The organism is Paraburkholderia sp. EG286B (genome assembly GCF_040965655.1).
In the GTDB taxonomy this organism is placed as follows: domain Bacteria; phylum Pseudomonadota; class Gammaproteobacteria; order Burkholderiales; family Burkholderiaceae; genus Paraburkholderia.
The window spans coordinates 111,239-156,482 of the sequence record NZ_JBFRCF010000020.1; the positions used below are offsets into that span (position 1 = coordinate 111,239).

Genomic DNA, 45,244 nt, shown 5'->3' on the forward strand with positions numbered 1-45,244 from the left:
GTCCGGCTCGCGTGCGAAGAGGCGTGGGGCGCGGCCGATGGCGAAGCGTCCGTGGTGTCGCTGCGTGAAATTCTCGGCGTGGTCGGCGCACACGAATGGCGCAAGAAGGGCGTCGAGATCGCGGCGCTGAACGGGGCGCGCATTCATCCGTACTACGGCGTGTTCTCGCCGGTGCGCGGCGAATACGTCGATCTCGTCGCGCGCACGCCGCTGCCGTCGCTCGAAAAGGCCTTCGACATCGGCACGGGCACGGGCGTGCTCGCCGCCGTGCTCGCCTCGCGCGGCGTGAAGCGCGTGGTCGCGACCGATCAGGACTTCCGCGCGCTGGCCTGCGCGAACGAGAACCTTGACCGCCTTGGCTACGCCGCTCAGGTCGAGGTCGTCGAGGCGGATCTGTTCCCGCCGGGGCGCGCGCCGCTCATTGTCTGCAATCCGCCGTGGGTGCCGGCGCGGCCCGCATCGCCCATCGAGTACGCCGTGTTCGATCCCGAGAACCGCATGCTGCTCGGCTTTCTCGGCGGCCTCAAGGATCATCTCGAACCGGGCGGCGAGGGGTGGCTGATTCTGTCCGATTTCGCGGAGCATCTCGGGCTGCGCACGCGCGAATCGCTCATCGAGATGATCGTGCAGGCAGGACTCGAAGTCGTGGGTCGGGAGGACATTCGGCCGCGGCACCCGAAAGCGTCGGATCCCACCGATCCGCTCTATCGTGCGCGCGCAGCCGAACTGACGTCGCTGTGGCGCCTCAAGGTGCGCGCAGCGTGAACCGGCGGCGGGAAAAAGCGTTGGCAAAAAAGAAGAAGCCGGGCCGCTAACGGCCCGCGTGGGTGTCGAGTATCGACGTCGGCGGCCTGGCTGCCACGCCGGGTGTGCGTCAGATTTACATCGGCTTCACCCCGGATAGGCCTCGTCGACCTTCAGGCCTGCCAGCTTGAAAATCACGCGCAGCGTTTGTGGCTTGATATCGCGGCGCGACGCCAGCGCCGACATCACGAAATCGAGCACCTTCGCGTACTTCAGCAGAATCAGGCAGGTCTCGAGATCCGAAGGGCCGTCGCGCATGCTTTCCGCGACCCGCAGCATCTCCACCGAGATCTCGCGCGCCATTTCCAGCTCCAGTTGCTGCTTTTCCGTCCAGTCGGGAACCGTGACGAGTTTCGTAAGCAGTTCCTGGAATTTTTGCTCTGCGTTTCCGTCAGGTATCGTATTCATTGCATGCCCCATGCAAGGCCGTACAGCGTCGAGCGCTCTTCGCGCAGCGAGGACTGCGCCAGCCTGATTCATCGCAACCGGCACTCCCGGTGCGACCTCCCAATGCGCGCCTGTCGATTCGTTGCCGGCCGGTCGCGCTGCGTTTTGGTCCTTTTTTGGGCATCGGGGACGAAAATCCTCGTGTCTCTTCTATTCAACCCCTCCCTCCTGTCCGCACGTGGGTCAGCGTGCCTGGACGCTATTACGACACTGGCCGCTCTTATGGGTTCGGCAGCCTGGACTCGCTTTTTTCGTAAAATGACAGAATTACTGCAACCCGTCTGTCGCCTGTCGCACGTTTCGCGACATACCACGCCTTTCATCCGATCACGCCGATGTCCAGCAAGACTTACGAAGTCCGTCCGAACCAGTCTGTCGAACTCCTCAAGGAGCTCCACATCCTGACGCGCGACGGCAAGATGAACCAGGACAGCCGCCGCAAGCTGAAGCAGGTTTATCACCTGTTCCAGTTCATCGAGCCGCTGCTCAAGGACCTCAAGCAGGATGGCCGCGACGTGACCCTCGTCGATCACGGTGCGGGCAAGTCCTATCTGGGCTTTATTCTCTACGACCTGTTCTTCAAGGATCAGCGCGACAGGTCACACATCTATGGCATTGAGACGCGCGACGAGCTTGTGCAGCACTCGCAGGAGCTGGCCAAACGGCTGGGCTTCGGCGGGATGTCGTTCCTGAACCTGTCGGTAGCCGATTCGATCGCCTCGCCGCAACTGCCGCCGACCGTCGATATGGTGACCGCGCTGCATGCCTGCGACACCGCCACCGACGACGCCCTGCGCTTCGCACTCAAGAAGCACGCGCGCTACATCGTGGTCGTGCCGTGCTGCCAGGCCGAAGTGGCGGGGGTGCTGCGTCGCAACAAGGGCAAGTCGCTCGGCCAGGCGCTCACGGAGATCTGGCGCCATCCGCTACATACGCGCGAATTCGGCAGCCAGATCACCAACGTGCTGCGCTGCCTGCAACTCGAGGCGCATGGCTATCAGGTGAGCGTGACGGAACTGGTGGGCTGGGAGCATTCGATGAAGAACGAACTCATCATCGCCCAGTACAAGGATTTGCCGCGGCGCCGTCCGGCGGCGCGGCTCAACGAGATTCTCGAAACGTTCGGGCTGGCGGACCTGCGCGAGCGCTTTTTCGCCGACGAGGGCGAGGCGGCCTCCGAAGCGGCAACCGAAAGCTGAATTTGTGGGCCGCGCGGCGTCAGTCGCGCTTGCTCATCCAGTCTTGCCAACCGTCGAAGCCGAGCTTGCGCAGCGTTTCCTGGTTGCGTTCGTAGATGTCGGCGGCGTCGGGGAATGCCTCGACTGCACGCTCGATGCTCGCTTCCCGCAGCAGATGCAGGATCGGATACGGCGCGCGGTTCGTGTAGTTCTCGATGTCCTCGGGCTCGGTGCCCTCGAACTGGAATTGCGGGTGAAAGCTCGCGACCTGAAGCGTGCCTTCCAGCCGCAGCTGCTGCACGAGGCGCTCGGCAAACCAGCTCGCGTCATTGAAATCGGCAAAGTCGGCCAGCGCGCGGGGCAGGATCAGGAGCGTCGTGTCGATATCCGCGGCATCGGCCTGAGCCAGCGTTTGCAATTCGCGTTCGAGATCGGTGAGGACCCCTTCCAGATCAGTCGCCTCGCTGATCACGTAGCGAATCTGGTCCTTCACGTGCACGCTTTTCGCGAACGGGCAGAGGTTCAGGCCGATTACGGCGCGCGTGAGCCAGTGGCGGGTCGCTTCGAGAATGGCGGCGTGGTCGGGGGACAGAGCAGCGGTTTCGTTCATCGTGTCATTTTACGGGCGGCTAGCGCCCGGGGCATGCCGCCTCGATCAACAGCTTCGCCATGCGCGGCGCCGCGAGAATCGCGCCGCATCCCGGGCCGTAAGTCTGGCTTGCGGCATAGACGCCTTCGACTAGCAGCGCGAGTTCCTCGGCGAGCGCGACCGCATCGTTGGCTCCCGCTTCCTGTGCGAGCGCGGTGAGCCGCGCCATGAGGCGCGTCTTGTTGTTGTCGACGCTGCGTCGCGCGGGGTGGGTGGCGTCGGGAAATTCGGTTGCGACGTTGACGAACGGGCAGCCGCGATAGTCCGGCACCGAGGCGCGGCGCGCGAGGTCCTCGAAATACTGCACCAACTGCTTCGCCGGCTCGCCCGGATGCTTCGCGAGACTTTCGTCGAATCGCTCGAAAAAGCGCACGTCGCAGCGCTGCAGGTAGGCGACGACGAGATCGTCCTTCGACGAAAACTGCCGGTACAGGCTCATCTTGTTGACGCCGGCGCGCTCGACCACCGCCTCGATGCCGACCGCGCGCACGCCCTCGCGGTAAAACAGCTCGTCGGCGGCGCGCAGCAGGTGCTCTTGCGCGCGTGCGCCAGCCGTCTGCGCGCGGGGGCGGGGCGTGCGGGCAGCGGCGGTGGCGGTTTCGTCGTGGCCTTCGTGTTTCATGAGGGCATCTCGCGATCAGGGTGATTGCTTGACATGTTACCGAGCGGTAACTACTATCGCAACACACTTGTGACCGATCGGTAACAATCGAGCGATGGCGAATCGTCGCAGCGAGCGGTCATGCCAACGAAAACATCGGCGTGTCGAATCTGGCGCGCCGTGACAGGAGCACCAATGGACTGGGCAGCGAGGCGAATAGTCGGGCGTTTCCACTACGGATGGCTCGTCGTGGCGGTGGTGTTTCTGGTGCTGCTGGCGGCCGCCGGCACGCGTGCGACGCCCAGCGTGATGATGGTGCCGCTCGAGCATCAGTTCGGCTGGAGCCGGGCGACGATCTCGCTCGCCATCTCCGTGAATATCGCGCTCTACGGCCTCATGGGCCCGTTTGCGGCGGCGGCCATGCAGCGCTTCGGCGTGCGTCCTACGCTGCTCGCGGCGCTCGGCACCATGGCGGCGGGCGTGGCGCTTTCCGCGCTGATGACGCATCCGTGGCAGATGATCCTGATCTGGGGCGTGATGGTGGGCGGCGCCACCGGCGTCGCGGCGCTCTCGCTCTCGGCGACCGTCGTCACGCGCTGGTTCCACTCGCATCGCGGGCTCGCCATGGGCATCCTCACCGCGAGTTCGGCCACGGGCCAGCTCGTGTTCCTGCCGCTCCTCGCGGCGATCGTGGAGAAGCACGGCTGGCAGTCGGTGGTGCTCGTGGTCGCGGTGGCCGCCGCCGCGGTGCTGCCGCTCGTGCTGTTCCTGCTGCCCGAGCAGCCCGCGAGCGTGAATCTGCGTCCGTTCGGCGAGGACGAGAGCACCCCCGTCGCGCCGCCCGCGCCGCATCAGAATCCGCTGAAGATCGCGTTCGACGCGCTCTTCTCGGCGAGCCGCACGCGTGACTTCTGGCTGCTGTTCTTCAGCTTCTTCATCTGCGGCGCGAGCACGAACGGCTACGTGGGCACGCACCTCATCGCCATGTGCGGCGACTACGGCATGACCGAAGTACAGGGCGCCTCGCTGCTCGCGACGATGGGCATTTTCGACCTGTTCGGCACGACACTCTCGGGCTGGCTCTCGGACCGTTTCAATAGCCGCTTGCTGCTGTTCTGGTACTACGGACTGCGCGGACTTTCGCTGATCTATTTGCCGCACGCGTTCGGCATCGACTTCTTCGGGCTGCCGATTTTCGCGGTGTTCTACGGCCTCGACTGGATCGCGACGGTGCCGCCGACCGTACGGCTCGCCACCGATGTGTTCGGCAAGGAGCGCGCGCCGATCGTGTTCGGCTGGGTCGTGGCGGGCCATCAGCTCGGCGCGGCATTCGCGGCGTTCGGCGCGGGCCTGCTGCGCTCGAGCCTCGGCACCTATACGGTGGCGTCGATGATTTCGGGCGGCCTGTGCCTCGTGGCGTCGTTCCTCGTGCTGCGCATCAACCGCGGGCCGCGCGCCTTGGGCGTGCAAACGGCCTGACGCGGCCGCCGCCGCTGCACCGCGCCGGTTCGAACTTCGGCGCACCCCGACGGGCGACGCTCATGCGTCGCCCGTTGCGTTTGAGCGTATTTCACGCGCTGCGGTTATTCTAGTGACCCCCGGGCAAGCCGCCCGCCACCCCAAGGACACACAAGGCATGACGAAGCACAAACCCGCACCGACAGCCGTGCCCATTCACGAACTCATCGCCGGCCGCTGGAGCCCGCGCGCCTATTCGAGCGAGCCGGTGAGCCGCGAGGCGCTGCACGCGGTGATCGAGGCGGCGCGCTGGGCGCCCTCGGGCTACAACCTGCAGCCGTGGCGCTTTATCGTGTTCGACCGCAGCGCCGACGAAATCGCGTTCAAGCGCGCATTCGCGACGCTCGTGCCGTTCAACCAGCAGTGGAACGCGCCGGCATCGGTGCTGATCGCGGTGACGGCACACACGCTCAACGCCAAGGGCGAAGTGAATCGCACGGCGCAATACGATGCGGGCGCCGCTGCCATGTCGCTCGTGCTCCAGGCGCATGCGCTGGGTCTCGCGGCGCACCAGATGAGCGGTTTCGACGTGCAGGCGTTCCGCACGGAATTCGCGCTGCCGCACGACGTGGAGCCGCTTTCGATCATCTCGATCGGCCACTATGGCGAAGCCGAGAAGCTCGAGCCCGTGCTGCGCGACCGTGAAAAGGCGGAACGCACGCGCTCGGCGATGGGCGAGATCGCCTACGCGAACGCCTGGAAGCAGCCGTTCAAGGGCTGAGTCGGGAGAAGCCCCGCGCCCTTGAGAGGCTGCGAGCTTTAGCAATAAACGCGCGGCATGGCCCGCGCGTTTATTTCTTGCGGGGTCGCATCGTGGGCCCGCGGTTGCCCCGCGCCGCGCTTTCGTGCTACAAAGCCGATCCCCCCGACCTTTCCTCTCCTGCGCGCGCACTCGCTGCGGCGCGCTCTTGCCATGACCAGCTTCTGCGCGATTGACTTCGGAACCTCCAATTCGGCGGTGGCGCTCCCGGCAGCGGCCGACGGCGCGATGCGCCTCGCGCCGGTGGAAGGCGCGCACACCACGTTGCCGACGGCGGTGTTCTTCAACGTCGACGAGCACACCCGCGAATTCGGCCGTGCGGCGCTCGCGTCGTATATCGACGGCTTCGACGGCCGGCTGATGCGCTCGATGAAGAGCATCCTCGGCTCGCCGCTCGCCGAGAGCACGACCGACCTCGGCGACGGCAGCGCGATGCCCTATACCGAGATCATCACGATCTTTCTGGAGCACCTGAAGCGCAGCGCCGAGCGTTGCTCGGGTACGCCGATCACGCGCGCGGTGCTGGGCCGTCCGGTGTTCTTCGTCGATGAAGACCCGCGCGCCGACCAGCTCGCCCAGGACCAGCTCGAAGCCGCGGCGCGCCGGGTGGGCTTTCGCGAGATCGAGTTCCAGTACGAGCCGATCGCGGCGGCGTTCGATTACGAGTCGCGCATCGCGCAAGAGGGGCTTGTGCTCGTCGCCGACATTGGCGGCGGCACGTCGGACTTCTCGCTCGTGCGCGTGGGGCCCGATCGCATGGCGCGGCTCGAACGCAAGGACGACGTGCTCGCGCACCACGGCGTGCACGTGGCGGGCACCGACTTCGACCGCCGCGTCGAACTCGCGACCATCCTGCGCGAACTGGGCTACCAGTCGCTCGACCCCGAAGGCCGCGAGGTGCCGAACCGCATCTACTTCGATCTGGCGACGTGGCACCTCATCAACACGATCTACACGCCGAGGCGCGCGACCGAACTGAAGCTCATGCGCCATCTGTACACCGAGACGCGCCATCACGACCGGCTGATGCGGGTGGTCGACGAGCGTCTGGGTCACGCGCTCACGGCGCGCGCCGAGGAGGCGAAGATCGGCGTTTCGGCGGGTGGGGAGACGATGATCGACCTCGAAGCCGTCGAGGTGGACTTGCGTCTGGCGTTCGGCGACACGCAACTCGTCGAGGCGGGGCGCGAGGAGACGCGGCGCATCGTGCAGGCCGCGCGTGAAACCGTGCAGGCAGCGGGTGTCGCGCCGGCTCAGGTGAGCGCGCTTTACTTCACGGGCGGCTCGACCGGCCTCTTGTTCCTGACGCAGGCGCTGGCGGAGGCGTTTCCGCAGTCGCAGGCCGTGTTCGGCGACCGTCTCGCCAGCGTGGCGACGGGCCTCGGCATTCACGCGCAGCGCCTGTTCGGCTAAACGCGCGGGGCGCCTAAACCTCGCGCTAAAGCGCCAGACAAGAAAAAACCCCACCTTCCGGAAGAAGCGTGGGGTTTTTCGGTAAGCTTGCTAGTCAGGCACTACGCAGAAGCTGCGTTCAGGTCCTGTAAGCCGTAGCAGACCGATGAGCGCAGTACTTAGACCGGCTTGATGTTGGCAGCTTGCTTGCCCTTCGGGCCCGTGCGCACTTCGAATTGAACCTTTTGGTTCTCTTGCAGCGTCTTGAAGCCGTCAACCTTGATTTCCGAGAAGTGCGCGAACAGGTCTTCGCCGCCGCCGTCCGGAGTGATAAAGCCAAAGCCCTTAGCGTCATTGAACCACTTGACGGTACCGGTTTCCATATTACTTTCCTAAAAATGAATGAGAGAGGTGCACGAAAATCAAGGAAGGGGTATGGGACCAGCCGGAGTACCGTTGATGGGCGAACTACGAAAGACCTATTCACACTCGCCGCTTGAAATCCTGCCCGAACTTTATACGGCTAATTGGCAGGAAGGTCAACTAGGTCTCCGGGAAAGTGCGTATTTTTTTGCGACAGGGTCGAAACGAACCCTTACAAACCTTGATAAGCAAATGACTTTTTTGTATTAGGCGGTCGTTTTTGACGCCCTTGCGTGGTGCAACCGGTTAAACTACGCGCCGCGCAGGAGTTGCGCCTACAGGCGCAATCTTTTGTGTGGAGGTACGACAACCGCAGCAAACCCGCCCGCACAACAGACGGGATAAAAGCGTTGTCGATCTGCTCTTGAAACAGGAGAAGACGTGAAAAGTTCTATTCAACGGAACATCGGCCCGTTCGCGCTGATGTTCACCGGCCTCGGATCGATCATCGGTTCGGGCTGGCTGTTCGGCGCGTGGAAGGCGGCGAAAATTGCAGGTCCGGCGGCCGTTTGCGCCTGGATCATCGGCGCCGTGGTCATTCTGGCCATCGCGCTCACCTACGCCGAACTCGGTGCGATGTTCCCGGAGTCGGGCGGTATGGTCCGCTACGCCCGCTACTCGCACGGCGCACTGGTGGGTTTCATCAGCGCGTGGGCAAACTGGATCGCCATTGTCTCGGTGATCCCGATCGAAGCCGAAGCCTCGATCCAGTACATGAGCACCTGGCCCTATGAGTGGGCGCACGCGCTCTTCGTCGACGGGTCATTGACGCATTCAGGGCTCGGGCTCTCCGCGATTCTCGTGATCATCTACTTCATGCTCAACTACTGGGGCGTGAAGCTGTTCGCGCGTGCCAACAGCGCGATCACGATCTTCAAGTTCATCATCCCGGGTCTGACGATCATTGGCCTGATGGCGGGTAGCTTCCACCAGGAAAACTTCGGCCAGACGACCTCGTTCGCCCCGTATGGCTGGTCGGCGGTGTTCACGGCGGTTGCCACGAGCGGCATCGTGTTCGCGTTCAACGGCTTCCAGAGCCCGATCAACCTCGCGGGTGAAGCGCGCAATCCGGCCAAGAGCGTGCCGTTCGCAGTCATCGGCTCGATCCTCTGCGCACTCGTGATCTACGTGCTGCTGCAGGTCGCCTATATCGGCGCGGTCAATCCGGCCGACGTCGCGAAGGGCTGGAACACGTTCAACTTCAAGTCGCCGTTCGCGGAACTCGCGATCGCGCTGAACCTGAACTGGCTCGCGATCCTGCTGTACGTCGACGCATTCGTGAGCCCGAGCGGCACCGGTACGACCTACATGGCGACGACCTCGCGCATGATCTACGCGATGGAGCGCAACAACACGATGCCGAAGATGTTCGGCAACGTGCACCCGTTCTACGGCGTGCCGCGCAACGCGATGTGGTTCAACCTGCTCGTCTCGTTCATCTTCATGTTCTTCTTCCGCGGCTGGAGTTCGCTCGCGGCGGTGATCTCGGTGGCGACGGTGATTTCGTACCTCACGGGTCCGATCAGCCTGATGGCGCTCAAGCGCGCCGCCACGGACATCGAGCGCCCGCTCTCCGTGCCGTTCATGAAGGTGATCGCGCCGTTCGCATTCGTCTGCGCATCGATGATCCTGTACTGGGCGAAGTGGCCGCTGACCGGCGAAATCATTCTGCTGATGGTCGTCGCGCTGCCGGTGTACTTCTACTTCCAGAGCAAGCAGGGCTTTGAAGGCTGGGGCCAGGATCTGAAGGCCGCATGGTGGCTGTGCGCGTACCTGCCGATCATGGCGCTCCTCTCGCTCGTCGGCAGCAAGCAGTTCGGCGGCGCCGGTCTGCTTCCGTACGGCTGGGACATGCTGGTCGTCGCGCTGGTCTCGCTGGTGTTCTATTACTGGGGCGTGAATTCGGGCTACCGCTCGCCGTACCTCGCGGAACGCCAGGAGCACGACGAAGTCCTCGAAGGCATCGGCGCGCACTGAGCGTCGAACCCAGCGTGTCGAACTAATCGATGCGCAATACAAAAAGCCCGCCTGAAGCGATTCAGGCGGGCTTTTTTGTTTTTGGAGCGCAAGCGAAGCCGGCGTGGCGGCTCGCGGCGGCTTTATTGCACGGCGCTGCCGAACACGTAATTCGTCATCGCGAGCGCGCGCTGGTAGGTGCCTAGCGACTGCACGCCGAGCGTGTAGTCGTCGTCGGCTGCGCCGAGCGCCGCGAAGACGGGCAGCAGATGCTCGTCGGTGGGGTGCATGAGCACCGCGTGCGGGGCGCGCCGGCGGTAGTCGAGCAACGCGTCGATGTCGCGCGCGGCGAGGTGATTCTCGAACCATTGCGTGAACTCGGCCACGCGCGGATCGGCGTCTTCCGGCCGCGCCGAGAAGTCCGCCTCGCGCAGGTTATGGGTGATCTGGCCCGAACCGATCACCATCACGCCTTCATCGCGCAGCGAGCGCAGCGCACGGCCGAGTGCGAAGTGATGCGCGGCGTCGGCGCGCGGCTGGATCGAAAGCTGGGCGACGGGCACGTTCGCGTCGGGGAACATCAGCAGCATGGGCACCCACGCGCCATGGTCGAGGCCGTGCGCTTCCTCATCGACGGGAACGCCTTGCTCGCGCAGCAGCGCCGCCGCGCGCTGCGCCATCTCGGGCGCGCCCGGCGCCGGATACTGGATCTCGTAGAGCGCACGCGGAAAGCCGTAGAAGTCGTGGATCGTCTCAGGTTGTGTGGCCGTGCTGACCACGGGGCGCATCGTGCCCCAATGCGCCGAGAGCATGAGCACCGACTGCGGACGCGGCAAATGCTCCGAGAGCACGGTGAAGCCGCCGGAAGGCAGCGACGGGTCGATCGGCAGCGTCGGAGCGCCGTGCGAGAGGAAGAGGCTAGGCGTGCGGGTGGTCATGATCGTGGGCTGACCGCGCCAGGGCGGTCCGAAAGTATCGTATTGCGATCAATATAAGACCCTACCGTCGCGAATTAAACGGGGGGAACGGATTTGATTGTGTCGCCGATATTGATAATCGGCGCTGCGTGCGAGGATGCGCCCGGCGCTTATTCGTCGGTGCCGCGCAGCCCCGGCCAGGCGGGCGAGAGCGCGGGCCCGAGCGCGAACAGGTCGAGCACGCGTGCGACCGTGTGATCGACCATCTCGTCGATCGAAGCCGGCTGGTTGTAGAAGGCCGGCAATGGCGGGAAGATCACGCCGCCCATTTCGGTCACGGCCGTCATGTTGCGCAGATGCGCGAGGTTGAACGGCGTTTCGCGCACGAGCAGCACGAGACGGCGGCGTTCCTTGAGCGTGACGTCGGCGGCGCGTGCGATCAGGTTGTCGGAGAGACCGTGGGCGACGCTCGCGAGCGTCTTCATCGAGCAGGGCGCGACGATCATGCCGTCGGTCGCGAACGAGCCCGAAGCGATGGTCGCGCCGACGTCGCGCACGGAATGCACGACATCGGCGCGCGCGTGCAGATCGTCCTTGCTGAGCTGCAGCTCGTGCTGGATGTTGAGCCAGCCGGCCGCAGAAACGAGCAGATGCGTTTCGACGCCGCCCAGACGCCGCAGCATGTCGAGCATGCGCACGCCGTAGATCGCGCCCGTGGCCCCCGTGATCGCGACGATCAGCCGGCGTTGCGGCACTTGTGCGATAGCGGACGAGGCAGGAAGGGCGGTATTCACGTCAGGCGGGAGTCGAAGCGAAGGCGAGGCGAGGTCGAGGCGAATGCGCCTCTTGAAAAAGCGCCGGCGTTGCATACCGGGCGCTCGGGGCGCAACAGGCGCAACGTCGTGCGCCCGATGCCGCCCCGTGGCTGGCGATTACGCCGCGGCGAAGAGCTGCTGCAGCTCGCCGTTCTGGTACATCTCCATCATGATGTCCGAGCCGCCGATGAACTCGCCCTTCACGTAGAGCTGCGGGATGGTCGGCCAGTTCGAGAATTCCTTGATGCCCTGACGGACTTCGTCGTCCTCGAGCACGTTGACGGTCTTGAACTGATCGACGCCGCAGGCTTTCAGGATCTGCACCGCGCGACCGGAGAAGCCACACATCGGGAACTGCGCGTTGCCCTTCATGAAGAGGACGACGGCGTTTTCGTCGACGATCTGCTTGATGCGTTGTTGGGTGTCCATGACTGACCTTGCGATTGAATTGATGCTGAATACGTTGGAATGCAGGATGAAATGATAGCGGATTTCGCCCGTGCAAGCCCGGCGTTGCCGGGAGCGTGCCTGGCCGGCGGGCTACGGTAGACGGCCCCCGCTGATGCGTTCGATGCCGGCCAGATCGCGCTCGGAGCGCACGTCCCCAAAACCGGCGCTTTCCAGCAACGCCCGGACGGCGGCCGCCTGGTCGTAGCCGTGCTCCATCCAGAGCACGCCGCCCGGCGCGAGCCGGGCCGGTGCGCCCGCGACGATCGCGCGCAGGGCGGTGAGGCCGTCGGCTTCGTCGGTGAGTGCGCCGCGCGGCTCGAAGCGCAGGTCGCCTTGTTCGAGATGCGGATCGCCGCTGGCGATATACGGCGGATTGCTCACGATCGCCTCGAATCGCAGCGCCGCATCGAGCGGGTCGTACCAGTTGCCCGCCACGAACGCGAGCGGGCCGCCAGAACGCTGGGCGTCGAGCAGCTTCGCGGCGTTGCGCGCCGCCACCTCGAGCGCGGTCGCCGAGCGATCGACGGCCCAGACGCGTGCATCGGGGCGTGCCGCGGCGAGCGCCACGGCAATCGCGCCGCTGCCGGTGCCGAGGTCGAGCACGCGCGGCTGTGCGACGCCTTCGAGCGCCGCGAGCGCCGTTTCCACCAGCAGTTCGGTATCGGGGCGCGGAATCAGCACGTCGGGCGTCACATCGAAGTCGAGGCCGTAGAATTCGCGCGCGCCCACGAGCTGCGCGATCGGCTCGCCACGCACGCGGCGCGCTTCGAGCGCGCGGTAGGCGTCCACGCGGGCCGCGTCGAGCGCCTGATCGCCGCGCGTGATGAGTTCGGTGCGGCGCCAGCCGAGCACGTGCATCAGCAGAATGCGCGCTTCGAGCGCGGGCAGCGGCGTGGCGCGCAGCAGCGCCTCGGCGGTAACGGCTTCGCTCATGGCTCTTGCGCGCTCAATCGGCGTCGCCGAGCGAGGCGAGCTGCTCGGCCTGATGTTCGGAGACGAGCGCGCCGATCAGTTCGCCGAGGTCGCCGTCCATGATCGCTTCGAGGCGATAGAGCGTGAGATTGATGCGGTGATCGGTGAGCCGCCCCTGCGGGAAGTTGTAGGTGCGAATGCGCTCCGAGCGGTCGCCCGAGCCCACGAGGCTCTTGCGCGTCGCCGCTTCCTTGGCGTGCTGCTCCTGGTACTGCTTGTCCTTGATGCGCGCGGCGAGCACCTTGAGCGCGCGGTCCTTGTTCTTGTGCTGCGAGCGGTCGTCCTGGCACTCCACGACGATGCCGGTCGGCAGGTGCGTCACGCGCACGGCCGAATCGGTCTTGTTGATGTGCTGGCCGCCCGCGCCCGAGGCACGGAAGGTATCGATGCGCAGGTCGGCGGGATTGATCTCCACTTCGCCGATTTCGTCGGCTTCCGGCATCACCGCGACCGTGCAGGCCGACGTGTGGATGCGGCCCTGCGTTTCGGTGGCGGGCACGCGCTGCACGCGATGGCCGCCCGACTCGAACTTGAGCTTCGAGTACGCCGCTTCGCCTGCAATGCGCACGATCACTTCCTTGTAGCCGCCCAGATCCGACTCGCTCGCCGACATCATCTCGATCTGCCAGCGGTTGCGCTCCGCGTAGCGCAGATACATGCGCAGCAGGTCACCCGCGAACAGGGCCGACTCGTCGCCGCCCGTGCCCGCGCGGATTTCGAGGAACACGTTGCGGTCGTCATTGGGGTCCTTCGGCAGCAGCATCATCTGCAATTCGTGCTGGAGCTGCGCCATGCGCTCGCGCGACGCTTTCACCTCTTCTTCGGCGAAGTCGCGCATCGAGGCATCGGAGAGCAGGTCTTTCGCCGCGGCCTCGTCGTCCTTGGCCTGACGCCACTGTCCGTAGTGCTCGACCACGGGCCCCAGTTCCGCATGCTCGCGCGTGAGCTTGCGGTACTGGTCGCGGTTCGAGGTCACGTCGGGACGGCTCAACAGGTCGTTCAGCTCGGCCAGGCGCGTAGTCAGCTGGTCGAGCTTCGATTGCATGCTCGTTTTCATCGGGCGGTGCGGAGCGGGCTCCGGATAGGACTGCGAGAGAGAAGAGGCGGGCGGGTGGCCCGGTCGTGCAGGGCACGCATGGCGCGCGCCCGACCGCGAACGTCGCTAACGGTCCGAGCTACCGGACGAGTCTGACGAGTCGGAAGAGCCGGCGGAACGCGGCGAGGTGGTGACGTCCGCCGCGGGCTGCGCGGCGTCGTCTGTCCTGGCCGGCTGGCCGTGGCGGTAAAAGCCGCCCATCAGTTCGATGAGCGAATCGCGCTGATCGCCGCTCGACGTGTTGAGCGCATGCGTCGGACCGTGGATCAGCTTGTTGGTGAGCGACTGCGAGAGCGCTTCGAGCACGGCCGACGGGTCGTCGCCGCGCGCCAGCATTTTGCGGGCGCGTTCGAGCTCGGCGCGACGCAGCGCGTCGGCCTGGGTGTGCATGTGGCGGATGACCGGCACGATGCTGCGCGAGTCGAGCCACTGCATGAAGTTCGCCACGCGCGACTCGATGATCGTTTCGGCCTGCGCGACGGCGGCCTGGCGCGAGGCATTGCCTTCGCGCACGATCGTGCCGAGATCGTCGACTGTGTAGAGGAAGACGTCTTCGAGCTGGGCGACTTCGGGCTCGATGTCGCGGGGCACCGCGAGGTCGACCATGAAAATGGGGCGGTGACGGCGCGCCTTCACTGCGCGCTCCACCGCGCCGAGACCGATGATCGGAAGCGTGGACGCCGTGCACGAGACGATGATGTCGAACTCGTGCATGCGCGCGGGCAGGTCGGAGAGCGGAATGGAGCGGCCGCCGAAGCGTTCCGCAACGTAGCGCCCGCGCTCGGCGGTGCGGTTGGCGACCACGAGTTCGCGCGGCTGCTGCGCGGCGAAGTGCGCGGCGCACAGTTCGATCATCTCGCCCGCGCCGATGAAGAGCACGCGCTGGTTGGCGATCTTGTCGAAGATGCGCTGCGCGAGGCGCACGGCGGCAGCGGCCATCGACACCGACTGCGCGCCGATCTCGGTCGTGCTGCGCACTTCCTTCGCCACGGCGAAGGTGCGCTGGAACAACTGGTTCAAATAGGTGCCGAGTGCGCCGGCCTCGGTCGCGGCGCGTACCGCCGTCTTCATCTGGCCGACGATCTGCGTCTCGCCCAGCACCATCGAATCGAGCCCCGAAGCCACCCGGAACGCATGACGCACCGCTTCGGACTGCGGCAGCGTATAGACGTGCGGCGCAAGTTCCTCTTCGCGGATGCCGTGATAGTGCGAGAGCCAGCTCACGGCGGCGTCGCGCGAGCTTTGCGCGTCGGTCGCGCAGTAGAGCTCGGTGCGGTTGCAGGTGGAGAGAATGGCGGCTTCCGGCGCGCTCAGCGAACGCCTGGCGGACCACGCTTCCTTGAACAGGGCGAGCGCGGGCTTGATCTGTTCGAGCGGAAACGCCACGCGTTCGCGCAAGGCGACGGGCGCGGTGTGGTGATTGATTCCGATCGTTAGAAGCTGCATACCATGGGGGCGAGATTTAGGCGGATATTATAACTTTTCCTCGCTTCCGACATTCGCGCCGACAGAGTCCGACACTCCGGCAGCTGATATGGGGAGCCGTTCGAGCTGGTAGCCATAGCCATACAACGTGGTCAAACGCCAGCCGTGCTCGGGCCCGAGCTGCAATTTGCTGCGCAGCCGGGAGGCGTGGGTGTCGAGCGTGCGCGACCGAACGTCGCGGTTCAGATTCCACACGGTTTCGAGAATGCGCGCCCGTGAAACGGGGCGCGATGCATTGGTGAAGAGCAGCAGCGCGAAACGGTATTCCTTGGGCGTGAGCGTGACGGTTTGACCCCGAAACGACACTTCGTAGCGGCCGGAATCGAAGAGGTAGTCGCCGAAGCCATGGCGGGCGCGGTTGCGCGGCCGGCGCACGCCGGCGCGGCGCAGGAGCGCGTCGATGCGCGCGAGCATTTCGGGGCCGCGCACGGGCTTGGCGATGCAGTCGTCCGCGCCGGCTTGCAGGCTCGCGACGATTTCGCTTTCATGGGGCGCGAGCATCAGCGCGATTGCGGGCAGACCCGGCAGCAGTTTGCGCGCCTGGGGGATGAGGTCGTCGGCGCCGACGTCGCCGCAGCACCACGCTGTGATCAGCAGGTCGAAGGTTTCCTGTTCGAGCGTTTCGAAGAGTTGTGCGCCAAGCGGGAAGTGGTGGCACGCGTGCCCGCCCGCAATGAGCAGGCGGACGAGGGTTTCGGCCTGACGGGTGTCCGGTTCGACAAGGGCGATTCGCATACGAGAGAGTGCGGCTGGGGCGGCCCGGACGCGCTTGCCTTGCGCAATCCCGCCCCCTACACTCAACCGCTACGCGGGAAGCGCCGAGCCGACCGTTTTCCAGTTTTAATAGAGACTAATCAGGCTACAAATGCTAGCTCTCGTGCTTCGGCGGTCCTATCGGACTTATCCGAAAACCTATAGGACAAGTCCTTAATGGGCTGGCCCGGTATCGTCATTCTTGGTCTGGCGGTGGGCTGTGCGGGGTGGTGGCTCCATCCCCTGCGCCGCGCCGCACGTCACGGACTCGCGCTGGCGGCCGTGGCCGGCGTGCTCGGCGCGGCGCTCGCGAACGCGGCGGGCAATGCGACCGGCCTTTTCTACGATGGGGAGTTGCTCCAGTGGCCGCTTTGCACGGCGCTCGCGCTCGTTTTCGTGGGCGTGAGCGTGGCACTGCGCGCGCGGCGCAGCTAGTCACGTACAGCCGGTCCTCAGAGACGCAGCCTTTGGCCGAACCCCGATCTTCCGCTTCGAATTCTTTGCAGGTGAAAACATGAACGCCCGACTCCCCGAAACCTCCTCGATTCCCGAACGCATTGCCGCCCTGCGCGCCGCGATGACGCGTGCCGGCGTGGATGCCGCCCTCGTGCCCTCCGCCGATCCCCATCTGTCCGAGTACCTGCCGCGCCGCTGGCAGGGGCGCGAGTGGCTTTCGGGCTTCACCGGCTCGGTGGGCACGCTCGTGGTGACGAAGGACTTCGCGGGCGTGTGGGTGGACAGCCGCTACTGGGTGCAGGCCGAGCAGCAACTGGCCGGCACCGGCATCGCGCTCATGAAGATGATGGGCGGCCAGCAGAGCGCGCCGCACATCGACTGGCTCGCACAGAACGTGAGTGCGGGCGGCGCGGTGGCCGTGGACGGCGCGGTGCTCGGCGTCGCCTCGGCGCGCGCGCTGGCCGAGGCGCTCGAGGCGCGCGATGTCGCGCTGCGCACGGACCTCGATCTGCTCGACGATGTCTGGCAAGGCCGCCCGTCGCTGCCGCTCGAGCCCGTCTACGAGCACGTCGCGCCGCACGCCGACACGAGCCGCGCCGGCAAGCTCGACCAGCTGCGCCGCGCGATGCAGGAGAAGGGCGCGCAGTGGCACTTCATCTCCACGCTCGACGACCTCGCCTGGCTCTTCAACCTGCGCGGCGCGGACGTGAACTACAACCCGGTGTTCGTCGCGCACGCGCTGATCGGACCCGACGACGCGACGCTCTTCGTCGCCGACGGCAAGGTGAGCGAGGCGCTCGTGCAGTCGCTCGCGAAGGACCAGGTGCGCGTCGCGCCGTATGGCGAAGCCGCGACCGCGCTCGCGGCGCTGCCCGCGAAGGTCGCGCTGCTTGTCGATCCGCGCCGCGTGACGTATGGCCTGCTGCAGGCGGTGTCGTCGGCGGTCAAGCTCGTGGAGTCGGTCAATCCGAGCACGTTCTTCAAGTCGCGCAAAACCGCCGCCGAAGCCGACCACGTGCGCGCGACCATGGAGCAGGACGGGGCGGCGCTCGCCGAATTCTTCGCGTGGTTCGAGGCGGCGCTCGGCCGCGAGACCATCACGGAGCTGACCATCGACGAAAAGCTTTCGGCCGCGCGTGCGCGCCGTGCGGGCTTCAAGTCGCTGTCGTTCGCGACCATCGCGGGCTTCAACGCGAACGGCGCGATGCCGCACTACCGCGCCACGCCCGAGTCGCATAGCGTGATCGAAGGCAATGGCCTGCTGCTGATCGACTCGGGCGGCCAGTACCTCGACGGCACCACCGACATCACGCGCGTCGTGCCCGTGGGCTCGCCGAGTGCGGAGCAAAAGCGCGATTTCACGCTCGTGCTCAAGGGCATGATGGCGCTCTCGCGCGCGAAATTCCCGCGCGGCATTCGCTCGCCGATGCTCGACGCGATTGCGCGCGCGCCGATCTGGGAAGCGGGCGCGGATTACGGCCACGGCACGGGCCACGGCGTGGGCTACTTCCTGAACGTGCACGAAGGTCCGCAGGTTATTTCGCACTACGCGCCGGCCGAGCCCTGGACCGCGATGGAAGAAGGCATGATCACCTCGGTCGAGCCGGGCATCTACCGGCCGGGCAAATGGGGCGTGCGTATCGAGAATCTCGTGCTCAACCAGCGCGCCGAAACTACCGGGTTCGGCGAGTTCCTGAGCTTCGAGACGCTTACGCTCTGCCCGATCGACACGCGATGCATCGATCTCGCGCTCCTGCGTGCGGACGAGCGCGAGTGGCTCAATGCGTACCACCAGACGGTGCGCGTGCGCGTGGCGCCGCACGTGAGCGGCGATGCGCTAGCGTGGCTCGAAAAGCGCACGCAGCCGATCTGATTTCCCTGGCATCCCGACAACGAATCAGAGAACGATCAGATAACGATCGGATAGCGATCAAGCAGAGCGAGAAACGCATGGCGATCAAGGCAGTGGTGTTCGATTTCGGCGGGGTGCTCGTGGACTGGAGTCCCGAGTATCTCTATCGCAAGCTGATTCCCAACGACGACGAGCGCCGCTGGTTTCTCACGCACGTCTGCAAGATGGACTGGGTGGTCCGCCAGGACGGCGGCGAGCCCATTGCCGTGGGCACCGAGGAACTGGTCGCCGCGTTTCCCGAGCATGAAGCGCTCATTCGCGCGTTCTACGAGCGCTGGCACGAGATGATCGGCGGCTTGCTCGCCGGCGGCGTCGCGACGTTCGAGCGCCTCGAGGCCGCGGGCATGCCGATCTTCGGTCTCACGAACTGGTCGGCCGAGACGTTTCCGTGGGCGTGGGAGCGCTTTGGCATCCTGCGGCGCTGCCGCGATATCGTCGTATCGGGCCACGTGAAGCTCGTGAAGCCCGATCCGGCGATCTTCCACGAGATGTTCCGCCGCATCGAGGCACAGTTGCCGGGCGTGAAGCCCGAGGAACTCGTTTTCATCGACGACAACGCGCACAACGCCGCAGCGGCCACGGCGCTCGGCTGGCACGGCGTGCATCACACGAGCAACGCCACCACCGACGCGAAGCTGCGCGAACTCGGCCTACCGGTCTAAGCAGCTCAACCAGGCAGGCTAAAGCCGGCGTCCCGCGCTATTTCGAAGCGGGCGCCGGCACCGGCTGCAGCAGGCTGCGCAGCGCGTCAGCGATACCCTTTGCGGTTTGCCCGGCGCCCTTCGCCACCCCTTCCGCGCTCACCCCGAGCGCCTGCGCAAACCCTGCGCGCAACTCCGTCATCAGGTTTTCGTTCAGCTTGAATTTAGGGTCGCGGAGGTTGCCGTCGAGCACGAAATGCAGCGTGATTTCACCCTTGTGCGCCTTCAATGCGGCCACGGCGGCGCGCGTCGGGATCGACAGGAAGGTGTCCACCGCGTCGCCGCTTTCCGAGAGTTGCAGGTTGTGCAAAGTGACGATGCCCGGCGCGTGCAGGTGATAGCCGCGCACGGTCGAGTTGAGATCGAGGTCGAGTGTGCCGCCCGTCACATTGGCCTTCGCGCCAGCCTTTTTAAGCAGATAGGGATCGATCGTGCGCACATCCACGCCACGCAGCGTCGTGCGGAGTTGCGAGTCTTTATTCGCGATTTGCATCCAGCCGTCGAAAGTGACGCGTCCTGTGTGCGCCGGGCCGACGACGTTGCCCACGACCGAAACGCGCGTGGGCTCCGTCAGCGCCGGCAGCTGGATATTGTCGACGCTCGCCTGCGCGCGGTTCACCGTGACGCGCCAAGGCGGATTGCTCACCGACCGGTCGTAGAAGTCGAATGTGCCGTTCTCGAAGCCGATATGGTCGATGACCTTTTGCTGCGGCAGGCTGCTTTCGCCCTGCGCGCCGCTCGAGGGCGCGGCGCTTTGCGCCATCGCTTCGCGCAGATTCGGCAGGATCAGGATCGAACCGCTTTCCCGGCGCAGCACCGTCATCGTGAAATCGCTCACCGTGACGTCGCGAATATGCACGCGGTGCGAGATCAGCGCGCGCAGGTCGGGCGTGATCGTGATGCGCGCGGCGCGCAGCGTGTCGGCAGTCGGCCAGTTCGGGGGCGGCTTCAGGCGCACGTCGGTGAGCTCGACGTATGAGAGATTGAATGCCACGTTCACGCTCGCGGCCGTGCCGACGGGCGCGAGCGCGCGCTCCACGTACGCCTTTGCCTCGCGCTGCAGCGCGTAGAGCGTGCCCAGCGCCGCGAGCACGAGCAGCGCGACGACGATCGCCACGATGAGGACAACACGATTGCGCAGCGGCATCGCCATACGGAATTCCTCGCGGGAGCTGGGCTTGATCAAGCCCCAAGTGAGCCTAAGCGTAGCGGCTTTCGAGCAACCGCCATGCCGTGCGTGCTAGCAGTGCCGGTCAAAACGACAACGGCGGCCCGCGGGCCGCCGTTGTTTGCTATCGATCGCGCCTGCCTAGCGGCTGATCGGCTTGTAGCGCAGACGCTTCGGACGTGCAGCTTCTTCGCCGAGACGCTTGATCTTGTCGGCCTCGTACTCCTGGTAGTTGCCGTCGAAGAACGTGACCTGCGAGTCGCCTTCGAACGCGAGGATGTGCGTGGCGATACGGTCGAGGAACCAGCGATCGTGCGAAATCACCATCACCGAGCCCGCGAATTCGAGCAGGGCGTCTTCGAGCGCGCGCAGCGTTTCGACGTCGAGGTCGTTCGACGGTTCGTCGAGCAGCAGGACGTTGCCGCCCGAGATCAGCGTCTTGGCCAGGTGCAGACGGCCGCGCTCACCACCCGAGAGGTTGCCGACGATCTTCTGCTGATCGCCGCCCTTGAAGTTGAAGCGGCCGATGTACGCGCGCGACGGCGTTTCGTACTTGCCCACCGTGAGCACGTCCGCGCCGCCCGAGATTTCCTCGAACACGGTCTTGTTGGCGGCCAGCGCGTCGCGGCTCTGGTCGACGTAGGCGAGCTTGACGGTCGGACCCTGGACGATTTCGCCCGAATCCGGCTGCTCCTTGCCCGTGAGCATGCGGAACAGCGTCGACTTGCCGGCGCCGTTCGGCCCGATGATGCCGACGATCGCGCCCGCGGGAATCTTGAAGCTCAGGTCGTCGATGAGCAGACGGTCGCCATAAGACTTGCTGACGTTCTTGAACTCGATGACTTCGTTGCCCAGACGCTCGCCCGCCGGAATGAAGATTTCCTGCGTTTCGTTGCGCTTCTGGTATTCCGAGCTCGACAGTTCCTCGAAACGCGCGATACGCGCCTTCGACTTCGCCTGACGGCCCTTCGGGTTCTGGCGCACCCACTCCAGTTCCTTCTTGATCGCCTTCTGGCGCGCCGATTCCGACGCTTCTTCCTGCTTCAGGCGCTCTTCCTTCTGGTCGAGCCAGCTGGAGTAGTTGCCCTTCCAGGGAATGCCGTGGCCGCGGTCGAGTTCGAGAATCCACTCGGCGGCGTTATCGAGGAAGTAGCGGTCGTGGGTCACGGCGACCACGGTGCCCGGGAAGCGCGTGAGGAACTGCTCGAGCCACTCTACCGATTCGGCGTCGAGGTGGTTGGTCGGCTCGTCGAGCAGCAGCATGTCGGGCTTTTCGAGCAGCAGCTTGCACAGCGCGACGCGGCGCTTTTCACCGCCCGACAGGTTGCCGATCTTGGCGTCCCAGGCCGGCAGGCGCAGTGCGTCGGCGGCGATTTCGATCTGCTGTTCCGCGCTGCCGTCGGTCGTCGCGAGGATCGCTTCGTACTTCGCCTGCTCGGCAGCCAGCGCGTCGAAATCGGCGTCCGGTTCGGCGTACGCGGCATAGATCTCGTCGAGCTTTTTCTGTGCGTTGAACACGTCGCCCAGACCTTCCTCGACCGCTTCGCGCACGGTCTTTTCCGGATCGAGCTGCGGCTCCTGCGGCAAGTAGCCGATGTTCAGGTTGGGCATCGGCGTGGCTTCGCCTTCGATGTCCTTGTCGACGCCGGCCATGATCTTGATGAGCGTGGACTTGCCCGAGCCGTTCAGGCCGAGCAGGCCGATTTTCGCGCCGGGGAAGAACGACAGCGAGATGTCCTTCAGGATCTGGCGCTTGGGCGGCACGATCTTGCCGACCCGGTTCATGGTGAAGACGTATTGGGCCATGAGAGTGTCTTTTGAAAACGGGAAGAAAAAGGTGTCGCTTAAACGTTGAACAGGAAGTTCATCACGTCGCCGTCGTGCACGACATATTCCTTGCCTTCGGCGCGCATCTTGCCGGCTTCCTTCGCGCCGGATTCGCCCTTGTACTGGATGTAGTCGTCGAACGCGATGGTCTGCGCGCGGATGAAGCCGCGCTCGAAGTCGGTGTGGATCACGCCGGCGGCTTGCGGGGCCGTATCGCCGACATGGATCGTCCACGCGCGCACTTCCTTCACGCCCGCCGTGAAGTAGGTCTGCAGGCCGAGCAGCTTGAAGCCCGCGCGGATCACGCGGTCGAGGCCCGGCTCGTCCATGCCCATGTCGGCGAGGAAGGCGATCTTGTCTTCGTCTTCGAGGTCGGCGATTTCGGCTTCGATCGCGGCGCACACGGCCACGACCGGCGAGTTCTCGCCTTCAGCGTACTTGCGCACGGCTTCCAGATGCGGGTTGTTCTCGAAGCCGTCTTCCTTCACGTTCGCGACGTACATGGTCTTCTTCGCGGTGATGAGGCAGAAGGGCTTGATCAGCGCCTGCTCGTCCTCGCTCAGCGCGAGCCCGCGCACGGGCTTTGCCTGATCGAGTTGCGCGCGCACCTTTTCCAGCACGGCCACGAGCTTCGCGGCTTCCTTGTCGTTGCCCGATTTCGCGGCCTTCGAGTAGCGCGTGAGCGCCTTCTCGACGGTGGCGAGGTCGGCGAGCGCCAGTTCGGTATTGATGACTTCGATGTCGGCGAGCGGGTCGATCTTGCCCGCCACGTGGATCACGTTTTCATCTTCGAAGCAGCGCACGACGTGCGTGATCGCATCGGTTTCGCGGATGTTCGCGAGAAACTGGTTGCCGAGGCCTTCGCCCTTGCTCGCACCTGCGACCAGACCCGCGATGTCGACGAATTCGACCACGGCCGGCACGACGCGCTCGGGCTTGACGATTTCGGCGAGAGCCTTCAGGCGCTGATCCGGCACTTCTACCACGCCGACGTTGGGCTCGATCGTGCAGAACGGATAGTTTTCGGCCGCGATGCCCGCCTTGGTCAGCGCGTTGAAGAGGGTGGACTTGCCGACGTTAGGCAAGCCGACGATGCCGCATTGGAGGCTCATGTAAATCTCTGCATGTCAGGGTGGTGACGTGCGGCTCGCCGCGCGCGAAGCGCCCGGGGCCGGGCGTCTCGCGAAAGCGGGAGCGGCGGGCGGGGCGGCGCAGGTGGCACGTCGGGGGACGTGACGGGGAGTCACGAAAACCGTAATTGTAACCTCGTCCGCGTGAGGGTTAGCCGCGGGTGTCGCCGCGCCGCCGGGCCGTCTTCCTGCAACGCCTTGCTGCGCCGCAACACCGCGCCCGTCCGGGCCGGCCACACAGGCCCCCCGGCTATAATGCGCGCATGACTGCAAGCAACCAGACCTTTGATGTCGCCGTGATCGGCGGCGGGCTCGTCGGCAAGTCGGCGGCGCTCGCGCTGAGCCAGAGCGGCCTGCGCGTGGCGCTGCTCGCGCAGCCGTGCGCGCCGCTGCCCGCGGGGGCCGTGTTCGACGCGCGCGTGTACGCCTTTTCGCGCAGTTCGCAGGCGCTGTTCGAGCGGCTGCGGGTCTGGCAGGCCGCCGACGCCGCGCGCCTCACGCCCGTCTACGACATGCGCGTGTTCGGCGACGCCGCGGCGGAGCTGCACTTCTCGGCTTATCAGGCGTCGGTTGCGCAGCTGGCCTGGATTGCCGAGTCGTCGGTCGTCGAGCGCGCGCTCGACGCCGCGCTGCACTTCCAGCCCAATCTCGCGTGGATCGACACGCGTGCTGAGACGCTCGACGTGAAACCCGACGCGGCCGTGATCGGCCTCGCCAACGGCCGCACGATCGAAGCCGACCTCGCGATCGGCGCGGACGGCGCGCATTCGTGGGTGCGCGCGCAGATCGGCTCGAAGGTCGAGCGGCGCGATTACCGGCAAACCGGCGTGGTCGCCAACTTCCGGGCGGAAAAGCCACACGGCGAAACGGCCTACCAGTGGTTCCGCGAGGGCGAGATCGTCGCCTTGCTGCCGCTGCCCGATCGGCACGTGTCGCTCGTCTGGTCGGCGCAGAGCGAACATGCCGACGAACTGCTCAAGCTCGAACCGGCGCAGCTTGCCGCCGAAGTCGAGCGCGTCTCGCAAAGCCAGCTGGGCGTGCTCGAATGCGTTACGTCCGCGCGCGGCTTTCCGCTGTCGCTGCAAACCGTCGACCGGCTCGTGGCGCCGCGCGTCGCGCTGGTCGGCGACGCCGCGCATCTGATTCACCCGCTGGCAGGCCAGGGCGTCAATCTCGGCTTGCGCGACGTGGCCGCGCTCGTCGACGTGGTCACGAAGAAAGAGGCGTTTCGCGATCTCGGCGACATCGTGCTGCTGCGCCGCTACGAACGCGGCCGCCGTGAGGACATCCAGAAGCTCGTCGTCGCCACCGACGGTCTGCAGCGGCTCTTCGCGTTGCCCGGCACGCTCGCGCGTGCGGTACGCAATACGGGTATGGCGTTCGTGGGCGCGCAGCCGCTGCTCAAGCGCTGGCTCGTGGCCTCGGCGCTCGGCTAATATCAGCGGGCTCGCCTGCGCAAGCAGGCATTTCGGTGGCTTGAGGCCAGTGCGGCTTAGAATGGGCGTATTGGCCGCGCCCGCGGCGCTTACCGCTCCGGCCATTCAACGGAACTCTGCGCGCGTCGCCCCTGCGCGGCGCGCCTGAATCAGGAATGCATCCCATGCAAACGCGTATTCGATTTGCCGCGCTCGTGATCGCGGTAGCCACCTCGGCGCTCGGCTGTTCGGCCCAGGCCGACCAGACCACCGACAAGATCAGGTCGGCGCTGCAGACGCGCCTCGGCATCGACGCCAGCGATATCAAGGGCATCACCAAGGCACCCATGCCGGGCCTTTACGAGATCAATCTCGGCACGCAGATCGTCTACAGCGACGCCAGCGGTGACTACGTGCTCAACGGCGAACTCATCGACACCAAGGCGCACCGCAATCTCACCGAGGCGCGCCTGAACGAAATCAACAAGGTCGATTTCTCGAAGCTGCCGCTCGAGAACGCGGTCAAGGTCGTGAAGGGCGACGGCAAGCGCAAGATGGCCGTGTTTTCCGACCCGAACTGCCCGTATTGCCATCAGCTCGAAAGCACACTCAGGTCCATCGACAACGTGACGGTCTACACCTTCCTGTATCCGGTGCTCTCGGCGGACTCGACGGCGAAGGCCAAGCAGATCTGGTGCTCGGCCGACCGCGGCAAGGCGTGGGAATCGTGGATGGTGGACCGCAAGGCGCCTACGGCAGCCGGCACGTGCGACACGGCCGCCATCGACAGCAATCTCGCGCTCGGCCAGAAGATGAACGTGACCGGCACGCCCACCGTGATCCTCGCCGATGGCACGCGGCTGCCCGGTGCCGTCAGCGGCGACCGGCTCGAAAAGGCGCTGAGCGCCGCCCACTGAAGCAACGCCCGAACCCGCCGGCCGCTTTCGCGGCCGGTGCTTTTTTTGCCCGGCGCTTTTTGTGCGTTTTTTCCGCCGGGCATACTGAAATTGCATTGCAGCGTCTGCCGACCGAATCTCTCACCGATCCCGCCGATGAAGCCGATCCGATACACCATCGTCCCGAAGAATCCCGCCGCGCATCTGTTCGAGGTGACGCTCACCGTGGAAGACCCCGCGCCGGACGGCCAATGCTTCATGCTGCCCGTGTGGATCCCGGGCAGCTACATGGTGCGAGAGTTCGCGCGCAACATCGTCACGCTGCGCGCCTTCAACGACGCGGGCCGCAAGGTGCGCGTGACGAAGACCGACAAGCACTCGTGGCAGGCCGCGCCCGTGAAGGGCGCGCTCACGCTGCGCTACGAGGTCTACGCGTGGGACCTGTCGGTGCGCGCGGCGCATCTCGACGACACGGTGGGCTTCTTCAACGGCACGAGCGTGTTTCTCGCGGCGCTCGGCCATGAGGAGGCGCAGCACGCGGTCGATATTCAGCGTCCGGACGGGCACGCCTACCGCCACTGGCGCGTGGGCACGGCGCTCACGGAAGCGCGCGGCACCAAGCGTTACGGCTTCGGCGAGTACACGGCCACGAATTACGACGAACTGATCGATCATCCGGTCACGCTCGGCGAGTTCACGCTCGCGAGCTTCAAGGCGCACGGCGTGCCGCACGACATCGTGATCGCGGGCCGCGTGGTCGCGCTCGACACCGAGCGTCTCGCCGCCGACCTGAAGAAGATCTGTGAGGCGCAAATCGCGCTGTTCGAGCCGCGCACGAAGCGCGCGCCGATGGAGCGCTACGTGTTCATGACGCAGGCCGTGAGCGACGGTTACGGCGGCCTCGAGCATCGCGCATCGACGGCGCTGATCTGCAATCGCACCGACCTGCCGGTGAAGGGCAAGCCGGAGACGTCGGACGGCTATCGCACCTATCTCGGCCTGTGCAGCCACGAATACTTCCACACGTGGAACGTGAAGCGCATCAAGCCCGCGGCGTTCGTGCCGTACGACCTCACGCGCGAGGACTACACGTCGCTGCTGTGGCTGTTCGAGGGCTTCACGTCGTACTACGACGACCTCATGCTCGTGCGCAGCGGGCTCATTTCCGCAGACGAGTACTTCGGCCTGCTCGGCAAGACGATCGCCGGCGTGCTGCGCGGGGCGGGACGCCTGAAGCAGAGCGTCGCGGAAAGCTCGTTCGACGCATGGGTGAAGTACTACCGCCAGGACGAGAACGCGTCGAATGCGATCGTGAGCTACTACACCAAAGGCTCGCTCGTGGCGCTGTCGTTCGATCTCGCGATTCGCGCGCAGACGAACGGCCGCAAGTCGCTCGACGACGTCATGCGCCTGTTGTGGCAGCGCTATGGGCGCGACTTCTATCGCGGCAAGCCGGTGGGCGTGGGCGAGGACGATGTCGAGGCGCTGATCGCCGAGGCGACGGGCGTGGAGCTGGGCGCGCTCTTCAGCGACGCCGTGCGCGGCACGCGCGACCTGCCGCTCGCGGCGCTGTTCGAGCCGTTCGGCGTGACGCTCGAAGGGGAGCCCGAGCGCGGCGCGAAGCCGTCGCTCGGCGCGCGGCTGCGCGGCGGTGCCGAGGCGACGCTTGCCGTGGTCTACGAAGGCGGCGCGGCCCAGAAGGCGGGGCTTTCGGCGGGCGACGCGCTCGTTGCGCTCGACGGCCTGCGCGTGACGGGCTCGAATCTCGACGCGCTGCTCTCGCGCTACCAGCCGGGCACGAAGGTCGACATCCACGCGTTCCGCCGCGACGAGCTTCGCGTCGCGCGTCTGACCCTCGATGCGCCCGAAGTCGCGCGCTACAAGCTCGCCGCCTCCGACAAGCGTACGCCCGCGCGCGCATTGCGCGAGCGCTGGCTGGCGGCATAAGCCGCCGGGCGGGGCGCGGCGGCACGGGGCACCCTAAGCGGCGTGGGGTGACGGATCCCACGCCGTTTTTTCATGCCGGGGATTGTTCTATCGCTGCAACAATCCGTCGTCGGCGGACTACTTTTTCGGGGCGCGGTAAAAAAACACAATGCCTTCACTCGCGCAACGTTGCGCAACTGAGACCCGAAGGAGCCACCATGACCACGATCCTGCAAATCAATTCCGCCGCCCGCTCGCAAGGCGCCCAGTCGACGCTGCTCGTCAACGAATTGACGGCCAGGCTGCAACAATCGAATCCGGGCGCGCAAGTCGTCACGCGCAACCTGCAAGCCGATCCGCTGCCGCACCTCGACGACGCCGTGCTCGGCGCGTTCTTCACGCCGGCCGAGCAGCGCACGCCGGAGCAGCAGGCCATCGCCGCACGCAGCGAAGCGCTGATCGCGGAACTGCAGGCAGCGGACATCATCGTGATCGGTGCGCCGATGTACAACTTCGGCGTCTCGTCGCAGCTCAAGACGTACTTCGACTGGATCGCGCGCGCCGGCATCACGTTCCGCTACACCGCGAACGGTCCCGAAGGCCTCGTGAACGGCAAGAAGGTCCATGTCGTTTCGGCACGCGGCGGCAAATATCAAGGCACCGCGCACGACAGCCAGACGCCGTACCTGAAGTCGTTCCTCGGCTTCCTCGGCATGACCGACGTGAATTTCATCTTCGCCGAAGGCCTGAACATGGGCCCGGACGCGGCAAGCGCCGCGCTCGCAGGCGCGCGTGAGGCGATCGCTGCAGCGTAAAGCGCAGCACGATCGACGGCGGTAAAAACAAAAACGCCACGAGAGCGATCTCGTGGCGTTTTTTTGCGCGTCGCGCGTCGCGAGGCTCAAGCGGCTCAGGCGAGCACGAGGCCTTCCTCCGGCAAACGCCAGTCAATCGGCTGGCGGCCGTGCGCCTGCAGATAGTCGTTGGCCTGCGCGAAATGCCCGCAGCCGAGAAAGCCGCGATGCGCGGAAAGCGGCGACGGATGCGGCGCTTCGAGCACGCAATGCGAACCCGAGAGTAGCGCGCGCTTGTTCTGCGCGTGCGCGCCCCACAGCATGAACACGAGGTGCTCGTGGCGCGCGGCGAGTTGCTCGATCAGCGTGTCGGTGCAGCGCTCCCAGCCGCGCTTGGCGTGGCTCGCGGCGCTCGCGCGCTCGACGGTCAGCACCGTGTTCAGCAGCAGCACGCCCTGGCGCGCCCAGGCGTCGAGACAGCCGTGCGTCGGCGCCTGAATGCCGAGGCTCGCCGCGATCTCCTTGAAGATGTTGCGCAGCGAAGGCGGCGGGCGCACCGAGGGCGGCACCGAGAACGCCAGGCCGTGCGCCTGCGGTGTGCCGCGATCTTCGCCGTGGTACGGGTCCTGGCCGAGGATCACGACTTTCACGTCGTCGGGCGAGGTCAAGCGCAGCGCGCGGAATACGTCGGCGGGATAGACGGTCTTGCCGGCCGCCCGCTCGTCGTCGACGAAGCGGCACAGCGGCGCGTAGGCGTCGCTCGCGATGAACGGCGCGAGCAGCTCGCGCCAGGCGGCGGGCAGCGCGTCGAACTGGTCTTCGAGACGCGTGGTGTCGATGGTGGCCAGCGGCATGGCGGGTTCGTGGGGCATGGCGGGGGCGGGCATAACGGCGTGCGTGCGCTCGGGCGGCGGGAATTCGTCGGCGTCGAACAGCGAGAAGATCGTGATCTGGCGCGGGTCGATTTCGGGCAGCGGCGGCTCGTCGAGCGTGCCTTGCGCCGTGTCGGACAGAAAGTCGTCGAACAGCGAGGCCTGCACTGGCATCGCGACGCGCGGGCGTTTCGTGGAGGTCATGGGCGGCAAGTGTCGCAGCAATTGCGCGGCGATTCAATCCGGCGCGAGCGCGGCAGGGCGGCCTTTTGCGGCATCGGCGCTGATGTTGCAACTAACGGCACCTTTTTCGCGCTTTCCTCGAGTGATCGGGCGCGTTCGCGCGGCGCGCCGAGGCCGCGCCGCGTCGTCCTCAGCCTTCGCGCAGCTTGTAGCCGCGCTGGGCCTTGCTGATGTCGTCCGGCGCAAGGCCTGGCAGCGCCTGCGCGAGTTCCGCCGCGAGCGTGTGCAATGCCGCTTCGTCGCCCGACTTCAGTTCGAGTTCGATTTCGCAGATCGGCGTGCGCCGCGTTTCGCCGCTTACTTCCGCGGTGACTTCGCCCTGATCGATGGCCGCTTCCACTTGCGCGCCGTCGACTTCGAGCGTCCACAGCGTGCGCTGGAAGTCGGTGCGAAAGAGCGGGATCAGGTTCGCGGCGGCATCGGAGAGCGCCGTCGAAACACCGGCTTCATCGCATTCGTGCAGCAGCCGGTCGATTTCGAGCGCTTCGCCCGCCACCGGCATTTCCCATTCGTGCCGCGCGTGCAGCCCGTTTTGCGCCACACCCACGGTCTTGAACGTCTGCAGCCAGCCTTCGGGCGCGCGGCGCAGGCGCAGCGCGCTCTTTGCGCGCGCGAGCGCAAGCGCCGGCGTGTCGAAGTAGATGTTTTCGAGCCGGATGGCGCGACCCGGCTTGCCGGCGCGCGTCTCGAAGAGGCGCCGCGCCGCGTCCACCTGGTCGCGCGGCAGTGCGAGCTTGATTTCGCGTTCGATACCCATGATGCGCGCGATCAGAAGAACATGCGGGCGAGTTCCGCGCCCGGCTGTTCGGCGCGCATGAACGCCTCGCCCACGAGGAACGTGTGCACGGAAAGCGCGCGCATCTTCTCGACGTCCGCGCGCGAGAGAATGCCCGACTCGGTCACGACGATGCGGTCTTCGGGCACGTCGTCGAGCATGCCGATGGTCGTCTCCAGCGTCGTTTCGAACGTGCGCAGATTGCGATTGTTGATGCCGATGAGCGGCGTCTTCAGCGTGAGCGCGTGCGTGAGTTCGGCGCGGTCGTGCACTTCGACGAGCACCGCGAGACCGAGCGAATGCGCGAGCGCTTCGAGATCGCGCATTTCACCTGGCTGGAGCGCGGCGGCGATCAGCAGGATCGCGTCGGCGCCCATCGCGCGGGCTTCGACGACCTGATACGGATCGACGATGAAGTCCTTGCGCAGCACCGGCAGGTTGCACGCGTCGCGCGCGGCTTCGAGGTAAGCGGCGCTGCCCTGGAAGAACTGCACGTCGGTCAGCACGGAGAGGCAGGCCGCGCCGCCCTCGGCGTACGAGCGCGCGATTTCGGCGGGCTGGAAGTTTTCGCGCAGCACGCCCTTCGACGGACTGGCCTTCTTCACTTCGGCGATCACGGCGGCCTGGCCGTTGTCGTGCTTCGCGCGCAAGGCGCCGACGAAGTCGCGCAGGTCGCGCGTGCCCGCCTGTAGACGCAATTCTTCGAGCGGGGCGCTCTGCTCGGCGGCGCGCACTTCTTCGCGCTTGACCGCGATGATCTTTTCGAGGATGTCACTCATATGTTCGGAGGCAAAAAACGGTGCTGGATCAGCGTTTGAACTGTTGCGTGAAGCGTACCAGTTCGTCGACTTTGGCGCGCGCGCGGCCGCTGGCGAGCGTCTCGCGCGCAAGCGTGATGCCTTCTGCGATCGAGTCCACCACGTTCGCCGAGTAGAGCGCCGTGCCCGCGTTCAGGGTGACGATCTCGCGCGCGGTGCCCGCCTCGTTCGAGAGTGCGCCGAGCAGCATCGTCTTCGACTCTTCGGCGTTTTCGACCTTGAGCGACCGGTTCGAGACCATCTGCATGCCGAAGTCTTCGGGGTGAATCTCGTACTCGCGAATCTGGCCGTCCTTCAGTTCGCCGACGAGCGTGGCCGCACCGAGCGAGACTTCGTCCATGCCGTCCTTGCCGTATACGACGCACACGTGTTTTGCGCCAAGACGCTCCATCACGCGCACCTGGATGCCGACGAGGTCCGGATGAAACACCCCCATCAGCTGATTGGGCGCGCCGGCCGGATTCGTGAGCGGCCCGAGGATGTTGAAGATCGTGCGCACACCCAGTTCGCGGCGCACGGCGGCGATGTTCTTCATCGCGGGATGGTGGTTGGGAGCGAACATGAAGCCCATGCCCGTTTCGGCGATCGAGGCGGCCACCTGGTCCGGCTGCAGGTCGATGTTCACGCCGAGTGCCTCGAGCACGTCGGCGCTGCCGGACTTGCTCGAGACGCCGCGGTTGCCGTGCTTCGCGACCTTCGCGCCGGCCGCCGCGACCACGAACATCGAAGCCGTGGAGATATTGAACGTATGCGAGCCGTCGCCGCCGGTGCCGACGATGTCGATGAAGTTCGAGTTGTCCTTCACCTCGACGTGATTCGCGAACTCGCGCATCACCGTCGCGGCGGCGGTGATCTCGCCGATGGTCTCCTTCTTCACGCGCAGGCCGGTGAGGATGGCCGCCGATTGCACGGGCGAAAGCTCGCCGCGCATGATGAGGCGCATGAGGTGGAGCATCTCGTCGTGAAAAATCTCGCGATGCTCGATCGTGCGCTGAAGCGCTTCCTGCGGGGTAATCATGATGGTCGCCTCCGGGTCAAGCGCTCTTGGTTTGCTTCAGGAAATTCTCGAAGAGGGCATGGCCGTGCTCCGAGAGAATCGATTCCGGATGGAACTGCACGCCTTCCACCGCAAGCTCGCGGTGACGCACGCCCATGATTTCGCCGTCGTCGGTCCAGGCCGACACTTCGAGGCAGTCGGGCAGCGACTCGCGCTCGATGGCGAGCGAGTGATAGCGCGTGACGTTGAAGTGCTTCGGCAGGTCGGCGAACACGCCTTTGCAGTCGGTTTCGATCTGGCTCACCTTGCCGTGCATGATGGTCTTCGCGCGCACGACGCGCCCGCCGAACGCTTCGCCGATCGCCTGATGGCCGAGGCACACGCCGAGAATCGGCGTCTTGCCTGCGAATTCGCGCAGCACGTCAAGCGTGATGCCCGCGTGCTGCGGGTTGCTCGGTCCGGGCGAGAGGCAGATCCGCGCGGGGTTGAGCTTGCGGATTTCGTCGATGCTGATTTCGTCGTTGCGGTACGTGTGAACGTCTTCGCCGAGTTCGCCGAAGTACTGGACGATGTTGTAGGTAAACGAATCGTAGTTGTCGATCATGAGCAACATGGTCTTTTCTCCGCTCAGAAGTCGCTGTCGAGGCCGTCCTGCACCTGCTCGGCGGCGCGCAGCACGGCGCGCGCCTTGTTCTCGGTTTCCTGCCATTCGGATTCGGGCACCGAATCCGCAACCACGCCCGCGGCGGCCTGCACATACAGATTGCCGTTGTGGATGAGGCCGGTGCGGATCGCGATGGCCAGGTCCATCTCGCCGTTGAACGAGAGATAGCCGACCGCGCCACCGTAGAGCCCGCGCTTCACCGGCTCGAGTTCGTCGATCAGTTCCATTGCGCGAACCTTCGGCGCGCCCGAGAGCGTGCCGGCCGGGAAGGTGGCGCGCAGGACGTCGAAATTGTTCATGCCGGGCTTGAGCTTGCCTTCCACCGAACTCACGATGTGCTGCACGTGCGAGTACTTCTCGATGATCATCCTGTCGGTGACGGCCACCGAACCGATCTCGGCGATGCGGCCCACGTCGTTGCGCGCGAGGTCGATCAGCATGACGTGCTCGGCGATTTCCTTCGGGTCGTTGAGCAGTTCGGTCGCGAGTTCGGCGTCGCGCTCGGGCGTGTTGCCGCGCGGCCGCGTGCCCGCGAGCGGACGGATCGTCACGATGCGGTCCTCGCCGCGCTTTTCCTGGCGCACGAGAATTTCCGGCGACGCGCCCACCACGTGGAATTCGCCGAAGTTGTAGTAGTACATGTACGGCGACGGGTTCAGCGAGCGCAGCGCGCGGTAAAGCGACAGCGGATTGTCGCGATACGGCTTGGTGAGGCGCTGGCCCACTTGGACTTGCATCAACTCGCCCGCGGCGATGTATTCCTTCGCCTTGCGCACGGCGGCGAGGTAGTCGTCTTTCTTGAATTCGCGGAACGTTTCGGTGCGCACGCTCGCCGAGGTCACCGGCGGCTGCACCGTAGTGCGCAGGCGCTGCTTGAGTTCGCGCAGGCGGTGCTTCGCCTTGGTGTAGGCCTCGGGCGTTTGCGGATCGGCGTAGACGATGAGATACAGCTTGCCCGCGAGATTGTCGATGACCGCGACTTCTTCGGTCAGCAGCAGCTGGATGTCGGGCAGGCCGAGGTCGTCGGTCGGGCAGGTATCGGCGAGCTTCTTCTCGATGTAGCGCACCGCGTCGTAGCCGAAGTAGCCCGCGAGACCGCCGCAAAAACGCGGCAGACCCGGACGCTGCGCGACCTTGAAGCGCGCCTGGTACTGCGCGATGAATTCGAGCGGATCGCTGTCGTGTGTCTCGATCACCTGGCCGTCGCGCACGACCTCCGAAACGCCGTTGCGCGTGCGGATCAGCGAGCGCGCCGGCAGGCCGATGAACGAGTAGCGCCCGAAGCGCTCGCCGCCCACCACGGACTCCAGCAGGAAAGAATTGGCGCCGCCGCGCTCGGGCTGCGCGAGCTTCAGATACAGCGAGAGCGGCGTTTCGAGATCGGCGAGCGCTTCGGCGATCAGCGGGATGCGGTTGTAGCCCTCGTTGGCGAGGGACTGAAATTCGAGTTCGGTCATGTTCCGATCCTGTTCGTGCTGCCAATCGCGGCGGGTGCGGGCCCAGTGCGGCTCAAAACGGGGCGCGCGGTGAGCGCGAGGCGTTTGTTTTTGAGTGCTTGATGGCCGCTGGCGCTCGCTCGTGCGGCCCAGGATCGTGCTGATGAGGCAGCGCTTGCCGGGCCGGCGTGCGGTACATCGACGGAAGGTGAGGCGCAGCCGCTCGTGCCTGGCGCACCTCGCCGCGAACGGCGAAACGACACGCAAGGACCACGAAAGCCAACGGCCAGACCAGCCGACGGGTTACCGCAACAGTTTAGAGTCGAGACACGCGCGAGTGCGCAGCGAAGTAAAAAACGGTGCTGAAGGCGAACTTCAGCGAACCTCAGGTGAGGTTAGCGCGACCAGCGACGCCAGGGCCAGGCTCCCCGGTCGATCGTGCTCAGACTCCGTTTTTTATTCAGAAACATGAGGATAGTTGACGTTCAGTTGAGAACTTAAGTCAGATCATTGTGCGCTGCGACCGCCTTGGCGGCGTCGAGCAGCGAGGCAACTATACCATCCGATTCAATTTTTTGTACAGGTTGGCCGTGGTTGTAGCCATAGGGCACCGTGAGCGTGGCCATGCCGGCCGCGCGGCCCGCAATCGCATCGTTCTCCGAATCGCCGATCGCCACGGCCGCCGCGGGCTTGACGCCCAGGCGCTCGCAGGCCGTGAGCATCGGCAGCGGGTCGGGCTTCTTCTTCGCGAGGCTGTCGCCGCCGAGCACCACTTCGAAGTACTGCGCGAGGCCGTATTGCTGCAGAAGCTCGACGGCGAAGCGGTGCGGCTTGTTGGTCACGCACGCGAGCTTGATGCCCTGGTCGCGCAGCGCGGCGAGGCCCGCCTCGACGTCCGGGTACAGATGCGTGTGGCGGCCGTTGATCTTCGCGTACTCATCCTGGTAGAGCGCGAGCGCTTCATCGAAGCGCGCCTCGACGTTGTCCGCGGCAAAGCGCGGCGCGAGCACGCTGCGGATCAGGTGCTCCGAGCCCTTGCCCACGTAACCCATCACTTCCTCGCGCGTGGTTTCCTCGGCGTCGAGCTGCGCGAGCATGCCGTTCAGGCCGGCAGCGAAGTCGTCGGCGGTGTCGACCATCGTGCCGTCGAGGTCGATCAGCGCCGCTTCGATGCGCGGCGCCGTGAACTGGATGGGGGCGTTCATTTTGCGTTCGCGCTGTTGGCGACGCTGGCGAGCTGCGCGCGCATCTCGTCGATCACGGTCTTGTAGTCGGGCTTGCCGAAGATCGCCGAGCCCGCCACGAAGGTGTCCGCGCCAGCCGCCGCGATTTCGGCGATGTTGTCGACCTTCACGCCGCCGTCCACCTCGAGGTGGATTTCGCGGCCCGTACGGGCCGTGTAGGCGTCGATCTTCGCGCGCGCCTCGCGCAGCTTGTTGAGCGCCTCTGGGATGAACGACTGGCCGCCGAAGCCCGGATTCACCGACATGATCAGCACGAGATCGAGCTTGTCCATCACGTGGTCGAGGTAGTTCAGCGGCGTGGCCGGGTTGAACACGAGGCCCGCCTTGCAGCCGTGGTCGCGGATCAGCGAGAGCGTGCGGTCGATATGGTCCGAGCCTTCCGGGTGGAAGCTGATGAGGTTCGCGCCGGCCTTGGCGAAGTCGGGCACGATGCGGTCGACCGGGCGCACCATCAAATGCACGTCGATGGGCACGCTCACGTGCGGGCGGATCGCCTCGCACACCAGCGGGCCGATGGTGAGGTTCGGCACGTAATGGTTATCCATCACGTCGAAGTGGATCCAGTCGGCGCCGGCAGCGACGACGTTGCGGACTTCCTCGCCAAGACGCGCGAAGTCGGCGGAGAGGATGCTGGGGGCGATGCGGAATTGCGTCATGGCGGCAATCGGAAAACTGTCGGAAAAACCGTATTTTACCGTCAGTAGGAGAGCCTTTCGCGGCGGCCGCCGCGGGCCGCGCCGGGTTGCGGGTGCCCGTTGCATCAAGCAGAATGCCAAACCATGTGCCGCGCCTCGCGAGCGCCTTGCCGCGCGGGCGTCTCAGTCAACCGACTCAGCAGCCGCGCCTAAGCGAATGGAACAGGGATGAGCCAGTACGAATTCAGCGTGACGTCGCAGGTGCGCTACCTGCCCGAAGAATCGGACCCGGAGCGCCGGCAATATGCCTTCGCGTACACGCTGACCATTCGCAATACCGGTCAGGTGAGCGCCCAGCTGATCGCGCGCCACTGGGTGATCACCGACAGCGAAAATCACGTGCAGGAAGTGAAGGGGCTGGGCGTGGTCGGCCATCAGCCGCTTCTGAAGCCGGGCGAGCAGTTCGAGTACACGAGCTGGGCCGTGATCGCGACCCCGGTGGGCACCATGCGCGGCGAGTACTTCTGTGTGGCCGAGGACGCCGAGCGCTTCGAGGCGCCCGTGCCCGAGTTCGTGCTGCGCATGCCGCGCACGCTGCATTGAACCGCCGCGAGAAATCGGGGTCTGCTAGTCCTGACGCCGATCGTCGCGCGAGGCTTGCTTCTTCCTGCCCGACGCGGTCCACACAACGATGAAAACCAGCAGGAACAGCGCAAGGAGCGCTTCCAGACCAAACATGAGCATCGGGTATTCGTCGAGCAGTTCTGACATGGCGGCATCCATCGAGAGCCAATATTGTAGGCGTGATTTTGACGTCGATTCCGGTCTCGATACCCCGGTGATGCCGGGATTCACAAAGGTGCGATATTGCGTGCGGTCTGCGCTTCGACGTGGGGGAAGCCGCCTGGGCTTGCGGTTAGGCGGCTGGTTGGGCGCGGCTTCGCTGGCGGCTTTGCTTGCGGCATGCGGCGGCCCGGGCTACGTGCACAACGTGCCGCCCAAAGGCACGCCCACGCTGCCCTCGCAGCTCGCCGCGCAACGCCTCACGGCGGTCGCCTGGCAGCAGGTGCCGGGCTGGCAGGACGACTCGCTGATCGGCGTGACCGCGGCGCTGCGCGCGAACTGCACGCGCCTCGCGCGCGATCCTCGCTGGCAGCGCGCGTGCTCGGCGGCCACGCAGCTCGACGACCTGGACGCCTCGAGCGCACGTGCATTCTTCGAAACGTATTTCACGCCCTATCAGTTTGCCAACAACGACGGCACGCTCGACGGCCTCGTGACCGGCTACTACGAACCGCTGCTGCACGGTTCGCGCACGCGTCACGGCATCTATCAGACCGCGCTGTACCGCTGGCCATCCGGCTATCGTCCGGGGGGCGCGCTGCCGCCGCGCGCGCAGCTCGAACGTTCGGGCGCGCTCAACGGTAACGAACTCGTGTGGGTGGACGATCCGATCGAAGCGTTCTTCCTGCAGGTGCAGGGCTCAGGGCGCGTCGTGATGGAAGACGGCAGCGTGATGCGGGTGGGCTTCGGCGGCACCAACAACCAGCCGTACAAGTCGATCGGACGGTGGCTGCTCGACCACGGTGAACTCACGCCCGCGCAGGCGACCATGCAGGGCATCAAGGCATGGGCGCGCGCGAACCCGACGCGCGTAGACGCGCTCCTCGACACCAATCCGCGCTTCGTGTTCTTCCGCGAGATGGGAGGCTCCGAGGGCGACGCGCAGGGCGGCGCGGACGGCCCGATCGGCGCGCTCGGCGTGCCGCTCACGCCGGAACGCTCGATTGCCGTCGATCCGTCGTCGATTCCGCTTGGCACGCCAGTGTTTCTCCAGACCACGCGCCCGCTCACGAATACGCCGCTCAACCGGCTCGTGTTCGCGCAAGACACGGGCACGGCGATCAAGGGCGGCGTGCGCGCCGACTACTTCTGGGGCCTCGGCGACGACGCCGGCGATCTGGCCGGCAAGATGAAGCAGGGCGGCCGCATGTGGCTGCTGTTCCCGAACTCGTGATCGCGGTGGCGCTTGCGCTGCACACGAGAAGCGAAAAAGCCGGCGTTCGCCGGCTTTTTCTTTTACTGCGCGTTGCGGGCCGCGCTTACTTCGGCCGCTTGTCGATGACTCGCCGGGCCTTGCCCACCGAGCGCTCGATGCCGTTCACTTCGAGCACGTTCACCTTGCACGTCACGCCGATCAGCGCCTTGATGTCGTAAGCGAGCGCCTTGCTGGCCGCGTCGAGCGCGCCGTAGTCGGGCGCGGTTTCCGGGCACGGTTCGCAGTTGAGCGACATCACGTCCATCGGACCTTCCTTCGTCAGGATGATCTGATAGTGCGGTGCGAGCGCCGGCTGCTTGAGCAGCAGTTCCTCGATTTGCGTGGGGAACACGTTCACGCCGCGGATGATCAACATGTCGTCCGAGCGGCCCGTGATCTTTTCCATGCGGCGCATGGTGCGCGCCGTACCGGGCAACAGACGCGTGAGGTCGCGCGTGCGGTAACGGACGATGGGCAGCGCTTCCTTCGTGAGCGAGGTGAAGACGAGCTCGCCCAGTTCGCCGTCGGGCAGCACTTCGCCGGTTTCCGGGTCGATGATTTCGGGGTAGAAGTGGTCTTCCCAGATCGTTGGGCCGTCTTTCGTCTCCGCGCATTCCGAGGCGACGCCCGGGCCCATCACTTCCGAAAGACCGTAGATGTCGACGGCCGTGATGCCCATGCGCTGCTCGATGGCCTTACGCATGTCGTTGGTCCACGGCTCCGCGCCGAAGATGCCGATGCGCAGCGAGCAGGTGGCGGGGTCGATGCCCTGGCGCTCCATTTCGTCGGCGATCGCGAGCATGTAGCTCGGCGTGACCATGATGATGTCGGGGCGGAAGTCCTGGATCAGCTGGACCTGCTTCTCGGTCTGGCCGCCGCCGAACGGAATGACGGTGAGACCCGCACGTTCCGCGCCGTAGTGCGCGCCAAGGCCGCCCGTAAAGAGTCCGTAGCCGTAGCTGATGTGCACCTTGTCGCCGCGCTTCGCGCCGGCAGCGCGCACCGAACGCGCGACGAGGTTCGCCCAGGTGTCGATGTCGCGTGCCGTGTAGGCCACCACGGTCGGCTTGCCCGTCGTGCCCGACGACGCATGGATACGCGAAATCTGGTCTTGCGGCACCGCGAACATGCCGAACGGATAGTTGTCGCGCAGATCCTTCTTCGTGGTGAACGGGAAGCGCGCGAGATCGGCGAGCGACTGCACCTGGGACGGATGCACCCCGGCTTCGTCGAATTTGCGGCGATAGACCGGCGAATTCTCGTAAGCGTGGTTCAGCGACCATTTCAGGCGCTCGAGCTGCAGCGCAGCAAGCTCGTCGCGGCTCGCCTTTTCGATGGGTTCGAGCGGCAGCGTGGTACTCATGGGTGTCTCCTGGATCTTAAGAACTTTACTCGTGACGCGTAGGGAATCGAGAGGGGGAAACCCGCTTCACGTTGCGACTGGAATGACATTGCCGCGAATCTGCGCGGACTTGCCTCGGAAAAGCGCGACGGTTTCGCCTGCCCGGTTTGTCACGCGGATGTCGTAGACCCCGTTGCGTCCCGATAGCACCTGTTCGACGGCTTCGGCGGTCAACACCTCGTCGCGCAGGACCGGACGCAGGAACTCGATCGAGCAGCCGGCCGCGACGGTGTTGATGTTGTACGAATTGCACGCGAAGGCGAACGCCGAATCCGCGAGCGAGAAAATCATCCCGCCGTGGCAGGTCTGATGGCCGTTGAGGAACTCGGGCCGCACGGCCATGGAGAGGCGCGCGTAGCCGGCGCGCACTTCGAGGAGCTCCATGCCGAGCGCGCGCGTGCAGCCGTCGGCTTCGTACATCGCCTGCGCGGCCGCGCGAGCGAGTTCGTCGGGCGACAGGCTGTCGTCCTCTGGCAGTTGCGAGACTTGCGTGGACATCTCAGCGGCCCTCGAAGTGCGGTGCGCGTTTTTCGATGAAGGCTTGCACGCCTTCTGCGTAGTCGTGCGACGCGCCGAGTTCGCGCTGCAGGTCGCGTTCGAGATCGAGTTGCTGGTCGAGCGTGTTCGTGGCCGATGCGCGCAGCGCCTCGCGCGTGGCGACGAGGGCGCGCGTGGGTTGCTGCGCGAGGCGTGCGGCGAGCGCGCCGGCCGTTTGCGCGAGATCCGCGTCGTCGGTCACTTGCCAGACGACGCCCCAGCTTTCCGCCCTTTCCGCGCTGAGCTTTTCGCCGGTCATGGCGAGTCCGAGCGCGCGCGCCATGCCCACGCGTTTGGGCAGGAACCACGTGCCGCCGGAATCGGGCACGAGGCCGATCTTCACGAACGCCTGGATGAAGCTTGCCGAGCGTGCGGCGAGCACGAGGTCGCAGGCGAGGGCGAGATTGGCGCCCGCGCCGGCCGCGGTGCCGTTGACGGCGGCGATCACGGGCATCGGCAGCGCCTGCAGACGCTTGATCAGCGGATTGAAATGCTCATCGATGAGGTCGCCGAGATCGGTCATCGCGCCCGGCGTGAAGTCGAGATCGGCGAGATCCTGGCCCGCGCAGAAGCCGCGGCCCGCGCCCGTCAGCACAAGGGCGCGCGCGCCGGCTGCGGCGACCTCGTCGAGCGCGGCGACGAGCTCGCGGTGCATGGCGCGCGTGAAGCTGTTGAGCTTGTCCGGGCGGTTCAGCGTGATCGTAGCCACGCGGGTGGATGCGTCGATTTCGACGCGGATCGCATCGTAGGGCATCGGTTGTCTCCTTGTCGACCAGAGTTAGCGCTTCAGCGCTTACTCTGGTCCCATGCAAAGCTGCCTGAGACCGCCGAACGTATCGCCCGGCGGCCGGTCGATACTGCGCGCGTTATGCCTCGATGCGTTCGATCGCGAGGGCGATGCCCTGGCCGACGCCGATGCACATCGTACAAAGTGCGAAGCGTCCGTTCGTGCGCTCGAGCTGATGGAGCGCCGTCGTGACGAGACGTGCGCCCGAAGCGCCGAGCGGGTGGCCCAACGCAATCGCGCCGCCATTCGGGTTCACGCGCGGATCGTCGTCGGCAACGCCGAGTGCGCGCAGCACGGCGAGACCTTGCGAGGCGAACGCCTCGTTGAGTTCGATCACGTCGAACTGATCCAGCGTCATGCCGAATTGCTTGAGCAGCTTTTGCGTAGCGGGCGCCGGGCCGATGCCCATGATGCGCGGCGCCACGCCGGCGGTCGCCATGCCCAGCACGCGCGCGCGGCGACGCAGGCCAAACTGTTTGGCGGCCTCCTCGTTGGCGAGCAGCAGGGCGCAGGCGCCGTCGTTGACGCCCGAGGCGTTGCCCGCCGTGACCGTGCCGTCCGGCTTCACGACGCCCTTGAGCTTGCCGAGCGATTCGAGCGAAGTCTCGCGCGGGTGCTCGTCGAGCGTCACGCGCACGGGGTCACCCTTCTTTTGCGCGATCTCGACCGCGACGATTTCCTGGGCAAGCGTGCCGTCCTTCTGCGCGCGGGCCGCTTTCTGCTGGCTGCGCAGCGCGAACGCGTCCTGATCCGCGCGATTGATGCTGAATTCTTCCGCGACGTTTTCGGCCGTCTCCGGCATCGAATCGACACCGTATTGCTGCTTCATCAGCTTGTTGACGAAACGCCAGCCGATGGTCGTGTCGTAGATGGCCGCTTCACGCGAAAACGCCGAAGCCGCCTTGCCCATGACGAACGGCGCGCGCGTCATGCTTTCCACGCCGCCCGCGATCATGAGGCGCGCTTCGCCCGCCTTGATCGCGCGCGCCGCGCTGCCGACGGCGTCGAGGCCCGAACCGCACAGGCGGTTGAGCGTGCCGCCCGGCGCGTCGGTCGGCAGGCCCGCGAGCAGCGCGGCCATGCGCGCGACGTTGCGGTTGTCTTCGCCGGCCTGGTTGGCGCAGCCGTAGAGCACGTCGTCGAGCGCGCTCCAGTCCACGCCGGGATTGCGCTCGACGAGCGCGCGGATCGGCACCGCGGCGAGGTCGTCCGCGCGGACGTCCTTGAGGGCGCCGCCGTAGCGGCCGAACGGGGTGCGAATCGCGTCGCAGATATAGGCTTCGGTCATCTCGGATTCCTGGGGGCGCGAGCGCAGAAGTGCGCTCACGCCTTGCATGCTAGAGGGATGGACAATCGGGCGCCATTTGGCTGAGCGGTGTGGGCCGATCAGCTGGCGACGGCGGGGGCCGCTTTCGGTTCGACGTGAACGCGGCTCTGAACCACGCGGAAGCGGTTCGCGACAAAGGCGGCGTCGGCGAGCGCGGCGTTCGCCGCGGGGTTCGCGCCGGTGCCGTGGAAGTCCGAGAATGCAGCCGACTGGTTCACGAACACGCCGCCCGTGAGGTTGATCGAGAGCGCCACGCCACCGGTGATGGCGGCTTCGTGCGCGGCTTCGATCACGGCGTCGTCCGTGCTGTAGACGGAAAGCGTGAGCGCGCCGTGGTCGCGTGCGGTCTCGCCGGCCAGCTTGAGCGATTGCGCAGTCGAATCCGTGGCGATCACGAACGAGATCGGGCCGAACCATTCGCGCGTGAACTGGGCGGCGTCGCGGGCTGCGTCGAGCGAAAGCACGAGCGGCGTGCGCACACGTGCGCCGGCGAACTGCGGGTGTTCGAGCGTCTGGCTGTCGGCGAGCACGGTGCCGAGCTTGCGGGCTTCGTCGATGCGAGCCGTCACGCCTTCGTTCTGGATCGCGCCGAGCACTTCGACGGCGCGCGCCGGATCGGCGACGAACTTCTGCACGGCGCCGGCAATCGCCTGGGCGACGGCCTCGAAGCTCGCCCGGCCTTCAGCGGTGCGGATGCCGTCGCGCGGCACATAGATGTTCTGCGGGGCCGTGCACATCTGGCCCGAGTAAAGGGAGAGCGAGAACGCGATGTTGCGGGCGACGGCCTTCAGGTCGTCCGCCGAGTCGATCACGATCTGGTTCACGCCGGCCTTTTCCGTGTAGACCTGCGCCTGATGCGCATTGCGCTCGAGCCAGTCGCCGTTTTGCGTGCTGCCCGTGAAGTCGATCAGCTTGATCTCGGGGCGCAGTGCGAGCTGCTGCACGAGTGCGCCGTCGTTGGGGGCGGTGGCGAGCAGCGTCACGACGTTCGGATCGAAGCCGGCTTCGCGCAGCACGTCGCGCGCAATGCGCACGGTGATCGCGAGCGGCAGGATCGCGCCCGGGTGCGGCTTGACGATGACCGTGTTGCCCGTCGCCAGATCGGCGAAAAGGCCGGGGTAGCCGTTCCAGGTCGGGAACGTGCAGCAGCCGAGCACGAGGCCGGTGCCGCGCGGCACGATGGCGAAGCGCTTTTGCATCGCGAGGGGCGGGTTCTTGCCCTGCGGCTTTTCCCAGTGCGCGTCGGCGGGAATGCGGCGCAGCTGGTCGTAGGCGTAGGCGACGGCTTCGAGCGCGCGGTCCTGCGCGTGCGGGCCGCCGGCCTGAAAGGCCATCATGAACGCCTGGCCGGTCGTGTGCATCACGCTGAAGGCGATCTCGAAGCTCGCGCGATTCAGACGCTCGAGGATCTCGAGGCTCACGCCTGCCCACGCCTGCGGGCCGGCGGCGCGCCAGTCGCGCTGAGCCTGCTGCGCAGCTTCGATCAACTGGTCGGGCGTCGATTTCGGATAGCGCGCGCCGAGCGCGAAGCCGAACGGTGAGGCCTCGCTGCCGACGGTTTCGCCCGTCGACGGCTGGTCGAGTTCGAAGGCGCGATCCAGGTGGGCCTTGAACGCGGCTTCGCCATCTGCGCTAGCGGTTTCCCCGTACACTTTGGGGCTGGGCATTTCGGCGAACGGGCTCCAGTAGCCGCGGGTCTCGATGGCGGCAAGCGCTTTTTGAAGCGCGCCCTCATGCTTGGCAAACAGCGAATGTGTCATGGCTCAACATTGATTGAGAGGTTGGACAGGGCCCGTGCCAATTAATTGACCGACCGGTTGGTTGGCCAATGTTAGCATTAGTCAAAGTTCGGCGTAAAAAATTTTTTTGGGGACTTTCTTTTGATGGAAGGAGGAGTTATGGGGTACGAAAACATCCTGGTCGAGACGCGTGGCAAGGTCGGACTGATCGCGCTGAACCGGCCAAAGGCGCTCAACGCGCTAAACGATGCGCTCATGGACGAACTGGGCGCGGCACTCAAGGCGTTCGACGCCGATGAGGGCGTTGGTGCGATCGTCATCACCGGTAGCGAAAAGGCGTTCGCCGCGGGCGCCGACATCGGGATGATGGCGAGCTACACCTTCATGGATGTGTACAAAGGCGACTACATCACGCGCAACTGGGAAACGATCCGCTCGATTCGCAAGCCGATCATCGCGGCGGTCGCGGGCTTCGCGCTCGGTGGTGGCTGCGAATTGGCCATGATGTGCGACATGATCTTCGCCGCCGATACGGCGAAGTTCGGCCAGCCCGAGATCAAGCTGGGCGTGATTCCGGGTGCGGGCGGCACGCAGCGTCTGCCGCGCGCGGTGTCGAAAGCGAAGGCGATGGACCTGTGCCTGACCGCGCGGATGATGGGCGCGGAAGAGGCGGAGCGCGCCGGCCTCGTATCGCGGGTGATTCCCGCGGCAGAGTTGCTGAACGAAACGCTGGCCGCCGCGGCGACCATCTGCGAATTTTCGTTGCCCGCGGTGATGATGGCGAAGGAGTCCGTGAATCGCGCTTACGAGACGACGCTGGCTGAAGGCGTGCACTTCGAGCGCCGCCTGTTCCATTCGCTCTTCGCTTCGGAAGATCAGAAGGAAGGGATGGCGGCCTTCGTCGAGAAGCGCAAGCCCGCGTTCAAGAACAAGTAATTGGCTGGGAGATTCGATCGCCGGGAACGGCGATCGAAATTATTTTCGCCACCCCCTTGCACAGCGCCGGCGGGGGCGCTAAGATTCGCCCCCTTCGCAGTTCGATGTCTCTGACGTCAGGGCAGCGAAGGCCGCCGCGGAAACCGGCGGACGCAGGAGTCGGCAGCTTTTTTAAGCGGTGAGCGAAAAAAAGGGGTTGACGAAGCGAAAAGGATTCTTCATAATCTCGTTTCTCTGCTGCTGACGCAGCAACGCAGAAAGAAGCCGGTAGTTGAGCAGTTTTAACGGCGCTTTCGCGATCGATCTTTAAAAATTTACAGCCGATAAGTGTGGGCGCTTGATGCGGTGGCGAC

The 45,244-nt window shown here is 65.7% G+C and carries 43 protein-coding genes and 1 pseudogene (1 of these 44 only partly in view); 16 read left to right on the forward strand and 28 right to left on the reverse strand.

The genetic code is table 11. The features are described 5' to 3' along the window. Positions 1-765, forward strand: the 3' portion of a protein-coding gene (locus AB4Y42_RS33345; protein WP_368691472.1) for a methyltransferase. The gene continues 381 nt to the left of window position 1, outside the view; 765 of the gene's 1,146 nt are visible here — the last part of the coding sequence; its start codon lies off the left edge, out of view; the stop codon is at positions 763-765. 126 nt (positions 766-891) lie between these two features. On the opposite strand, the gene AB4Y42_RS33350 is transcribed toward AB4Y42_RS33345, so the two are convergent. Next, the gene (locus tag AB4Y42_RS33350) at positions 892-1,212 is read right to left on the reverse strand and encodes a DNA-binding protein (RefSeq protein WP_368691473.1); all 321 of its coding nucleotides are present in this window, start codon (positions 1,210-1,212) and stop codon (positions 892-894) included. 374 nt (positions 1,213-1,586) lie between these two features. On the opposite strand from AB4Y42_RS33350, the gene AB4Y42_RS33355 reads away from it, so the two are divergent. Beyond that, entirely contained in the window at positions 1,587-2,450 is an 864-nt protein-coding gene (locus tag AB4Y42_RS33355) for an SAM-dependent methyltransferase (RefSeq protein ID WP_368691474.1), read from the forward strand. Positions 2,451-2,469: 19 nt separating this feature from the next. On the opposite strand, the gene AB4Y42_RS33360 is transcribed toward AB4Y42_RS33355, so the two are convergent. Both AB4Y42_RS33360 and AB4Y42_RS33365 read right to left on the reverse strand, forming a co-directional pair. Next, positions 2,470-3,039, reverse strand: a complete 570-nt coding sequence (locus AB4Y42_RS33360; protein ID WP_368696513.1) for a DUF1415 domain-containing protein — start codon at positions 3,037-3,039, stop codon at positions 2,470-2,472. A gap of 19 nt (positions 3,040-3,058) precedes the next feature. Continuing rightward, positions 3,059-3,700: a TetR/AcrR family transcriptional regulator gene (locus tag AB4Y42_RS33365; protein WP_368691476.1), complete on the reverse strand. Its 642-nt coding sequence runs from the start codon at positions 3,698-3,700 to the stop codon at positions 3,059-3,061. Positions 3,701-3,874: 174 nt separating this feature from the next. Here AB4Y42_RS33365 and AB4Y42_RS33370 point away from each other — a divergent pair, with 174 nt between their 5' ends. The 3 genes from AB4Y42_RS33370 (at position 3,875) to AB4Y42_RS33380 (ending at position 7,370) form a co-directional block, all read left to right on the forward strand. Then, complete coding sequence (locus AB4Y42_RS33370) at positions 3,875-5,158, forward strand: MFS transporter (RefSeq protein ID WP_368691477.1); 1,284 nt, start codon at positions 3,875-3,877, stop codon at positions 5,156-5,158. Positions 5,159-5,315: 157 nt separating this feature from the next. Next, on the forward strand, positions 5,316-5,918 hold the full coding sequence (locus AB4Y42_RS33375; RefSeq protein WP_368691478.1) for a nitroreductase family protein: 603 nt from the start codon (positions 5,316-5,318) through the stop codon (positions 5,916-5,918). Between the two features lie 192 nt (positions 5,919-6,110). Further along, on the forward strand, positions 6,111-7,370 hold the full coding sequence (locus AB4Y42_RS33380; protein WP_368696514.1) for an Hsp70 family protein: 1,260 nt from the start codon (positions 6,111-6,113) through the stop codon (positions 7,368-7,370). 158 nt (positions 7,371-7,528) lie between these two features. On the opposite strand, the gene AB4Y42_RS33385 is transcribed toward AB4Y42_RS33380, so the two are convergent. Next, entirely contained in the window at positions 7,529-7,732 is a 204-nt protein-coding gene (locus AB4Y42_RS33385; RefSeq protein ID WP_027797379.1) for a cold-shock protein, read from the reverse strand. 421 nt (positions 7,733-8,153) lie between these two features. Here AB4Y42_RS33385 and AB4Y42_RS33390 point away from each other — a divergent pair, with 421 nt between their 5' ends. Beyond that, positions 8,154-9,749, forward strand: a complete 1,596-nt coding sequence (locus AB4Y42_RS33390) for an APC family permease (protein WP_368691480.1) — start codon at positions 8,154-8,156, stop codon at positions 9,747-9,749. 122 nt (positions 9,750-9,871) lie between these two features. Here the strand turns inward: AB4Y42_RS33390 and AB4Y42_RS33395 are convergent, their stop codons facing one another. The 7 genes and pseudogenes from AB4Y42_RS33395 to AB4Y42_RS33425 all read right to left on the reverse strand — a co-directional run bounded on the left by AB4Y42_RS33395 (position 9,872) and on the right by AB4Y42_RS33425 (position 16,198). Beyond that, complete coding sequence (locus AB4Y42_RS33395) at positions 9,872-10,666, reverse strand: class III extradiol ring-cleavage dioxygenase (RefSeq protein WP_368696515.1); 795 nt, start codon at positions 10,664-10,666, stop codon at positions 9,872-9,874. 149 nt (positions 10,667-10,815) lie between these two features. Then, a complete protein-coding gene (locus tag AB4Y42_RS33400) occupies positions 10,816-11,439 on the reverse strand; it encodes a UbiX family flavin prenyltransferase (RefSeq protein ID WP_342925179.1) in 624 nt (207 codons plus the stop codon). Between the two features lie 138 nt (positions 11,440-11,577). After that, the gene (grxD, locus tag AB4Y42_RS33405) at positions 11,578-11,889 is read right to left on the reverse strand and encodes a Grx4 family monothiol glutaredoxin (protein ID WP_028214777.1); all 312 of its coding nucleotides are present in this window, start codon (positions 11,887-11,889) and stop codon (positions 11,578-11,580) included. Between the two features lie 111 nt (positions 11,890-12,000). Continuing rightward, the gene (gene prmC / locus AB4Y42_RS33410; protein ID WP_368691482.1) at positions 12,001-12,843 is read right to left on the reverse strand and encodes a peptide chain release factor N(5)-glutamine methyltransferase; all 843 of its coding nucleotides are present in this window, start codon (positions 12,841-12,843) and stop codon (positions 12,001-12,003) included. 13 nt (positions 12,844-12,856) lie between these two features. Then, on the reverse strand, positions 12,857-13,939 hold the full coding sequence (gene prfA / locus AB4Y42_RS33415; protein ID WP_368691483.1) for a peptide chain release factor 1: 1,083 nt from the start codon (positions 13,937-13,939) through the stop codon (positions 12,857-12,859). A gap of 219 nt (positions 13,940-14,158) precedes the next feature. Beyond that, positions 14,159-15,424, reverse strand: a pseudogene (gene hemA, locus AB4Y42_RS33420) (glutamyl-tRNA reductase); the annotation flags it as partial. 27 nt (positions 15,425-15,451) lie between these two features. Next, the gene (locus AB4Y42_RS33425) at positions 15,452-16,198 is read right to left on the reverse strand and encodes a response regulator transcription factor (RefSeq protein ID WP_368696516.1); all 747 of its coding nucleotides are present in this window, start codon (positions 16,196-16,198) and stop codon (positions 15,452-15,454) included. Between the two features lie 195 nt (positions 16,199-16,393). Here AB4Y42_RS33425 and AB4Y42_RS33430 point away from each other — a divergent pair, with 195 nt between their 5' ends. From AB4Y42_RS33430 to AB4Y42_RS33440, 3 genes are all read left to right on the forward strand, one after another. Continuing rightward, positions 16,394-16,651: a hypothetical protein gene (locus tag AB4Y42_RS33430; protein ID WP_368691485.1), complete on the forward strand. Its 258-nt coding sequence runs from the start codon at positions 16,394-16,396 to the stop codon at positions 16,649-16,651. Between the two features lie 79 nt (positions 16,652-16,730). Beyond that, entirely contained in the window at positions 16,731-18,545 is a 1,815-nt protein-coding gene (locus tag AB4Y42_RS33435) for an aminopeptidase P family protein (RefSeq protein ID WP_368696517.1), read from the forward strand. Between the two features lie 77 nt (positions 18,546-18,622). Then, a complete protein-coding gene (locus AB4Y42_RS33440) occupies positions 18,623-19,246 on the forward strand; it encodes an HAD-IA family hydrolase (RefSeq protein ID WP_342925172.1) in 624 nt (207 codons plus the stop codon). Positions 19,247-19,283: 37 nt separating this feature from the next. On the opposite strand, the gene AB4Y42_RS33445 is transcribed toward AB4Y42_RS33440, so the two are convergent. The 3 genes from AB4Y42_RS33445 to ychF form a co-directional block, all read right to left on the reverse strand. Continuing rightward, complete coding sequence (locus tag AB4Y42_RS33445) at positions 19,284-20,438, reverse strand: DUF748 domain-containing protein (RefSeq protein ID WP_368696518.1); 1,155 nt, start codon at positions 20,436-20,438, stop codon at positions 19,284-19,286. A 156-nt stretch (positions 20,439-20,594) separates the two neighbouring features. Beyond that, entirely contained in the window at positions 20,595-22,259 is a 1,665-nt protein-coding gene (gene ettA / locus AB4Y42_RS33450; protein WP_321927886.1) for an energy-dependent translational throttle protein EttA, read from the reverse strand. Between the two features lie 38 nt (positions 22,260-22,297). After that, positions 22,298-23,392: a redox-regulated ATPase YchF gene (gene ychF / locus AB4Y42_RS33455; protein ID WP_368691489.1), complete on the reverse strand. Its 1,095-nt coding sequence runs from the start codon at positions 23,390-23,392 to the stop codon at positions 22,298-22,300. A gap of 281 nt (positions 23,393-23,673) precedes the next feature. Here ychF and AB4Y42_RS33460 point away from each other — a divergent pair, with 281 nt between their 5' ends. From AB4Y42_RS33460 to AB4Y42_RS33475, 4 genes are all read left to right on the forward strand, one after another. After that, positions 23,674-24,846 carry a UbiH/UbiF family hydroxylase gene (locus AB4Y42_RS33460; protein WP_368696519.1) on the forward strand — a complete coding sequence of 391 codons (1,173 nt, stop codon included), beginning with the start codon at positions 23,674-23,676 and terminating at the stop codon, positions 24,844-24,846. 164 nt (positions 24,847-25,010) lie between these two features. Then, entirely contained in the window at positions 25,011-25,742 is a 732-nt protein-coding gene (locus tag AB4Y42_RS33465) for a DsbC family protein (RefSeq protein ID WP_368691491.1), read from the forward strand. Between the two features lie 135 nt (positions 25,743-25,877). After that, positions 25,878-27,668: a M61 family metallopeptidase gene (locus AB4Y42_RS33470; protein ID WP_368696520.1), complete on the forward strand. Its 1,791-nt coding sequence runs from the start codon at positions 25,878-25,880 to the stop codon at positions 27,666-27,668. A gap of 197 nt (positions 27,669-27,865) precedes the next feature. Continuing rightward, complete coding sequence (locus AB4Y42_RS33475; protein ID WP_069269174.1) at positions 27,866-28,462, forward strand: FMN-dependent NADH-azoreductase; 597 nt, start codon at positions 27,866-27,868, stop codon at positions 28,460-28,462. A gap of 95 nt (positions 28,463-28,557) precedes the next feature. On the opposite strand, the gene AB4Y42_RS33480 is transcribed toward AB4Y42_RS33475, so the two are convergent. The 8 genes from AB4Y42_RS33480 to rpe form a co-directional block, all read right to left on the reverse strand. Beyond that, positions 28,558-29,517 (reverse strand): uracil-DNA glycosylase, encoded by a 960-nt coding sequence (locus AB4Y42_RS33480; RefSeq protein WP_368696521.1) that lies wholly within the window; start codon positions 29,515-29,517, stop codon positions 28,558-28,560. Positions 29,518-29,686: 169 nt separating this feature from the next. After that, entirely contained in the window at positions 29,687-30,313 is a 627-nt protein-coding gene (locus AB4Y42_RS33485) for a CYTH domain-containing protein (RefSeq protein ID WP_368691494.1), read from the reverse strand. A gap of 11 nt (positions 30,314-30,324) precedes the next feature. Then, entirely contained in the window at positions 30,325-31,110 is a 786-nt protein-coding gene (gene trpC, locus AB4Y42_RS33490; RefSeq protein WP_368691495.1) for an indole-3-glycerol phosphate synthase TrpC, read from the reverse strand. Between the two features lie 28 nt (positions 31,111-31,138). After that, positions 31,139-32,170: an anthranilate phosphoribosyltransferase gene (trpD, locus tag AB4Y42_RS33495; protein WP_324151377.1), complete on the reverse strand. Its 1,032-nt coding sequence runs from the start codon at positions 32,168-32,170 to the stop codon at positions 31,139-31,141. Between the two features lie 13 nt (positions 32,171-32,183). Continuing rightward, on the reverse strand, positions 32,184-32,759 hold the full coding sequence (locus AB4Y42_RS33500; RefSeq protein ID WP_324151375.1) for an aminodeoxychorismate/anthranilate synthase component II: 576 nt from the start codon (positions 32,757-32,759) through the stop codon (positions 32,184-32,186). Positions 32,760-32,773: 14 nt separating this feature from the next. Beyond that, complete coding sequence (trpE, locus tag AB4Y42_RS33505; protein ID WP_368696522.1) at positions 32,774-34,267, reverse strand: anthranilate synthase component I; 1,494 nt, start codon at positions 34,265-34,267, stop codon at positions 32,774-32,776. A 476-nt stretch (positions 34,268-34,743) separates the two neighbouring features. Further along, entirely contained in the window at positions 34,744-35,451 is a 708-nt protein-coding gene (locus AB4Y42_RS33510; RefSeq protein ID WP_368696523.1) for a phosphoglycolate phosphatase, read from the reverse strand. After that, on the reverse strand, positions 35,448-36,146 hold the full coding sequence (rpe, locus tag AB4Y42_RS33515) for a ribulose-phosphate 3-epimerase (RefSeq protein WP_368691498.1): 699 nt from the start codon (positions 36,144-36,146) through the stop codon (positions 35,448-35,450). The genes AB4Y42_RS33510 and rpe overlap by 4 nt, the downstream gene beginning before the upstream one ends. A 207-nt stretch (positions 36,147-36,353) precedes the next feature. Here rpe and apaG point away from each other — a divergent pair, with 207 nt between their 5' ends. Further along, on the forward strand, positions 36,354-36,728 hold the full coding sequence (gene apaG, locus AB4Y42_RS33520; RefSeq protein WP_028208771.1) for a Co2+/Mg2+ efflux protein ApaG: 375 nt from the start codon (positions 36,354-36,356) through the stop codon (positions 36,726-36,728). Positions 36,729-36,816: 88 nt separating this feature from the next. Further along, positions 36,817-38,142 (forward strand): murein transglycosylase A, encoded by a 1,326-nt coding sequence (locus AB4Y42_RS33525; RefSeq protein WP_368696524.1) that lies wholly within the window; start codon positions 36,817-36,819, stop codon positions 38,140-38,142. Positions 38,143-38,227: 85 nt separating this feature from the next. Here the strand turns inward: AB4Y42_RS33525 and paaK are convergent, their stop codons facing one another. The 5 genes from paaK to paaN form a co-directional block, all read right to left on the reverse strand. After that, positions 38,228-39,526, reverse strand: coding sequence for a phenylacetate--CoA ligase PaaK (gene paaK, locus AB4Y42_RS33530; protein WP_368696525.1), 1,299 nt, complete (start codon positions 39,524-39,526; stop codon positions 38,228-38,230). A gap of 66 nt (positions 39,527-39,592) precedes the next feature. Next, on the reverse strand, positions 39,593-40,063 hold the full coding sequence (gene paaI / locus AB4Y42_RS33535; RefSeq protein ID WP_368692947.1) for a hydroxyphenylacetyl-CoA thioesterase PaaI: 471 nt from the start codon (positions 40,061-40,063) through the stop codon (positions 39,593-39,595). Between the two features lies 1 nt (position 40,064). Then, entirely contained in the window at positions 40,065-40,856 is a 792-nt protein-coding gene (gene paaG, locus AB4Y42_RS33540) for a 2-(1,2-epoxy-1,2-dihydrophenyl)acetyl-CoA isomerase PaaG (RefSeq protein ID WP_368696526.1), read from the reverse strand. 112 nt (positions 40,857-40,968) lie between these two features. Further along, positions 40,969-42,177, reverse strand: coding sequence for a 3-oxoadipyl-CoA thiolase (gene pcaF, locus AB4Y42_RS33545; protein ID WP_368696527.1), 1,209 nt, complete (start codon positions 42,175-42,177; stop codon positions 40,969-40,971). Positions 42,178-42,275: 98 nt separating this feature from the next. After that, positions 42,276-43,976 carry a phenylacetic acid degradation protein PaaN gene (gene paaN / locus AB4Y42_RS33550; RefSeq protein WP_368696528.1) on the reverse strand — a complete coding sequence of 567 codons (1,701 nt, stop codon included), beginning with the start codon at positions 43,974-43,976 and terminating at the stop codon, positions 42,276-42,278. A gap of 138 nt (positions 43,977-44,114) precedes the next feature. Here paaN and AB4Y42_RS33555 point away from each other — a divergent pair, with 138 nt between their 5' ends. After that, entirely contained in the window at positions 44,115-44,891 is a 777-nt protein-coding gene (locus tag AB4Y42_RS33555) for an enoyl-CoA hydratase (protein ID WP_368692951.1), read from the forward strand. Here the strand turns inward: AB4Y42_RS33555 and AB4Y42_RS33560 are convergent. Continuing rightward, positions 44,878-45,244, reverse strand: a 367-nt coding sequence (locus tag AB4Y42_RS33560; RefSeq protein ID WP_368696529.1) for a hypothetical protein, incomplete at its 5' end; no start/stop codon positions are given. The genes AB4Y42_RS33555 and AB4Y42_RS33560 overlap by 14 nt on opposite strands.

Excerpts from the sequence above, each read along its gene's own strand:
- AB4Y42_RS33440 (WP_342925172.1), top strand. The coding sequence starts at position 18,623 with ATGGCGATCAAGGCAGTGGTGTTCGATTTCGGCGGGGTGCTCGTGGAC.
- AB4Y42_RS33355 (WP_368691474.1), top strand. The coding sequence starts at position 1,587 with ATGTCCAGCAAGACTTACGAAGTCCGTCCGAACCAGTCTGTCGAACTC.
- AB4Y42_RS33380 (WP_368696514.1), top strand. The coding sequence starts at position 6,111 with ATGACCAGCTTCTGCGCGATTGACTTCGGAACCTCCAATTCGGCGGTG.
- AB4Y42_RS33430 (WP_368691485.1), top strand. The coding sequence starts at position 16,394 with ATGGGCTGGCCCGGTATCGTCATTCTTGGTCTGGCGGTGGGCTGTGCG.
- AB4Y42_RS33385 (WP_027797379.1), bottom strand. The coding sequence starts at position 7,732 with ATGGAAACCGGTACCGTCAAGTGGTTCAATGACGCTAAGGGCTTTGGC.
- AB4Y42_RS33395 (WP_368696515.1), bottom strand. The coding sequence starts at position 10,666 with ATGACCACCCGCACGCCTAGCCTCTTCCTCTCGCACGGCGCTCCGACG.
- grxD (WP_028214777.1), bottom strand. The coding sequence starts at position 11,889 with ATGGACACCCAACAACGCATCAAGCAGATCGTCGACGAAAACGCCGTC.
- pcaF (WP_368696527.1), bottom strand. The coding sequence starts at position 42,177 with ATGACCGAAGCCTATATCTGCGACGCGATTCGCACCCCGTTCGGCCGC.
- prmC (WP_368691482.1), bottom strand. The coding sequence starts at position 12,843 with ATGAGCGAAGCCGTTACCGCCGAGGCGCTGCTGCGCGCCACGCCGCTG.
- rpe (WP_368691498.1), bottom strand. The coding sequence starts at position 36,146 with ATGACGCAATTCCGCATCGCCCCCAGCATCCTCTCCGCCGACTTCGCG.
- paaI (WP_368692947.1), bottom strand. The coding sequence starts at position 40,063 with ATGTCCACGCAAGTCTCGCAACTGCCAGAGGACGACAGCCTGTCGCCC.
- AB4Y42_RS33350 (WP_368691473.1), bottom strand. The coding sequence starts at position 1,212 with ATGAATACGATACCTGACGGAAACGCAGAGCAAAAATTCCAGGAACTG.
- AB4Y42_RS33375 (WP_368691478.1), top strand. The coding sequence starts at position 5,316 with ATGACGAAGCACAAACCCGCACCGACAGCCGTGCCCATTCACGAACTC.
- AB4Y42_RS33555 (WP_368692951.1), top strand. The coding sequence starts at position 44,115 with ATGGGGTACGAAAACATCCTGGTCGAGACGCGTGGCAAGGTCGGACTG.
- AB4Y42_RS33480 (WP_368696521.1), bottom strand. The coding sequence starts at position 29,517 with ATGACCTCCACGAAACGCCCGCGCGTCGCGATGCCAGTGCAGGCCTCG.
- paaK (WP_368696525.1), bottom strand. The coding sequence starts at position 39,526 with ATGAGTACCACGCTGCCGCTCGAACCCATCGAAAAGGCGAGCCGCGAC.
- AB4Y42_RS33485 (WP_368691494.1), bottom strand. The coding sequence starts at position 30,313 with ATGGGTATCGAACGCGAAATCAAGCTCGCACTGCCGCGCGACCAGGTG.
- apaG (WP_028208771.1), top strand. The coding sequence starts at position 36,354 with ATGAGCCAGTACGAATTCAGCGTGACGTCGCAGGTGCGCTACCTGCCC.
- AB4Y42_RS33470 (WP_368696520.1), top strand. The coding sequence starts at position 25,878 with ATGAAGCCGATCCGATACACCATCGTCCCGAAGAATCCCGCCGCGCAT.
- trpE (WP_368696522.1), bottom strand. The coding sequence starts at position 34,267 with ATGACCGAACTCGAATTTCAGTCCCTCGCCAACGAGGGCTACAACCGC.
- AB4Y42_RS33525 (WP_368696524.1), top strand. The coding sequence starts at position 36,817 with ATGAAAACCAGCAGGAACAGCGCAAGGAGCGCTTCCAGACCAAACATG.
- trpC (WP_368691495.1), bottom strand. The coding sequence starts at position 31,110 with ATGAGTGACATCCTCGAAAAGATCATCGCGGTCAAGCGCGAAGAAGTG.
- AB4Y42_RS33425 (WP_368696516.1), bottom strand. The coding sequence starts at position 16,198 with ATGCGAATCGCCCTTGTCGAACCGGACACCCGTCAGGCCGAAACCCTC.
- AB4Y42_RS33475 (WP_069269174.1), top strand. The coding sequence starts at position 27,866 with ATGACCACGATCCTGCAAATCAATTCCGCCGCCCGCTCGCAAGGCGCC.
- AB4Y42_RS33460 (WP_368696519.1), top strand. The coding sequence starts at position 23,674 with ATGACTGCAAGCAACCAGACCTTTGATGTCGCCGTGATCGGCGGCGGG.
- ychF (WP_368691489.1), bottom strand. The coding sequence starts at position 23,392 with ATGAGCCTCCAATGCGGCATCGTCGGCTTGCCTAACGTCGGCAAGTCC.
- AB4Y42_RS33500 (WP_324151375.1), bottom strand. The coding sequence starts at position 32,759 with ATGTTGCTCATGATCGACAACTACGATTCGTTTACCTACAACATCGTC.
- AB4Y42_RS33365 (WP_368691476.1), bottom strand. The coding sequence starts at position 3,700 with ATGAAACACGAAGGCCACGACGAAACCGCCACCGCCGCTGCCCGCACG.
- AB4Y42_RS33465 (WP_368691491.1), top strand. The coding sequence starts at position 25,011 with ATGCAAACGCGTATTCGATTTGCCGCGCTCGTGATCGCGGTAGCCACC.
- prfA (WP_368691483.1), bottom strand. The coding sequence starts at position 13,939 with ATGAAAACGAGCATGCAATCGAAGCTCGACCAGCTGACTACGCGCCTG.
- paaG (WP_368696526.1), bottom strand. The coding sequence starts at position 40,856 with ATGCCCTACGATGCGATCCGCGTCGAAATCGACGCATCCACCCGCGTG.
- AB4Y42_RS33435 (WP_368696517.1), top strand. The coding sequence starts at position 16,731 with ATGAACGCCCGACTCCCCGAAACCTCCTCGATTCCCGAACGCATTGCC.
- AB4Y42_RS33510 (WP_368696523.1), bottom strand. The coding sequence starts at position 35,451 with ATGAACGCCCCCATCCAGTTCACGGCGCCGCGCATCGAAGCGGCGCTG.
- paaN (WP_368696528.1), bottom strand. The coding sequence starts at position 43,976 with ATGACACATTCGCTGTTTGCCAAGCATGAGGGCGCGCTTCAAAAAGCG.
- AB4Y42_RS33370 (WP_368691477.1), top strand. The coding sequence starts at position 3,875 with ATGGACTGGGCAGCGAGGCGAATAGTCGGGCGTTTCCACTACGGATGG.
- AB4Y42_RS33360 (WP_368696513.1), bottom strand. The coding sequence starts at position 3,039 with ATGAACGAAACCGCTGCTCTGTCCCCCGACCACGCCGCCATTCTCGAA.
- AB4Y42_RS33445 (WP_368696518.1), bottom strand. The coding sequence starts at position 20,438 with ATGGCGATGCCGCTGCGCAATCGTGTTGTCCTCATCGTGGCGATCGTC.
- ettA (WP_321927886.1), bottom strand. The coding sequence starts at position 22,259 with ATGGCCCAATACGTCTTCACCATGAACCGGGTCGGCAAGATCGTGCCG.